This window comes from Desulfitobacterium sp. THU1, from assembly GCF_038181555.1.
In the GTDB taxonomy this organism is placed as follows: Bacteria; Bacillota; Desulfitobacteriia; order Desulfitobacteriales; family Desulfitobacteriaceae; genus Desulfitobacterium.
The window spans coordinates 230,686-288,356 of sequence record NZ_JBBWUA010000003.1 but is presented as its reverse complement, the minus strand read 5'-3'; the positions used below and the strand labels follow the sequence as shown (position 1 = coordinate 288,356).

Annotated in this window: 54 protein-coding genes (2 of these 54 only partly in view); 46 read left to right on the top strand and 8 right to left on the bottom strand. The window is 43.4% G+C overall.

The genetic code is table 11. The features are described 5' to 3' along the window. From AAC978_RS05095 to AAC978_RS05070, 6 genes are all read left to right on the top strand, one after another. Positions 1 to 1,012: the 3' portion of a cell wall-binding repeat-containing protein gene (locus tag AAC978_RS05095; RefSeq protein WP_341546929.1), read on the top strand. It extends 2,255 nt beyond the left edge of the window; the window shows 1,012 of its 3,267 coding nt (coding positions 2,256-3,267); its start codon lies beyond the left edge, outside the window; its stop codon occupies positions 1,010 to 1,012. Between the two features lie 306 nt (positions 1,013 to 1,318). Continuing rightward, positions 1,319 to 2,203: a DUF3102 domain-containing protein gene (locus tag AAC978_RS05090; RefSeq protein ID WP_341546928.1), complete on the top strand. Its 885-nt coding sequence runs from the start codon at positions 1,319 to 1,321 to the stop codon at positions 2,201 to 2,203. A gap of 83 nt (positions 2,204 to 2,286) precedes the next feature. Then, positions 2,287 to 2,511 (top strand): DUF1659 domain-containing protein, encoded by a 225-nt coding sequence (locus tag AAC978_RS05085; protein WP_341546927.1) that lies wholly within the window; start codon positions 2,287 to 2,289, stop codon positions 2,509 to 2,511. Between the two features lie 39 nt (positions 2,512 to 2,550). Further along, positions 2,551 to 2,790: a DUF2922 domain-containing protein gene (locus tag AAC978_RS05080; RefSeq protein WP_341546926.1), complete on the top strand. Its 240-nt coding sequence runs from the start codon at positions 2,551 to 2,553 to the stop codon at positions 2,788 to 2,790. Positions 2,791 to 3,080: 290 nt separating this feature from the next. Further along, positions 3,081 to 3,872, top strand: a complete 792-nt coding sequence (locus AAC978_RS05075) for a MerR family transcriptional regulator (protein ID WP_341546925.1) — start codon at positions 3,081 to 3,083, stop codon at positions 3,870 to 3,872. Positions 3,873 to 4,191: 319 nt separating this feature from the next. Next, positions 4,192 to 6,147 carry a sensor histidine kinase gene (locus tag AAC978_RS05070; RefSeq protein ID WP_341546924.1) on the top strand — a complete coding sequence of 652 codons (1,956 nt, stop codon included), beginning with the start codon at positions 4,192 to 4,194 and terminating at the stop codon, positions 6,145 to 6,147. Between the two features lie 18 nt (positions 6,148 to 6,165). On the opposite strand, the gene AAC978_RS05065 is transcribed toward AAC978_RS05070, so the two are convergent. Further along, the gene (locus tag AAC978_RS05065; RefSeq protein ID WP_341546923.1) at positions 6,166 to 6,852 is read right to left on the bottom strand and encodes a response regulator transcription factor; all 687 of its coding nucleotides are present in this window, start codon (positions 6,850 to 6,852) and stop codon (positions 6,166 to 6,168) included. A gap of 177 nt (positions 6,853 to 7,029) precedes the next feature. On the opposite strand from AAC978_RS05065, the gene AAC978_RS05060 reads away from it, so the two are divergent. From AAC978_RS05060 to vanS, 7 genes are all read left to right on the top strand, one after another. After that, on the top strand, positions 7,030 to 7,278 hold the full coding sequence (locus tag AAC978_RS05060) for a hypothetical protein (protein ID WP_341546922.1): 249 nt from the start codon (positions 7,030 to 7,032) through the stop codon (positions 7,276 to 7,278). Positions 7,279 to 7,292: 14 nt separating this feature from the next. Then, on the top strand, positions 7,293 to 9,755 hold the full coding sequence (locus tag AAC978_RS05055) for a hypothetical protein (protein WP_341546921.1): 2,463 nt from the start codon (positions 7,293 to 7,295) through the stop codon (positions 9,753 to 9,755). Continuing rightward, on the top strand, positions 9,671 to 11,467 hold the full coding sequence (locus AAC978_RS05050; protein ID WP_341546947.1) for a cell wall-binding repeat-containing protein: 1,797 nt from the start codon (positions 9,671 to 9,673) through the stop codon (positions 11,465 to 11,467). Before AAC978_RS05055 ends, AAC978_RS05050 begins: the two co-directional genes overlap by 85 nt. Positions 11,468 to 11,809: 342 nt before the next feature. Next, the gene (locus tag AAC978_RS05045) at positions 11,810 to 13,084 is read left to right on the top strand and encodes a 4Fe-4S dicluster domain-containing protein (protein ID WP_341546920.1); all 1,275 of its coding nucleotides are present in this window, start codon (positions 11,810 to 11,812) and stop codon (positions 13,082 to 13,084) included. A gap of 273 nt (positions 13,085 to 13,357) precedes the next feature. Next, entirely contained in the window at positions 13,358 to 14,419 is a 1,062-nt protein-coding gene (locus AAC978_RS05040; protein ID WP_341546919.1) for an FAD-binding protein, read from the top strand. A gap of 122 nt (positions 14,420 to 14,541) precedes the next feature. After that, positions 14,542 to 15,240 (top strand): VanR-ABDEGLN family response regulator transcription factor, encoded by a 699-nt coding sequence (vanR, locus tag AAC978_RS05035; protein WP_341546918.1) that lies wholly within the window; start codon positions 14,542 to 14,544, stop codon positions 15,238 to 15,240. Beyond that, positions 15,218 to 16,375, top strand: coding sequence for a vancomycin resistance histidine kinase VanS (gene vanS, locus AAC978_RS05030; protein ID WP_445900282.1), 1,158 nt, complete (start codon positions 15,218 to 15,220; stop codon positions 16,373 to 16,375). Before vanR ends, vanS begins: the two co-directional genes overlap by 23 nt. Positions 16,376 to 16,476: 101 nt before the next feature. On the opposite strand, the gene AAC978_RS05025 is transcribed toward vanS, so the two are convergent. Next, on the bottom strand, positions 16,477 to 17,187 hold the full coding sequence (locus tag AAC978_RS05025; RefSeq protein WP_341546945.1) for a VanZ family protein: 711 nt from the start codon (positions 17,185 to 17,187) through the stop codon (positions 16,477 to 16,479). Positions 17,188 to 17,417: 230 nt separating this feature from the next. Here AAC978_RS05025 and AAC978_RS05020 point away from each other — a divergent pair, with 230 nt between their 5' ends. The 5 genes from AAC978_RS05020 (at position 17,418) to rsgA (ending at position 22,464) form a co-directional block, all read left to right on the top strand. Continuing rightward, positions 17,418 to 18,458 carry a D-alanyl-D-alanine carboxypeptidase family protein gene (locus AAC978_RS05020; protein ID WP_341546917.1) on the top strand — a complete coding sequence of 347 codons (1,041 nt, stop codon included), beginning with the start codon at positions 17,418 to 17,420 and terminating at the stop codon, positions 18,456 to 18,458. Between the two features lie 123 nt (positions 18,459 to 18,581). Next, the gene (gene vanW / locus AAC978_RS05015) at positions 18,582 to 19,418 is read left to right on the top strand and encodes a glycopeptide resistance accessory protein VanW (RefSeq protein ID WP_341546916.1); all 837 of its coding nucleotides are present in this window, start codon (positions 18,582 to 18,584) and stop codon (positions 19,416 to 19,418) included. Between the two features lie 20 nt (positions 19,419 to 19,438). After that, positions 19,439 to 20,476, top strand: coding sequence for a D-alanine--(R)-lactate ligase VanI (gene vanI, locus AAC978_RS05010; RefSeq protein WP_341546915.1), 1,038 nt, complete (start codon positions 19,439 to 19,441; stop codon positions 20,474 to 20,476). After that, the gene (gene vanX / locus AAC978_RS05005) at positions 20,476 to 21,084 is read left to right on the top strand and encodes a D-Ala-D-Ala dipeptidase VanX (RefSeq protein WP_341546914.1); all 609 of its coding nucleotides are present in this window, start codon (positions 20,476 to 20,478) and stop codon (positions 21,082 to 21,084) included. Before vanI ends, vanX begins: the two co-directional genes overlap by 1 nt. Before the next feature lie 300 nt (positions 21,085 to 21,384). Further along, entirely contained in the window at positions 21,385 to 22,464 is a 1,080-nt protein-coding gene (rsgA, locus tag AAC978_RS05000) for a ribosome small subunit-dependent GTPase A (protein ID WP_341546913.1), read from the top strand. Between the two features lie 105 nt (positions 22,465 to 22,569). Here the strand turns inward: rsgA and AAC978_RS04995 are convergent, their stop codons facing one another. The 3 genes from AAC978_RS04995 to AAC978_RS04985 form a co-directional block, all read right to left on the bottom strand. Then, positions 22,570 to 23,190, bottom strand: a complete 621-nt coding sequence (locus AAC978_RS04995; protein WP_341546912.1) for a class I SAM-dependent methyltransferase — start codon at positions 23,188 to 23,190, stop codon at positions 22,570 to 22,572. Between the two features lie 99 nt (positions 23,191 to 23,289). Beyond that, the gene (locus AAC978_RS04990; protein WP_341546911.1) at positions 23,290 to 23,670 is read right to left on the bottom strand and encodes an RrF2 family transcriptional regulator; all 381 of its coding nucleotides are present in this window, start codon (positions 23,668 to 23,670) and stop codon (positions 23,290 to 23,292) included. Between the two features lie 121 nt (positions 23,671 to 23,791). Next, positions 23,792 to 25,243 carry a phosphate--AMP phosphotransferase gene (locus tag AAC978_RS04985; RefSeq protein WP_341546910.1) on the bottom strand — a complete coding sequence of 484 codons (1,452 nt, stop codon included), beginning with the start codon at positions 25,241 to 25,243 and terminating at the stop codon, positions 23,792 to 23,794. Between the two features lie 392 nt (positions 25,244 to 25,635). Here AAC978_RS04985 and AAC978_RS04980 point away from each other — a divergent pair, with 392 nt between their 5' ends. Further along, positions 25,636 to 26,544, top strand: coding sequence for a DMT family transporter (locus AAC978_RS04980; protein WP_341546909.1), 909 nt, complete (start codon positions 25,636 to 25,638; stop codon positions 26,542 to 26,544). Between the two features lie 72 nt (positions 26,545 to 26,616). Here AAC978_RS04980 and AAC978_RS04975 read toward each other — a convergent pair whose 3' ends face one another. After that, positions 26,617 to 27,444 (bottom strand): MerR family transcriptional regulator, encoded by an 828-nt coding sequence (locus AAC978_RS04975; RefSeq protein WP_341546908.1) that lies wholly within the window; start codon positions 27,442 to 27,444, stop codon positions 26,617 to 26,619. Positions 27,445 to 27,720: 276 nt separating this feature from the next. Here AAC978_RS04975 and AAC978_RS04970 point away from each other — a divergent pair, with 276 nt between their 5' ends. From AAC978_RS04970 to AAC978_RS04910, 13 genes are all read left to right on the top strand, one after another. Then, the gene (locus AAC978_RS04970; protein WP_341546907.1) at positions 27,721 to 29,868 is read left to right on the top strand and encodes an FAD-binding protein; all 2,148 of its coding nucleotides are present in this window, start codon (positions 27,721 to 27,723) and stop codon (positions 29,866 to 29,868) included. A 67-nt stretch (positions 29,869 to 29,935) separates the two neighbouring features. After that, positions 29,936 to 32,176: an oxidoreductase gene (locus AAC978_RS04965; protein ID WP_341546906.1), complete on the top strand. Its 2,241-nt coding sequence runs from the start codon at positions 29,936 to 29,938 to the stop codon at positions 32,174 to 32,176. A 213-nt stretch (positions 32,177 to 32,389) separates the two neighbouring features. Continuing rightward, complete coding sequence (locus AAC978_RS04960) at positions 32,390 to 32,965, top strand: restriction endonuclease subunit M (RefSeq protein ID WP_341546905.1); 576 nt, start codon at positions 32,390 to 32,392, stop codon at positions 32,963 to 32,965. Continuing rightward, positions 32,962 to 36,168, top strand: a complete 3,207-nt coding sequence (locus AAC978_RS04955; RefSeq protein WP_341546904.1) for a type I restriction endonuclease subunit R — start codon at positions 32,962 to 32,964, stop codon at positions 36,166 to 36,168. Before AAC978_RS04960 ends, AAC978_RS04955 begins: the two co-directional genes overlap by 4 nt. Before the next feature lie 18 nt (positions 36,169 to 36,186). Beyond that, complete coding sequence (gene rhuM / locus AAC978_RS04950; RefSeq protein ID WP_341546903.1) at positions 36,187 to 37,188, top strand: RhuM family protein; 1,002 nt, start codon at positions 36,187 to 36,189, stop codon at positions 37,186 to 37,188. After that, a complete protein-coding gene (locus AAC978_RS04945) occupies positions 37,185 to 38,408 on the top strand; it encodes a restriction endonuclease subunit S (protein ID WP_341546902.1) in 1,224 nt (407 codons plus the stop codon). The genes rhuM and AAC978_RS04945 overlap by 4 nt, the downstream gene beginning before the upstream one ends. A gap of 15 nt (positions 38,409 to 38,423) precedes the next feature. Next, entirely contained in the window at positions 38,424 to 40,022 is a 1,599-nt protein-coding gene (locus tag AAC978_RS04940; protein ID WP_341546901.1) for a type I restriction-modification system subunit M, read from the top strand. A gap of 407 nt (positions 40,023 to 40,429) precedes the next feature. After that, positions 40,430 to 40,753 carry a PadR family transcriptional regulator gene (locus AAC978_RS04935; protein ID WP_341546900.1) on the top strand — a complete coding sequence of 108 codons (324 nt, stop codon included), beginning with the start codon at positions 40,430 to 40,432 and terminating at the stop codon, positions 40,751 to 40,753. Next, the gene (locus AAC978_RS04930) at positions 40,753 to 41,100 is read left to right on the top strand and encodes a DUF1048 domain-containing protein (RefSeq protein WP_341546899.1); all 348 of its coding nucleotides are present in this window, start codon (positions 40,753 to 40,755) and stop codon (positions 41,098 to 41,100) included. The genes AAC978_RS04935 and AAC978_RS04930 overlap by 1 nt, the downstream gene beginning before the upstream one ends. Before the next feature lie 9 nt (positions 41,101 to 41,109). After that, complete coding sequence (locus AAC978_RS04925; RefSeq protein ID WP_341546898.1) at positions 41,110 to 41,451, top strand: DUF1048 domain-containing protein; 342 nt, start codon at positions 41,110 to 41,112, stop codon at positions 41,449 to 41,451. 176 nt (positions 41,452 to 41,627) lie between these two features. Further along, positions 41,628 to 42,407: a 4,5-DOPA-extradiol-dioxygenase gene (gene ygiD / locus AAC978_RS04920; RefSeq protein ID WP_341546897.1), complete on the top strand. Its 780-nt coding sequence runs from the start codon at positions 41,628 to 41,630 to the stop codon at positions 42,405 to 42,407. Positions 42,408 to 42,431: 24 nt separating this feature from the next. Continuing rightward, on the top strand, positions 42,432 to 42,635 hold the full coding sequence (locus tag AAC978_RS04915; protein ID WP_341546896.1) for a hypothetical protein: 204 nt from the start codon (positions 42,432 to 42,434) through the stop codon (positions 42,633 to 42,635). Then, positions 42,632 to 42,979 carry a DUF2200 domain-containing protein gene (locus tag AAC978_RS04910; RefSeq protein WP_341546895.1) on the top strand — a complete coding sequence of 116 codons (348 nt, stop codon included), beginning with the start codon at positions 42,632 to 42,634 and terminating at the stop codon, positions 42,977 to 42,979. Before AAC978_RS04915 ends, AAC978_RS04910 begins: the two co-directional genes overlap by 4 nt. A 92-nt stretch (positions 42,980 to 43,071) precedes the next feature. Here AAC978_RS04910 and AAC978_RS04905 read toward each other — a convergent pair whose 3' ends face one another. Next, entirely contained in the window at positions 43,072 to 44,142 is a 1,071-nt protein-coding gene (locus tag AAC978_RS04905) for an HD-GYP domain-containing protein (protein WP_341546894.1), read from the bottom strand. 141 nt (positions 44,143 to 44,283) lie between these two features. Further along, positions 44,284 to 44,604, bottom strand: a complete 321-nt coding sequence (locus tag AAC978_RS04900; RefSeq protein ID WP_341546893.1) for a helix-turn-helix domain-containing protein — start codon at positions 44,602 to 44,604, stop codon at positions 44,284 to 44,286. A 525-nt stretch (positions 44,605 to 45,129) separates the two neighbouring features. On the opposite strand from AAC978_RS04900, the gene AAC978_RS04895 reads away from it, so the two are divergent. The 14 genes from AAC978_RS04895 to AAC978_RS04830 all read left to right on the top strand — a co-directional run. Beyond that, positions 45,130 to 45,963, top strand: coding sequence for a GGDEF domain-containing protein (locus tag AAC978_RS04895; RefSeq protein WP_341546891.1), 834 nt, complete (start codon positions 45,130 to 45,132; stop codon positions 45,961 to 45,963). Positions 45,964 to 46,066: 103 nt separating this feature from the next. Beyond that, positions 46,067 to 46,558 carry a (4Fe-4S)-binding protein gene (locus AAC978_RS04890; protein ID WP_341546890.1) on the top strand — a complete coding sequence of 164 codons (492 nt, stop codon included), beginning with the start codon at positions 46,067 to 46,069 and terminating at the stop codon, positions 46,556 to 46,558. A gap of 311 nt (positions 46,559 to 46,869) precedes the next feature. Further along, complete coding sequence (locus tag AAC978_RS04885; protein WP_341546889.1) at positions 46,870 to 48,009, top strand: ABC transporter ATP-binding protein; 1,140 nt, start codon at positions 46,870 to 46,872, stop codon at positions 48,007 to 48,009. After that, positions 47,999 to 48,655 carry an ABC transporter permease gene (locus AAC978_RS04880; protein WP_341546888.1) on the top strand — a complete coding sequence of 219 codons (657 nt, stop codon included), beginning with the start codon at positions 47,999 to 48,001 and terminating at the stop codon, positions 48,653 to 48,655. The genes AAC978_RS04885 and AAC978_RS04880 overlap by 11 nt, the downstream gene beginning before the upstream one ends. Before the next feature lie 22 nt (positions 48,656 to 48,677). Beyond that, a complete protein-coding gene (locus tag AAC978_RS04875; protein WP_341546887.1) occupies positions 48,678 to 49,574 on the top strand; it encodes a glycine betaine ABC transporter substrate-binding protein in 897 nt (298 codons plus the stop codon). 358 nt (positions 49,575 to 49,932) lie between these two features. Further along, positions 49,933 to 50,889, top strand: a complete 957-nt coding sequence (locus AAC978_RS04870) for an LCP family protein (protein WP_341546886.1) — start codon at positions 49,933 to 49,935, stop codon at positions 50,887 to 50,889. A 180-nt stretch (positions 50,890 to 51,069) separates the two neighbouring features. Further along, positions 51,070 to 51,750: a YveK family protein gene (locus tag AAC978_RS04865; protein ID WP_341546885.1), complete on the top strand. Its 681-nt coding sequence runs from the start codon at positions 51,070 to 51,072 to the stop codon at positions 51,748 to 51,750. A 14-nt stretch (positions 51,751 to 51,764) separates the two neighbouring features. Next, entirely contained in the window at positions 51,765 to 52,436 is a 672-nt protein-coding gene (locus tag AAC978_RS04860; RefSeq protein WP_341546884.1) for a CpsD/CapB family tyrosine-protein kinase, read from the top strand. Between the two features lie 26 nt (positions 52,437 to 52,462). Further along, positions 52,463 to 53,173 carry a tyrosine-protein phosphatase gene (locus tag AAC978_RS04855; RefSeq protein ID WP_341546883.1) on the top strand — a complete coding sequence of 237 codons (711 nt, stop codon included), beginning with the start codon at positions 52,463 to 52,465 and terminating at the stop codon, positions 53,171 to 53,173. A gap of 32 nt (positions 53,174 to 53,205) precedes the next feature. After that, entirely contained in the window at positions 53,206 to 54,153 is a 948-nt protein-coding gene (locus AAC978_RS04850; RefSeq protein ID WP_341546882.1) for an NAD-dependent epimerase/dehydratase family protein, read from the top strand. Then, positions 54,146 to 55,189, top strand: coding sequence for a glycosyltransferase family 2 protein (locus AAC978_RS04845; RefSeq protein WP_341546881.1), 1,044 nt, complete (start codon positions 54,146 to 54,148; stop codon positions 55,187 to 55,189). The genes AAC978_RS04850 and AAC978_RS04845 overlap by 8 nt, the downstream gene beginning before the upstream one ends. 50 nt (positions 55,190 to 55,239) lie before the next feature. Further along, positions 55,240 to 56,121: a polysaccharide deacetylase family protein gene (locus tag AAC978_RS04840; protein ID WP_341546880.1), complete on the top strand. Its 882-nt coding sequence runs from the start codon at positions 55,240 to 55,242 to the stop codon at positions 56,119 to 56,121. Next, on the top strand, positions 56,060 to 56,944 hold the full coding sequence (locus AAC978_RS04835) for a hypothetical protein (RefSeq protein WP_341546879.1): 885 nt from the start codon (positions 56,060 to 56,062) through the stop codon (positions 56,942 to 56,944). The genes AAC978_RS04840 and AAC978_RS04835 overlap by 62 nt, the downstream gene beginning before the upstream one ends. After that, positions 56,901 to 57,671, top strand: the 5' portion of a protein-coding gene (locus AAC978_RS04830; RefSeq protein ID WP_341546878.1) for a sugar transferase. It continues 117 nt past the right edge of the window; only the first 771 of its 888 coding nucleotides appear in the window; the start codon lies at positions 56,901 to 56,903; its stop codon lies beyond the right edge, outside the window. Before AAC978_RS04835 ends, AAC978_RS04830 begins: the two co-directional genes overlap by 44 nt.

Sequence of the window (57,671 nt, the reverse complement as noted above, 5' to 3'; positions counted from 1 at the left end):
AGAAGGCTATGAAGATTATAAAAGCATGACCATTTCCGTAGAACAGGAAATCGTTAAATGGGATTTTAAAATGAATAAGCCATTAACTGGGCTGCAAAGACTCGCAGGAGATAATCGAGTGGATACCGCGCTTGCTATAGCGAAAGCCAATAATACCACCAAAGTCCAAAATGTCGTTCTAACCACAGCGAAGAACTATCCGGATGCTTTAGCAGGTAGCGTTTTGGCTTACAAGCTGAATGCACCAATCCTGTTGGTCGACAGTAGTCAGAACGGACAGAAAAAGATAATGAATTATCTTATAGCAAACCTTGACACATCAGGCACGGTTTATATCCTTGGTGGAACAGGTGCAGTTGATCAAAAAGTTGAAGATCAAATCGCTGCTGCCGGATTTATGAAGATTACACGCATCAGTGGTAAGGACCGCAGTGAGACCGCTTTAAAGATCGCTGAACAATTACAAGTTCCCACAGGAAGACCCATTATTTTGGTGAATGAAGGGAGCTATGCCGATGCCTTAAGCATCAGCAGTAGCGCAGCAGCCGGAGATAGCCCGATTCTCTTAGTGGGAAAAGACAAAATAAGTGATGCAGTCAGACAAAAGATAACCGAAATAAATCCTATTAAAGTGTATATCGTTGGCGGTGAAGGGGTGATCAGTGCACAAGTTGCCGATCAAGTGGCAGAGATAACGGGATTGACCTCGAGCAATATTATCCGACTGGGAGGAGAAAATCGTTATGCCACATCCTTGGCTGTTGCTAAACACTTCAGCCTATCCGGTCAAAGTGTATGTCTTGCTACAGGTAAGAACTTCCCTGATGCATTGGCAGGTGGTGTGTTCGCCGCAAACTACAATGCCCCTATCCTTTTAGTCGGTGATACTATTGGCAATGAGATCATCAACTATTTGAAAACTAGGCAAATGGTGGGTGGGGTTATTTTCGGTGGCGAAGGGGTATTGGATAAGAAGATCGAACAAGAGCTCTCCTCATTGATTCGTAAGTAGATAGAGTCATGCGCTACTAATGATGAAAAAACTGAAGTGAACATAAAGTAGGAGGACATCGTAGATACAATTACACCTATTCCGAAGCCAGAGAAAAAGCGAACAGAATGAGCATAGAAAATAGCAGGTTAAGTCGTTAATTACGGCTCGGCCTGCTATTGTGGCATTTATTCAGGAAGCTGTTTTAGTTCTTTGACGATGTTTAGAAACTCCGCGTTATCAGGCGCAGATCCGATAACCTCACACTCCATTCTCCGTCGGCATATTCTGTCATGAGACGAATTAGGGAAAGCCGGGGGGAATGTTGTGAATGATTTAGTGACGGAACGGACAACCATGGTTATCGCGGCTGAAATCAATATGGTTACCCACCAAACCAGAAAAATCCTGCTGGCCAGCGCCATTGAAATTGGCCGCCGTCTGAAGGAAGCGAAGGGCTTGGTTAAGCATGGGGAATGGGGTAAGTGGCTGGAAGAGTCCGTAAGCTATTCTCAGAGTACTGCCTGCAGACTGATAAAGATCTATGAAGAGTATGGGTCAAGCCTCCTGGACGGGTCGGGTATGTCAAATTTTGCACCAGTGCCAAATTTGACTTATACCCAAGCTGTCCTCCTCTTAGCTTTACCGGAAGGAGATCGGGAGGAATTCATTGCTCAGAACGATGTGGCCGGGATGACGAAAGAGGAGCTGCAGCAGGCCCTGAAGGACAGGGACTTGGCTAAGCGGGAGAGTGTGCAAGCCCTTCAGGAAAATGAAGTCCTTAAAAAAGGCCTGGAAATAATCGACAGCGCTCTCTCTGAAGTCAAAAAGGAACAGGCCAAAGCCCCGCTAGAGCCTCCCGGACATCCGGAAAAAGTCCAAGAAGAGGCCCGAGAAGGAGCGCCTGCTGCTGCTGCCCATCCCTCACTCGTCAATACCCTCTTGGATAATAATATGAACTTACCGACTCACAATCTCCCCACGGAAATCGACCCTAACGCTGCCGCTAAGTATGTGGAACGCTGTGACACCTGCTGTAAAACCATCAGCACTGCCTTCTTCGATTTGACTACGGCCCTTACCAATCTGACTTATCTTGATGGGGAGCTGAAAGAGGAAAAAAGAAAAGGGGCTCAGAAGCTGCTTGATTCCATAGCTGAGACGATTAAGGAGTGGCCTCCAGCCAAAAAGCCCCCAAAAATTAGGCGTTAATTGCGGAACCCTTCGCTGGACAAAGCCATAGTATGATTGTAGGACAGCTGAGTCTGTCACTTTGGGCGAAAGGGGATGATTTTATGCCAGTTATTGCGACACCGTCCAGTGCAGCTTTGGTCTTGGTTTATCAGACCGGCCTCAGCCCCACCGGCGCTCCGATCACCAAGCAACGAGCCCTGACTAATATTGTTTACAATGTTTCTGAACAAGCTGCCTACGAGATGGCTCACGCCATCTTTGATCTTTCGGAGTACACCCTCCTGGACGTCTACACTCGCAAAACCGAGGAATTGATCAACGAGTAGTAAGACCAGTATAAACTCGAGCGAAAGGAGGTGCTTCATTTGGCTGTGACCACGAACAGAGCAGCAAGGCTATCCTTCACAACCAGTCTAGGGAAAACGTTCACGATAATCGTACCCCAGCCGCGTGAGGATATCCAATTAGCTGAAGCCATGAGCGTCATGAACTCACTGATTGCCAGCGAGATATTTCTTACGGCCCACGGTACCCTTACTGGCGTAAGGGATATAAAGGTCATCGACACAACAACCGATGACCTTTATGATCCGCCGCAAGGATAAGCAGCAGTGTCAGTTTAAATGATGAAGGTGGGGAGCGGGCGAAGAAATGCAGCATTTGTCGACGGCCTCGCCCCTGCCTTATCTTTTACTGGGCACTGTTAATACTATGATATGAAAGCTTTCTTCAGTTTGAGCTATGTAAAACTATTTTCTGCCCTCGTTTTTCATGGTATGGTTAATGTCGGTAGGAGCAAAGCCATTTGAGCACGCTTAAGAAATAATAATTAATTGGTCGACACTTGACTCTCCTCTTAGGGGATAGACTACGATAAATATGTGGAGGTGAGGAAATGCTAAAAATTGGTGAATTTTCAAAGCTTTGTATGTTGACAGTCAAGGCTTTACGCTTTTATGAAAAAGAAGGACTACTTGTACCGACGGAGGTTGATGAGTGGACAGGGTACCGTTATTATGAAACCACCCAGTTGGAAACGGCAGCAACAATAAAAGCGCTCAGGCAACTGGATTTTTCGGTGGATGAGGTTAAGGCCTATCTAGAGGGACAACAAATAAAAGAAATATTGGTGGCTAAGGAAGCAGAACTAAAGCAAAGACTATACGACATTTCCCATCAACTCTCCATAATAAAGTATTTATCGGAGGAAAAAGAAATGAAGTATCAAGCAGTTGTTAAAGAAATTCCCGAGTGTGTAGTTTACAGCGAGGAGCGCGTACTTAAAGATTATTCCGAGATGTCTATGCTTGTTTTAGGTTCGGCAACAGAATGCCGTAGGCTGAATCCTAACCTTGAATGTACAAAACCAGATTACGGATTTTGTGAATATCTTGACGGAGAGCATAAAGAAACCAATATTCTAACCAGGTATTCGCAAGCAGTTACTAAGGCTGGAGTAGAAAATGAAAGAGTTAAGTTTCGTACACTGCCGACAACAAAAGCTATCTGCATTTATCATAAAGGAGCTTATGACTTGCTGGGAGAGGCCTACGCCTATATTATGAAGTATGCAAATGAGAATGGTTACAAGGTAAATGGATTGGCTCGTGAATGCTACATTGATGGGGTGTGGAACAAGGATGATGTCAATGAATGGCTGACAGAAATACAGCTGCCCATCGAGTAAGGAGGCAGTAACAATGTGCCTTGGCGTGAAAGGATGATGCCTTCACGTCTTTTTTTTCACTAGCAATTACGCCCAAAATATGACATAATATTAGAAAATTTACATTCTTTAAGCATAAGCCCAACTTTACGCGCATCAGCAGCAAGAACGAAAGAAGGGCTACACGGGAACGCGCGTCATGGTATCAAGGTGTATGATAAGTCTATAGATAGGGAGAACGAGACTTAGAGGGGCGGTAGGTATCGGCAGGTAGCAATCGATCAGAAGGGAGGCATCGCCTATCAAAGGGTTCATTTCTAAGCATAAACTTCTCTTTATTTTGCTGGCGGCGCTTCTCACTTCGGCAGTACTGACGGCACTTGCCAGTCTGGACTGGCGAACAGGAGAGAAGCAAAAAATCATCACCCTCACCGAGCAAAATGGTGTGTATGACTTGAACGGTATCCCAGATTTTGAAAAAGCTGTTGTCAGGCTTAGCCCCGGCAGCGGCTACTACCCTAATACCTATCTTTCGCCAAGGGATGCGGATTCCGCTGTACCGGAAAGCACAAACCGCTTTGAAGAAATCCGAGCGGACTACCTCTCCCAGCGGTTTATTTTAAAAGTTCCGGCAAGCAACGGCGTGTATGCAATGAACTTTACCTTATCCGGTCGCCATGCCATGCGGGTCTATGTAAACGGTGAACTCGCCGCCCAGAGCGGACAAAACGGTACCACCAAGCAAGATACAGTGGTTTGGGAAAACAACATTACCTTTCACGGAGCTGCGGTAAATGGTGAAATGGACATACTCCTCTACAGCGCGCAATTTTATCATGACAAGCGTGGAGCATCCCTTGCAGAGCTGACTATAGGCAAAAGCGCAACGACAGTTGATCCCTATTTATTTGAGAAAATAAAGGGAGTCGCCGTGATGGGCGCGTTTTTATGCGCAGCAGTATTGCTGCTAGGTATTTATCTGATCCTCTCCCGCACAAGAGCAACTTTGTATTTCGCCCTGGCCTGTATCGTTATGGCATTAAGGGAATGCCTCCAAACACAGGCTTGGGTTTATTTCGCCATCCCCGGAAACCTATCCTTTATGCTGGAATATTTGAGTGTGGTGCTGGTGACCGTTTTCCTTTCACTATACCTAGGGCAGTATGCTGTCGGGAGGTTTTTTCGGATTATTCTCTATACGGCTCTTCTCGGTTCTTGTGTCTACGGTGTCTGTATACTCCTTGGGGATTCGATTTTTTATACCTCAATATTAAAATATTATCAGCTCTTGCTTGTGGCGTGTATTGTTCCGGGGATTGCGGTTCTGTTCTGGAATATGCGTAATCCCAGCAAGGAGCAGGGCGCTGCTATGTATGGCATAGCAGTTTTTTACCTTGCCGTAGTGTCTGATATTTTAATGTACAGCGATATTTTTGGTGATGGGCCGAATACGCCTGTCGCTGAAGCCGCTATGCTGGTGTTCGTACTGGCGCAAACGGTGTCTCTCTTCCAAATGAATAACCGGGTGTTAGGAGAAGCCAAAGAAGCGGAGCAAAAGCTGGAAGCGGAGAAAATAGCTTTGGAAAGCCTAAACCGGCTGAAAACCGAGTTTTTGGGCAATGTCTCCCATGAACTAAAAACGCCACTAACGGTGATGTCCGGCTATGCGCAGACTACAAAGCAGCTTGCGGGGAAGCCGGATACGTTGGATGGCGGTGAGGTATCCCGCAGGATGACGCTGATCTCCTCTGAGGCGGAACGACTTTCCCTAATGGTAGGTCAAATTCTGGATGTTACCCGCATGGAGGAAGGGCGTATGGTTATGGAGCCGGTGCGTTGCTATGTAGATGAAATCATCCATACTGCCGTGGAAACCCATTACCCCATCCTCAATAAAAACCAGAACCGGTTGGACATCCGCATCGAAAGCGGTCTGCCCGCCGTCCATGCCGACCCTGCGCGCATTTCCCAGGTCATCGTCAACTTGATTTCCAATGCAGTACGCTTCACAACAGAAGGCGTGATCGCTATATCTGCAAAAAAGGAAAATGCTCACATTCTGGTCTGTGTGGCGGATACCGGCGTGGGAATGGAGGCGCAGCGCCTGCTCCATAGCTTTGAGCGCTACAGTAAAAAAGAAAAATCTGGGGTTGGTCAGGATACCGGCACCGGACTTGGGCTATATATTTGCAAGCATATAGTGGAGCAGCATGGCGGTGAGATATGGATCGAAAGCGAGGAAGGGCACGGCACCTCGGTGTATTTCACCCTGACTGTCTATAAAGAGGATTTTTAAGCATGCCTTATATAAAGTCTAATATCGTACCTTGCTGAAGACGTATTCGTTTCTGCCGGAGCTTACCAGCTCAAACCAGCCACCATCATCCAATTTTAGCTTCTTGCGCAGGTTGGCCACATGGGTTTTGATGCTTCCGGAAGCACCGGCGGAGGCCTCACCCCAAGCACGGCGATAGATTTCTTCACAGCTGAGCCGCCGACCTGCAAACAAGGCAAAGCACCCAAGAAGCTGTAGTTCTTTTTGCGTCAGAGGAATGCGTTCCCCAGCTAGGGATGCTTCCCCGGATAAGAAATCAACAACCAGCGGAGCAAGCTCAATCTTTCCAGCGGTCATGATGCCGGCCCTGCGTAGCTGTGCCGCCACTCGCGCGCTGAGTATATTTAAATCATAGGGCTTGGTGACATAATCGTCCCCGCCCTGTAAAAGACCCTTTACCACGCTCTCATTTTCGTCCCTGCAAGTCAGGAAGATGATGGGGGCGTTTGTTTTTTGCCGAAGCTCGGCGCAGAAGTCAAAGCCGGAGCCGTCCGGCATCATCACATCCAGCAAAATCAAATCCGGGGCGTGTTCCTCCAGCAGAAACCGTGCCTTGGCAAGGGTGTCTGCACAGACGGCTTCATAGCCCTTGCCCACAAAATATTCCCGGTTGATTTCCAGCACATCAGTTTCATCTTCTATAATAAGGAGCTTAATTTTTTTCATCCTATCTCCTCCATTCTATTGTATCATTTTACCATATTTTACAAGACTAAGAAACGAAAAAAGGTTTTTATTAAACGGTTAAGATTTCTTAACCCTTCGCATAGAGAAAGAATTTTCTGATAGCCTTGGATTATGCCGGGGTATGACAAGAGGCGCGGATGAAATGAGGTGACTATCATGCTGCAAATAACCCGGGTGGACATCGTCGACGGACAGACGCTGGACATTGAACTAAGTAATGGTCATCTGATTCTCTTCGACACCCAGCGTCTGCCAAAAGCAGACCATAGCTATGACAGCCTGCGGGAACTGAACGCTCTGCCCCGCCCGAGCACCGACGGTCAGAATATCTTCTGGCGGGACGGTCCCCGGATTGCGCTTCAGGAAATACTTGGATGGCTGTCGACACAAATCGATCTGAAATAAGGAGGAATGAGCAGATGAGAACAAAACGAGCAAGCAAAACACTGGCCTTGTTTTTGGCAGTGTGCATGGCAATGACGATGCTGCCGACAGCAGTCTTTGCCGAGGCGGACGGTGACATCACCACTTTTATAGAACTACAGAATGCCCTGAGCAGCACTACGCCTAATCCCAACATCACGCTTGGCAACGACATTAGCCTAGGCGGAGGCATCACACTGGGAGCTAACCACACACTGAACACGAATGGCAAAATCCTCAGTACGGATAATCAATGCATGATCACAAAAGATTACACGCTGACTATTAACGGCGGCGGTAGGGTTAATATTCCAAATGGCGCTGATCACCCCGGAATCAAAAGCACACCTTCCAGCAGTGAAGAACCCTTTTATGGTACGCTGAACCTTGAGAACGTCACCATAAACCTGACGAATGGAAAAGATGGCCGCGGCTTAGAAGGCATAAGCATCAACGTGGGCACCGATGCCACGATCAATCTGAATTCTAATAAAAATGAGCATATTATTCTGAACGACAATAATACCCTCACAATCAATAGCGGCGGCACGGTTAATCTCACTAATTTTAGAGAATCGGGCATTTTAAACGACGGTACCGTCCACATGAATGGCGGCACATTAAACCTCGGTGCGACTTCAGGTGGTCATAGCAGTCTTAGATGCGATAGCGATAGCCTATTAAAATACACCTCCGGCACACTGACCGCGGATGCGGGCGGCACAATTGGCCTTGAACTAGGTGCAAGGGTCGAGGGTCTAGGCGGCAGGCTGAAAGACAGAAACACGGACTTTACCGCAGCTGGGGAGGTTACAGTAGGAGGCCCCGATGCAGTAGCCTCCGCTAACGGCCTGACAAAAGGAATATATATCTATAATAGCACCAGCAACAAGTTTGAGAAAAGCGCAATCGAAATTACAACAGAGCCGCAAAACGTCACCGTCACACAGGGGGCGATTACAGGTAGCTTGACAGTGGCCGCGACGACCACCAATGGCAACCCGATTAGCTATCAGTGGTATAATGGTGACACTTTCATTCCGATTGACGGTGAACCGGGTTCCAGTTTTTCCATCCCAACCGATTTGGAGGCAGGAACTTATCATTATTACTGTGTACTAAACGCTGAAGGCTGTATGAATGTGTCAACAGATCCGGCGACCGTAACGGTGAATCCACCGGGCGGTACTCCCACCTACACCGCCACGCTGAATATACAGCTTGACGGTGCGCCGTCTGGTCTCTTTGTGGGTGACTTTACGCTTAAGCTCGCTGGCAACGAATCTACCATTGCTGCCATGACCGGAATGGGCGCGACAAGGACAGCGAGCGTTCAAAGCGGCACGTGGAAGGTGTATTTTGATGACGCTGATACCGGCGTAACCATCTCAGTCAGCAGCGCCCCCGCCAGCGCGACACTGGACTGGATTTCGGTAAACTCTGGAATCATCCCAAAGGGTACGGCTACAGGCGGAAAAATCAACGTAAATGGATATGATTACTCTCAGCTTGCTTTCTTAAAAGGCGATACGCTAACGTTCACCGCCAGCGGCGCGGGTGCTGCCAGCTACACCTACGCATGGAGCGGTACGCATAACGGAAGTGCAATCAGTGGCACGGGCAACACCTATACGATAGATTCCGTGCAGGGCAAGGTGGAAATCGCTTGCACCATAACGGGTAGCACCACAACCAACACCTATCTTAATGTGCTTGATACGCCCGTTACTGATGCCAACAAGGACAGCATCACTGGTCAGGGCATTAGCGGCGGTGTAAGTTACGACCCAGCCACCAAGATACTGACCCTTAATAACGCGGTCATCACTCCCTCCTCATTTGTTATTGAAGCCATATATGCGGAAGATGACCTGACTGTCAAGCTTGTGGGCCAAAACCAGATAGGCACGGCGCCAAACAACCCGGCGAATAGTGCTGAATACAGTCTGCAAATGGGTATCGCCAGCAGCAAATCCCTTTCTCTCACAGGCGAAGGTAGCCTGACCATATATGACTCTATCACAGGCATTTTTGGAGTTGAGAATCTCACAATAGATATTGGCGGCATCCTTATCGTAGCGGAATATGGAAATGAGGGTCTAGCCTGCTGCTTGAAAACAAATGGCGTACTCACCATCGAAAAAGGCAATCTGAACTTAACTTCATATAATTCTAAGGGCTTGCAAGGCGGCAGCATCGTAATTAATGGCGGCGTTATCACCGCTCAGACCCAGGCACATCCGGTCACTTCGCTTTCAGTAAGGAGCCTTCCTTCGGCAGTGCCTATGCGCACCGGGTATACGCCGGGGAGAACTCATCCACGGCTGTGGAAGTACCAAGCCCTGTCTCGGCAACCTTCACCGCCAGCAAATATGTGCGGATACAGCCGGAGGGTGCGCAAATTCATACGATTTCCTTTGATACAAACGGCGGCAATGCTCTCTACCCCGGTACCCTGACCACCAGCGCAGAGGGTAAGTTATCTGTTCTTCCTATTCCGACACGCTCTGGCAGCTACCGTTTTGAAGGTTGGTTCACAGCGGCAAGTAGCGGCACGAAGGTAACGACGAGCACTGTGTTTAACACTAACAGCACCATTTATGCTCACTGGACCTATCAGGGCGGCGGAAGTGGCGGAGGAGGCGGAGGCACTCCCTCTGTACCAACCCCTGAACCAGGCCAAACCATTAGTGACCAAAGCATCACCACTACCGATAATGGAACCAAAGTCGATCTCACCCAAGGGGGAACAAAGCTTACCCTGGAACAAACCGCAAGCATAATCAGTTCCAATCAAAATCAACCGGTCCAAATTCAAGGCCAAGGCTTTACCATCACCTTCCCTAAAGGTTCCATGAGTGAAGTTCCCGGTCAAAGCACCTATGATTTCGGTCTGGAAATTACAACTCTAACAGGGCAATCCGGCAGTGTAGCTCAAGGGCAAAATCAACAGGCCCAAGCTATGTTAGCTCTTGCTGACGGCAGCGGAGTAATGGCCCTAAGCTTTAAGCACAGCGGACCCCTTCCCGGCACCGCCTCTATTGAGATCAATGTAGGGAAAGAATATACCGGGCAGACTCTTTATTATTACTATTACAATCCAAACACCAAGGCGCTGGAATTCCGACAAGCTGCTCAAGTAGACGAAAGCGGCAAGCTTATCATCACCCAGGATCGCTGCTCGGATTATCTTCTCAGCACAACCTTATTAGGCATAGAAGCTAAGGATCGAATCTGGGGACAGAACCGTTATCTCACGGCCGTCAATATTGCTAAGGAATATTTTAAAGAAGGAGCTTCCACAGTAATTCTAGCCCGGGGAGATTCCTCTGTTGATGCTTTACCGGCAGTTCCTTTAGCAAAACACTATAATGCTCCTCTCCTTTTAACTCCTTCCGCTAAATTACCGGGAGAAGTTTTAGAACAGATTAAGGCTCTTAAGGCCCAGAAGGTAGTTCTAATCGGAGGCACTGGGGCTATCTCTACAGAAATTGCTGAAGTGCTCAAAGAAAAAGGTTTAGAGGTAGAAAGAATATCTGGAATCAACCGTTATGAAACAGCTTATGAAATCGCTAAAAAATTAAACTCAGTTGGAGTAAACAAGGAAAAACCCACCGCCATTTTAGTAAATGGCAACAGAGCAGAAGCAACTTATGCCGATGCCTTGTCTATCTCCCCTTGGGCAGGGTATAATGGTATTCCCATTCTCTATGGTGACAGTACAAATAGTTCTCTTCCCAAAGCCACAGCCCGAAGCTTCAAGGAGCTGGGAATTACCAAAACAATTTTAATTGGAGGAGTAGATGTCTTACCGGCGGGTTTGGAGAAGAGTATTCCCAACCCTGAGCGCTATAGTGGCGCAGATCGCTTTGCTACCAATGCCGCAATCCTAAAAGGTCTGCAGGAAAAGCCTGTTAATGTTTACGCCGTAACAGGGCTGGATTATGCCGATGCTTTAGCAGTTGCAGCAGTTGCAGCCTGGGATAATAGCTGGCTTATCTTAACGGGAGCCAAAGGAACTTCGGAACAAGTTCAAAACGGCCTGACAAAGGAACAACAACAGCTTCTCTCCGAACAAAAAGGCCTACTCCAATACTTACGTGTCTTCGGCGGTCAATCAGCTATTACGGATGAAACCCTAGCCTACCTGAAGGCTTTAGTCGGAAAGTAGATCGAATAATGATCTATGTAAACAATAAACAGGTTCTTTTGGCTTGTGATAATCCTGTATATGTAAAAAACCGGAAGAGATAAAAGAACAAATACGGGATGCTAAGGTCAGTTATCCTTGTAAGGGTGCAAAGGCATATTATATTCGCCAAGATCAAAATACTGAAAGGCAACCTGGATGCACTAATTAAAATACCAAAAACCTTTCCGAAACATTTTAGTAGGAAAGGTTTTTGTTTGAAGGAATTAATTTTGGCGATGAAGTATAATATGAGATGTAGAAAATGCTGAAACTGTACTCAAATAGCTTTGACAATTGTAACTTGTACTGGAAGGTGAATTCATGGGACATATCACAAGTAAAGATGCCTATAAAAATCTGGAGGAAAGAATCAATTGGTTTACCCAAGGGGCTCCACCATCGGCGAGCCTGTATAATATTTTGCAAGTTCTCTATACGGAGACGGAAGCCCAACGGGTCGCGCTCCTGCCGGTTCGTCCCTTTACGGCCCAAAAGGCCGCCGAAATATGGAATATCAGTGAAAGGCAAGCCGAAGCTTTTTTAGAGCAGCTTTGTCAGAAGGCGCTGCTGTTGGACTCACTGCATAACGGGGTGCGTCAATTTGTCATGCCCCCACCCATGGCCGGGTTTATCGAATTTGCCTTAATGCGTACCAGAGGGGACATCGATCAGAAATATCTAAGTGAATTGTATTATCAGTACATGAATGTGGAAGAAGATTTTGTTAAGGATTTATTTTTCGCAACAGAGACACGCCTGGGACGAGTTTATGTGCAGGAGCCGGTTTTAACCAGTAAGAACACCATTCATATACTGGATTATGAAAGAGCAAGCCATATTATCGAAGAGGCCACCCATATCGGCCTGGGACTGTGTTATTGCCGGCATAAGATGTCCCATAAAGACCAACCCTGCGCTATCGATGCTCCTTGGGATGTGTGCCTCACGCTGGGAAATGTGGCCCGTTCCCTTGCCGAGCATGGGCAGCATGCCAGATTGATTGATAAGCAAGAAGCGCTGGATGTCTTGGAACGCTCTTATGCAGCTAATCTGGTGCAAATGGGCGAAAATGTGCGTGAAGATCCAGCATTTATATGCAATTGCTGCGGTTGTTGTTGTGAAGCCTTGCAAGCAGCGAGAAAATTCAGCCCCATGCAACCCGTGGCTACAACAAATTACATACCGAAAATTTTGGAAGAATGCATAGGCTGTGGTAAATGTGCAAAGGTATGTCCGGTCTTGGCCATTTCCATGTCCAACAACACCGAGGGTAAGAAGGTAGCCCTGGTGGATCAAGAAATATGTCTTGGTTGTGGTGTTTGTGTGCGCAATTGTCCCAAGCATGCTATTGAACTAGTGCGACGAGAGGTCCAAATCATTACGCCAGTGAATAGTACCCATCGCTTTGTGCTGCAAGCCATCGAGAAAGGAACCCTCCAGAATCTAATCTTTGATAACCAGGCCTTTGCCAATCATCGTGCCATGGCCGCAGTCCTGGGAGTTATTCTTAAATTACCCCCTTTAAAGCAGATGCTGGCCAGTAAACAGTTTAAATCCATCTATTTGGATAAATTGCTGTCTACTAAGAGTAAATAATGATGACATCCCAATTTGTTAGTTATTAAGAAATTACCGTCACCTTTGAGCAGGGGCGGTTATTTCTTTTTGGTCGGGACTAATACCGTAAGCGTACCACCCCCTTATTGAAAAGGAAGGGCATATTAAATGGTAATAAATATTTATTGAATATCGATAAATAATCAGCTATGATAATCATGAATATAGAGGGGTGGGTTTATGAAACAGGGAACGACTCTTTTTTTGCCTAACAGAGCTTAGGACTAAGAACAATTACTTACGAGGTAGATTATGTATGATATTGTTATTGTAGGTGCGGGCCCAGCAGGGGCTAACCTTGGGCGATTAATTGGAAATAAGTATAAGGTTTTATTGCTAGATAAACGGGATCTGGCAAATGAGAATCCCCAAAACTTCACCAGTAAATGTTGCGGCGGACTTTTGGCTCCTGATGCGCAGAAAATGATTGCCCAGCTGGGCTTAGGGATACCGAAGGATATCCTTGTTGATCCACAGCTTTTTGCGGTAAGGACCATTGATTTAACTAATAACCTGGAAAGACTGTATCAGCGATTCTATTACAATATGGATCGGGAAAAATTTGATCATTGGTTAGTTTCTCTACTTCCGGCAGGTGTTGATAAGAAGTTTAACTCCCTCTTTAAAAACTATGCGAAAATACCCGGAGGATATGAAGTCAGATATGTTCATAAGGGCGAAGAAAAATCTGTAAAGACCAAGGTAATTGTAGGTGCCGATGGAGCCCTTTCGCGGTTAAGAAAGTCTATTGGTAAAGGCATAGATAGTCCTGAGGAGTACATTTCGATTCAGCAATGGTTTAAATCACCAGGTGATTTATCCTATTTCACTGCGATTTTTGATGAAGAGATTAGTGATTTTTATGCTTGGATAATACCCAAGGATGATAATCTCATTTTAGGAGCGGCCCTAAGACCCCGGGCGAATACCAGAGAAAAGTATGAAAGATTAAAGATTAGATTACAAGACTATGGCTTTAATTTTGGTCGCCAACTAAAGACAGAGGGTGCATTCATCTATAGGCCTAGGGAGGTATCCCAATTGTACGTAGGAAGGGATGGGATAGCTCTGGTTGGAGAAGCTGCCGGAGCAATTAGCCCTAGCTCTGCCGAAGGAATCAGCTACGCCTTAAAAAGCTCTTTATACCTAGCCCAAAGTCTTGAGGATGGCTTAGATGGGTTCTTGGATAGATATATGCAGAAGGTAAAGGAAATTAAACTAAATTTACTGCTTAAGAATTTAAAGTCGCCGGCTATGTATAATCCGTTTTTGCGTAAGCTGGCGATGCAATCAGGTCTGCGAAGCATTAAATAGTTGCGACATCTTTTTCTGGTATTAAGGGAATCTTAAGATTTTCATAAGTAAATTCTATAAAATGAGTTTGTGCTTCGCAGTATAATAAATGGGGTATAATTACTAGAGAGAAGGTGACGCGATTGGCTGGCAATATTTTAGTAGTTGATGATGAACAAGCTATTGCCGATTTGGTTGAAGTTTATTTAAAAAATGAGAACTATACTATCTTTAAATTTTATCAGGGCAAGGATGCCCTTGAGTGTATTGCAAACGAAAAACTAGACCTGGCCATTTTGGATGTCATGCTTCCCGATATTGATGGCTTTTCAATCTGTCAGCAAATCCGGGAAAAGCATAATTTTCCCGTGATTATGCTGACCGCAAAGGAAGAAGAAATCGATAAGATTACCGGGCTGACCTTAGGTGCGGATGACTATATCACCAAGCCCTTTCGTCCTTTGGAGCTGATTGCCCGTGTCAAGGCACAGCTGCGGAGGTTTACCAAATACAATTCCACTGAGCAAAACAGGGAAGAGCATGTAATTGCTTTTTCTGGTTTAGTCTTGGACATGAATACCCATGAATGTACCCTGAATGAGAAGAAGCTAGCTCTCACTCCTACGGAGTTTGCCATACTTTGGTACCTTTGCTTGCATCGCGGCAGGGTGGTCAGATCCGAAGAATTATTCCAAGAGGTCTGGGGCGACAAATATTTCACCAACAGCAATAATACGGTAATGGTCCATATCCGTCATCTGCGGGAAAAAATGGGTGATAATGCCGAGCATCCAAAATATATTAAAACCGTCTGGGGAGTTGGTTATAAGGTTGAAAAGTAAGAGCGATATAAGAGAAAGTGATATAAGGAAAAATGACTATTCGAGATTAAAAAGGAAAGTATTTTGGCAAATGCTTCTGATTACAGTTGCCGCCGTCGTTTCTGTTTATCTCTTGCGTATTCTTTTACGGGGAGAGATCGGTGATCTTATCGTCGGCTTTCTCATGGACTCTTTTCGTTTTCGCGATTGGGAGGCACATACAATCTATCAGTTGGTGATTCGCAACAATTTGGACATGATTCTTTTTCTGGTAATCCTCATCTTTTTGGTGATCCTTTTTCGCTTTTCGATATCTTGGTTCACAAAATACTTTGATGAAATCAGCACTGGCATGGATAAGCTTACCCAAGAATCGGACGCGGAGATCATTTTGTCACCGGAATTAGATTTTATGGAAAAAAAGCTCAATCAAATCAAAACCAATTTGGAAAAGCAAAAGAAAGCCGCCCTGGAGGCTGAGCAACGCAAAAATGATTTAGTCGTATACTTAGCCCATGATATAAAAACACCACTGACCTCCGTGATCGGCTACTTAAGTCTTCTGGCTGAAGCTCCGGATATGCCCCCTGAACAGAAGGCAAAATATGTGGGCATAACCTTGGAAAAGGCTTATCGCTTAGAGCAGCTTATCAATGAATTTTTTGAGATCACTAGATTTAATCTGCAAACGATCGTTTTGAATAAGGAAAAGATCAATTTACTATTTATGCTCCAACAGATAGCAGACGAATTCTATCCAATGCTGAGTCCCCAAGGAAAACAGATGTCAGTCAATGTTCCTGACCACCTCACTCTCTGGGGAGATGGAGATAAGCTCGCCCGTGTGTTCAATAACATCCTGAAAAATGCCATCGCTTATAGCTATGAAAACAGCGTCATCGCTATTTCCGCTGGTGAGCAGGCTGGAAATATTGTAATCACCTTTACCAATCAAGGTAACCCTATCCCACCCGAAAAACTGGAAACCATCTTTGAGAAATTCTTTCGATTGGACACCTCTCGTTCCACCCATACAGGCGGTGCCGGGCTGGGACTGGCTATTGCCAAAGAAATCGTCAACGCCCATAGCGGCACTATTTCCGTGCAAAGCAATACCGGAAAGACAGTATTTACTGTCGTGCTTCCGCAGAAGTAAGCAAGGGGCATTGCTAATGACTTTTAGAGTTGTTAGCAATGCCCCTTTAAAATTAAATTTTGAAGGATAGGCAGTTATTGAACTGCCTGCCATCAATAGGCCTAAAAAATCAAGTACTTTAAAATCGGGTGAAGGAAAGGCCTTAAAAATGGGTAAAAAACTAAGGACATACCGGCGAATGCTCCGGTCAGATAGAACCATACCTCGGCACGAAGGAGCAAGGGGATTTTATAGCTAGGGGCATTTTGAACAGCAACCTTAGCCTGTATTTTGGCTAATTGTTCTTGCAGCAGTTTGAAAATCAGCCAGCCGATCACGGCTCCGAGAGTATTCATCAGTAAATCATCTAAATCCGTTATTCTGCTATTGAATAATTGGCTCAATTCTATGAGCAAAGAAAGTGTCAGACCGGATAATGCCGTTCGCCATAACACTTCATACCTGTTCCAAATACAGGGAAGCATCAAGCCAAGGGGAATAAAAAGCACTATATTTTCAATATAGGGGCGAATGCCTTCTGTCAGCCAATACAATGGAATCAGATTAATCTCAGCCGGTGGAAAGTTAAACCCTCTTGGTGTAATTACCCCAAAGCTGTTCGCAACAATATCCGTTAGGGAAGGAATACCCGTAAGACTCAGCACCCCAGTAAGATAGTAGATGAAGATACAAGCACCTACAATATGTTCAATTGACAGTTTATAGCCCATCTTCTTACCCTGAGAGTTGAGGAGGATATAATAGGGAATCAAAAATGGCAAAGTGCAGATAAACCAGGTAAGCGACGCTATAATAAACCTTAGCATAAACATGACAATCATACTGAACACTAAAGCACCTCCGTTGACAATGATTTGTTTATTATAGGCTATTGAAAAATGTAATGCCTTAATAAAACCTTAAGATAGGGTGATTTTCTCCTTAATTTTAAATTCCTCATACCGGGATAAGGAAATCTTAAGGACTTCCTAAGCTGGAATTCAGACATCGTTTCTTGTTCTGTGGTTGAATATTATCAGCACAGGATAAGGAGCTGTTGATTTTGGTCCGGAAAGCAAAAAAGAAAAAGTCAGGGATAAGCCGAGTAGTAACACTTTCGCTGTTGGTTATCCTTATAGTTTTTGTATACAAGGCCGACCTGAGTTCAGGAATTCTTACCCTATTCGAAGAAAAGTATGACGCTAAAACCACGTCATATTCTTCTTTAGGGTTAAGCACCAATGCTAATGAAGACAGAACAGGATCTATTCCTCCATCAAAAGAAAAAACCGATCCTGTTGTTATCATATCTCCTGATAAGTTGAAAAGCTCTAATGCGATTCTTGTCCGGATCGAGGATTACAGTATTCAGCTGCAGAAAAACAGCGAAGAAAAAATCTATCCTGCTTCTTTGACTAAAATGATGACAGCCCTGGTAGCCATGGAGAATCTACCTGATCTGAGGGAAAAAGTCAGATTAAACCACTCGGCCTTTCAGGGAATGTATGAAGCGGATGCATCCATGGCCGGATTCCAACCGGGTGAGCAGGTCAGGGCAATCGATCTCTTATATGGTGTAATGCTACCCAGTGGCGCGGAATGCTGTATCGGGCTTGCTGAGAAGATTTCGGGATCGGAGCAGGATTTTGTAGCACTTATGAATCAGAAAGCGGCCGATCTGGGCATGAGGAATACCCATTTTGAAAACGCTACCGGACTTCATCATAAAAACCATTACACAACAGTCAAAGATCTGGCTATTCTCCTCAGCTATGCCTTGCAGAATGACACTTACCGGGAGATTTTCGCTTCCTCCCGTCATTCCATACCACCAACGAATAAGCACCCTAACGGGATAACTCTTTACAGTACCATATTTGAAGAACTCAGCCAACAAAACATTCGGGGTGGGGAAATTACGGGGGGGAAAACCGGATATACGAACGAGGCCGGTCTCTGTCTGGCGAGTCTCGCTAAGGTGGGCAAAGAGGAATACATGCTCATTACAGCCGGTGCTAAGGGGGATCATTATTCAGAACAGTATAATTTCACGGATGCTGTAGCTCTGTACAGCAGCTTGTACAACAGCTTGGGAAAAGAATAAGTCCATCATAAGAAAATAATAAGAATTTCATAAGGGAAAGTTCCAACATCGCCTGCCTGATTTCGGTAAGATTGAAACTGTCGAATCGGACAGGCTTTTATATTCCTGAAAGGGGTTTCTCAAATGAAAAGGAAAAGGATTACCCAGCTGTTTCCATTCTTGCTACCAATCCGCAAGGCCCAAAGAAAGCTATTTTTTTATACAAAGATGGACTTTGACTCAAACCACTATGCCAAAACAAAGGCTTCGGAGTTTTTGCCTTTCTGCATCTATGAGACCAAGTCAAAGCTTCTCAATGAAAACACCGGCTTCGATATGAAATATCAGGAGAACAAGGTGTTCAATCTGCGTCTTGCTGCCGAGCCTCTCAATGGCTTATTAATCTGCCCTGGTGAAACATTTTCGTTTTGGCAGCGGGTGAGACATGCCGAGAAAAATCAACGCTATAAGGATGGTTTGTGCGTGGTCAATGACGAATTAGTCACGGTTCCGGGGGGTGGTTTGTGTCACCTCAGCAACTTGCTGTTCTGGCTGTTTCTGCATGCTCCCCTCACGATCGTCGAACGACATCCTCATGAAATTAAGGATTTTCCTTCGCCTGATGAAGATGAACCGGATGGTGTGGACGCAACAATCCACGAAGGGTGGTTGGATTTAAAGGTCAAAAACGATACCAGCCTTACCTTCCAAATCGAATTAGCCATCGATGGTCCGTATATGTATGGCCGGATTTTGGTGGGTCAAGCCAACGGGTATAGTTATGAAGTCATCAATCGGGATAAGAGCTTTTTCCGAAAAGAGGAGAAAATTTTCGAGCGGGTTTCAGTTTGTCGACAGGTGATCGACAACAAATCCCAACAACCCATTTCTGAAAATCTACTTTATACAGATGTATTCGAAATCGGGTATCCACTTCCGGAAGGAACCCCTATCAATGAAGGACCCCCAATCAATGTTTGAAATTTGAAAGGAGAAAATGCATGGCTAAGTTAAAAATCGCAATTATCTTCGGAGGCTGTTCCGAAGAGCATCCCGTCTCAGTAAAATCTGCCCACGAGGTCGCGAAGAACCTTGACTTGGAAAAATATGAACCGTTCTATATCGGTATTACCCAAAGTGGTGTTTGGAAGCTTTGTCACTTTCCTGAGGCAAATTGGGAAAACGGCAGTTGCCTTTCGGTTATGCTATCACCGGACCGAAGCATACATGGGTTGCTTGTTCTGGAGCAAGGACAGTACAAAACAATCCGTTTGGATATGGTTTTTCCCGTTCTGCATGGCAAACTTGGCGAGGATGGAGCGATGCAAGGTTTGTTGGAACTTTCCGGCATCCCTTATGTAGGCTGCGACATCCAAAGCTCTGCTTTGTGTATGGACAAATCCCTTGCTTATATCGTGGCGGCAAATGCCGGAATTGCTACGCCAAAGTTCTCGACGATCACGACTAACGATAGTTTGGATGCCGAGGAGTTTATTTACCCTGTTTTTGTTAAGCCGGCCCGTTCGGGTTCATCCTTTGGGGTCACCAAAGTAGGTGACAAAGAGGAATTGTTGAGGGCGGTGAAAATTGCTAGACAGTATGACTCGAAGGTATTGATCGAAGAAGCAGTTGTCGGCAGTGAGGTAGGCTGTGCGATCTTAGGTAACGATAGGGACTTAATTGCCGGCGAGGTAGACCAAATTCTGCTATCCCAAGGTTTTTTCAGAATCCATCAGGAGAATGAACCTGAAAAGGGTTCCGAGAATTCTACGATAATTGTTCCCGCTGACATTCCGGACCAGGCGCGTCAGCGTGTTCAGGAGACAGCCAAAGCGATATTTCGCGCTTTGGGATGCAGGGGACTTGCCCGGGTGGATATGTTCTTGCAGGAAGATGGCAAAGTAATTCTTAACGAGGTTAATACCTTGCCCGGAATGACCTCGTACAGCCGTTATCCACGCATGGTGGCTGCTGCCGGGTTGGACTTTGCCGAGGTGATCGACCAGCTTGTGTCCTTGACTTTGAAAGGAAGAACGTGATGAATAGTAGTTTTGTCTATGTCGACGAATTTGTAGCCGGAATACGCTGGGACGCTAAATATGCCACCTGGGATAATTTTACCGGCAAGCCCGTAGAAGGATATGCAGTCAATCGAATTGTTGGTTCAAGAGCATTGTGTTCAAGCCTAGAAAACGCTCGAGATAAGGCGGCATCCTTGGGCTTTGGTCTGCTGCTATGGGATGGTTATCGCCCGCAAAGCGCTGTCGATAGTTTTCTACGCTGGTCCAAGCAGCCGGAAGATGGCCGGACAAAGGGTAAGCACTATCCGAATCTGGGGAGAGCCGAGATCGTTGAAAAAGGATATGTGGCTGCTAAGTCTGGCCACAGTCGGGGCAGCGCAATAGATTTAACCCTTTATCATTTAGCTGATGAGACACTTCTGCGTATGGGGGGTAGCTTTGATTTGATGGATTCAATCTCCCATCATGGAGCAAAAGAAATCGGGAAAGTGGAAGCGAGAAACCGCCAATATCTGTGTTCGATCATGGAGGCCTGCGGTTTTGTCCCATTCCCTTGCGAGTGGTGGCATTACACACTGAAACACGAACCTTATCCAGACACCTATTTTGATTTCCCCATCACCTAGTTTACAGTGGTACCCGACAGTTGCTTTTGAATAAAATAAGGTGACTTGGGGTGTCGAACGCTAATATCGTCCAGAATTAGAGGAGATGAATTGTTTGAATAAGGAATTCAGTTTATAATGTTTGTGTGGTCTTAGGCCAATGGTTATAGTAAGTCGGATCATGAAAATTGATTGAAGGAGCTGTTGTTTATGTTAAATAGATTAATGGATATTGTAGTTAAGGGAGGCGTATACGAATAATCGAGTATAAACCTCCCATAAAGGCATGGTAACAAACAGCTTTTAGGAGGAAAATAAGAATTGAGTAAAATCGATATGGGAAACATTGGACTCAGTGAAAGATTTGTGAATGAATCTACACTATATGAGGGGCTGTATATTGGGAGAATAGCTTCTCAATCTAAAGGCCTCTATAGGGTTATAACCGAAAATGGTGAGTTAACCGCAGAGGTTTCAGGAAAGTTTCGCTTTGATGTAAAGAGAGTATCAGATTATCCTGCCGTAGGCGATTTCGTCATGGTGGACAGGAATCAAGATCGGGAAGGGAAGGCAATTATTCACCATATTCTGACAAGAAAAAGTGTTTTTGTCAGAAAAGCTGCGGGGACATCCAATGCTGAACAAGTGGTCGCCGCCAATATAGATAAGGTATTTATCTGTATGTCCCTCAATAATGATTTTAATGTTCGCAGAATTGAGCGTTACCTGGCAATCGCTTGGGACAGTGGGGCAATGCCGATTATCGTGCTTACCAAAGCCGATTTATGCCCTAATCTCCCTGAGAAGTTGGCAGAGCTTGATGCTGTGGCCATGGGAGTGGATGTTGTTGTCACTTCAAGTCTGAGTGAGGATGGCTATCTCTCGGTCAAAGGTTATATTGGCAGGGGGAAAACTATTGCCTTTATTGGCTCTTCAGGTGTTGGGAAATCTACCCTAATCAATAGACTTATCGGTGAAGATATTATTGAAACCAGCGGAATTAGAAATGATGACAAGGGAAGACATACCACCACCAGTCGGGAGATGTTTGTTCTACAGGATGGTGGCGTAGTAATTGATACCCCTGGAATGCGAGAAATCGGGATTGAAAGCGCCGATTTATCAAAAACCTTTGCCGATATTGATGAGCTATCCCAAAAATGTCGCTTTAGCGATTGCACCCATACTAATGAGCCAAACTGTGCCGTACTAGAGGCCATAAATTCCGGTTTCTTGGCGAAAGACAGATTCGAAAGCTATTTAAAACTCAAGAAAGAAATTAAGTATGATGGTTTGGACTCCCGGGGGATCGAAAATGTCAAGCTTAATGAAATGTTCAAAGATATGGGTGGAATGAAGAATGCACGCAAGTTTTTGAAAGAGAAGAAGAATTTTAAGTAATCTAATCTATTATGCGTTGCTTAAATCATTGCTCTAGATTAATATACTGCCCCGCTACCTGTCGGCTTGATCCGCAGGTGGCGGGGCTTTTTTGGTTGCTTGTGTTCAGCTTGACGAAATAGGAGCGGCAACGGGCTTAACTGCTAAAACTGTATATATAGCATCATTAATTTTACTCTTCTTCACAATTTTAAAGCCAATTAGTGACAATGTTTTTACGAGGTCCTCTGAACCAATACGAATCGACATGGGTGGCCCTTCGTTTATTAAGTCGTCCTTTTCATACTCCAGACAGAACAAGTGCCCTCCTGTTTTTAGTACCTCAAATATAATAGAGAGTGCTTCTGTAAGTGAACTTACTTCGTGGAGTATTAAGGATGCCATAACAAAATCGACACTGTTATTTTGAATGCGGATGTTTTCAATATAATCTTGGATCAATTCAATATTTGTAAGTCCTTTTTCCTTTGCTTTTTCTTCAATAACGTTAAGCATACGTGCGTCAGGATCTAAAGCGTACACTTTGTTAGAGGTGCTTTCTGCCATAGGGATTGTGAAAAAACCTGTACCGGCGCCAATATCCAGTAGGGTGTGATTGTTTTGAAGGGGCATTTGGCTAATAAGTGCTTCAGGTGGTATGAGATGCTCGCGTTGCCTGCTATCTAAAAAGGCAATTTTGGTTAGAAACTTTTGATCTGGTTGGTTGCAATGATGCATGTGATTCATAATAAGACCTCCCATAAGGTATAATACAGACTGCAATTATCTATGATTGTGTCAAAAGTTCGAGCCAGTTAACTGCCCATGGTTTTAGCTCATCTATTTTCACACAATATCATAAATGCGTTTTTCTTTAAGGTGGTTGACCATTTTCTCTTCGGCGTTTCTCATGACCTTTTCTATTTGACAAGCGCGATTTTCGTCCATTTCACAAGTGAAAAGAGCTCCGCTTCCTTCAATGGCTTGAATGACGTCATAAAAGCTTATTTCAGTCTTAGGTTTCCTAAGGCTATAACCGCCATTAACTCCAGGTGTAGAGTGAATAAGGTCAGCTTTCACTAATTGAGTTAGTATCTTGGATAGGTAGGTAGGTGAAATATTCATGTGGCTAGCTAAAGGCTGAAGAGTCAAATTGTCTTTGCCTTCTTGTTTAACGAAATAGGCCATTATATGCAACGCATAATTCGTTGCTTTTGTATACTTCATACTATATCCTCCATAGAGATAATACAGACCGTATTTGTCTGTAATTATACTGGATGAATTTTGTTATGTCAATGAGAACTTTAAGCGCTTTCTGCTTGAGACGATGGATGAGGAAAGCTAACTAAATATATTGCTCTGCATGTGCGATAAACTCTTTCAGCACCTTCAAACGGGCGAACTTCTTATCGTTGCCCTCGACGATTATCCAAGGAGCATGCTTCTGATGAGTTTTGACCAGCATTTCATTCATTGCTTCGATATAAAGGTCCCATTTAGCTCTATTGCGCCAGTCCTCTTCGGTGATTTTATAGACTTTATCCAAATCATTTTCTCTATCCCTAAACCGGATGAGTTGTTCATTCTCATCGATGACTAGAAAAAATTTAACGATCAGAGCACCATCATAAGATAGCTGTCGCTCCATCTGGTTGATTTCTTCATAAGCTCTGTTCCATTCCCATTCAGTAGAGAAACCTTCGATTCGTTCAACCATGACTCGGCCATACCAGCTACGATCGAATAGGGTAATTTTACCCCTTGAAGGGAATTCTTTATAAAACCGCCACAGATAATGATACTGCAATTCAGTTGGGGTAGGAGCGGAAATCGGCACAACATCATAAAACCTAGCGTCCATCAGGCGCGTTAACCTTTGAATGGCTCCCCCTTTTCCGGCAGCATCCATGCCTTCAAATACTAGGATGGTTGGGATTTTCTTGTTATAGAGTTGATAGGTCAGATCCTGTACTTTCTTCTGGAGTTCCTCAAGTTCGGCTTGATACGGATCCCACTCCACACTAAGAGTTAGATCTATATTACTTAAGGGCAGCGAGCCGGCATAAGGTTCCCTCTTGAAAGCAACTGTATCTTGTTCCAATGTATCGATTTTTTCTTTAACTGCAGCGGTTGTCTTGCCGATGATTTCTTTGGCAGCAAGCTTTAAATCCTCGGCGGATACAATTTGCCACGGAGAAAAATTAAAGTTGGTCTTTTTTAGTATTTTATCTATATGTCCTTCATAATCCTTATAGTTTTTCGATTGCTTTTCATCTATGTCAGTGATGAAGAAGGAACGGTCCTTGTCTTTCTTTAATTCCTCAAGTCTTTCGCGATGGGTCTTCTTTTTTATATGTAGGAAAAATTTTAGGATTAGCATATGGTCATCGATTAGCTGTTGCTCGAAGGTCTTTATTAACTCATATCGCTTATGCAAATCTTTTTTCTCGATGGTGATGTCGCTAAGTAAGTCAAAATAATAGCTTCGGTCCAGGATTGTCAAGTCACCTTTTTTAGGAAGCAGCTTCCAATACTTCCACATGACAGGTTTGTCCTTTTCCACAGAGTGTTCATAATCATATTCGCGGACATGGTGGTTCCTGGGATTAAGCTCGCGGATGAGATCGTTGATAATATGCTCATTACCGGACGACTCCCAGCCTTCGATGATGATCATGACCGGAATCTTCAGATCGATAAGCTTTCTTTGGTAGCGAGCAAGTTCTTCTCCCATGCTGGAGACTTTCTGATCCCCATAGGAGCTTGCAATACTATCAAAATCATACTCCTTGATCATAGTACCACTCCTCTCTAGATACCAATCTATTGAATACAGATGAGCTATTTGTACCAATTATATTGAAAAATGAGGAACTTTGATAGGCTTAAAATCACTCACTCGTAGCATTTGTAGTCGTGGCGGCAGGGATATAACCATCGATTTGCTGTCCGCTTGCATCATAGCAGGTGTACATTGCATCGTGCAATGTTTCAGGAAGCTTTATTACAGTCATGCTTGCATGAGCATCAGAAACATCAGTCAGCCTGAGGAAGGAAAAAGACGAGTTAATATCTTCCGTATACCCCATATAATCATTAGGTATTGTACAGATAGTCGATTTATTACCTATAATTAAATGTGAAAGTTCTAATTATGGCAATATATGACGAAAGTAGGCTAATAATGACATGCTCAATGGCTATTTCTTAATTATTACTACAGCTATAGGCTATGCGGCTTTGCCCATATTTATAAAATGGGGGTATAACCAGGGTTTAACGATGGATGATATGTTGTTCTCACGATTTTTTATAGCCAGTATCTTCATGGTTTTGATCCTATCGTTCAGTAAGAAAAAGGGCTTTAAGGTATCAAAAGCCAGTTTGGTTCCCATAGCTTTCCAGGGTTTATTGTTTTTTGGAAGTTCATATGCCTATTTTTTATCCATTAAGCATATGTCTGCTTCGATTACAAATATTTTACTCTATACCTATCCTCTCATGGTTGTTCTTATGTCTACCTTGATTTATAAAGAGAAACTATCCTTGGTTAAAGGAGTCACTTTGCTGATTGCTTTTTTTGGTTGCTTGCTGGTTATCGATATTGTCAACCTGTCCGGCTCAAAAATGAGCATGTGGGGGTTTTTCTACGGTATAGCATCTGCTTTGTTTTATGCCTTATACAATATCGTGGGTCAGTATGTCTCTGAAAAGGCCGATCCCTTTACGGTAGCCACTTTTATTACCATGATATGTTTGGTGGCTACTTCCGTTATTTATCCTCCCACCAATATCCTTTCCGGTGACATTCAAATGTCCCTCTGGATCGTTGGCCTGGGAATGGCCATATTATGTACGGTTATCCCGCTCTTTTGTTACCAGAAAGGGTTATCCTTATTAGGAGCCAGCCGAGCGTCTCTGTTAAGCAACATAGAACCGGCGATAACAACCGTGTTAGCTGGTTTCATACTAGGTGAAACACTGACAGTCAGCCAACTTTTTGGAGGAATGCTTATCATCGGCGGCGTTTTGCTGCTTAAGTTTGATAAATTAGATGAACCCTACCTTCTTAAACACCATTTAAGCGATAAAGCATAGTTTTTGAAGTTTAAAATGCAGGTTAAATCCCTCACTACGGATTTTAACCTGCATTTTTTCGCCTGGTTTAAGTTATAAGTAAACAACATCTTCCTGAATAGGGATATGTAATTCAATATAGGAGGTACCCTGGTTGTTTTTTACCGAACTAAATAACAATTTGCCGGTAATATCTCCCTGAATAGCATAGCGATTTTCCTTGATATAATCCAAAATCAAGGTTCTTGAGCTACTTAGTAAATATTCATTATATTTACCGGGTAAGACAATAGATAAGCAATGCTGAGGCGGTGTATATTCGATGTAATCATTGATATCTAGATTCACATACTCCAATTCATTTTCAAAAATCGCCTGTCCCCAGCTATAGTCATAAATCTCCATCCCGGATAAAAACTCCTCCGTTTCGACTTGAAAAAAAGAAAATGTATAAGGCAAAGCATTCATCCAATGACTTGCGATATTTTCAACGTAAGTGTTTTTCAATAGCTTATTTTGTTCTGTCTGCTGAAAGTGGTACATGCCGGGCAGGGTTTTCTTTTCAAATTTATATAAAGATGAATTAATCGCAGTCAATTCATTCTGCAACTCTGTCATTTTGTTCAGAAGTAGAGTGTTCCTATGAATTTGTTCCTTTAAGGCCAGTCTAGCTTCTTCCATTGTTTCGGCGACATCCAGCGGTGAATCACTTTCGACTAGCTTTGCCACATCATCTAAAGCAAAATTCAGGCTTCTGAGCGCTCTGCTCTTCATAATCACTCTGGCATCATAGTCGTCAAAGTATCGATAGTTATTTTTATCATCCTTAAGAGGTTCGATGATTTGCAATGATTCGTAATGCTTGATTGTATCCACTGTCACCCCGAGAAGCTTAGCAAATTCGCCGATACTGTATCTCATGACTATTCACTCCTTGCTAATATTCTAAAGAGGAATATAAATCCATCATACAACAATGTAATTAAAAGTACAATTTAATGAACATTTTTACACAAACTCCTTGACTCAGGTGTTACCCCCAAGTTTACTATTTAATTATAGGATACAGCTTTTACCAGTGGTAAGCAAAGGGGGGGATATTCAGACCTAATGAAATGACATGGGTGATTTGACAAAGGCTGTATCTTCTATAAAAGCGTAGAATGGTAAATCTGCAAGGAGAAGAAAGGAAAAGAGATGATGAATAGAATGAAAAAGCATTATTACACCCTCTTGGCCTGCCTGCTGATGCTGAGTCTGGCCCTGACCGGCTGTTCCCAATCCGTAGCCAAAAAAGGAGTGTATACTGCCGGCACCTATACTGCCCAAGCCATGGGCTTCGGTGGTAAGGTCTCCGTTACGATGACTTTTGACGCCAATGCCATCACCGACGTAAAGATTGAAGGAGCCGATGAGACTCCTGAGGTCGGCGGCAAAGCCATTGAGGAGTTCCCCGGCCTGCTCATGGCTGCACAGTCCCCTAGCGTCGACGGGGTAAGCGGCGCGAGCTTCACGAGCAAAGCAATTTTGGCAGCCGCTGCGAGTTGTGTTGCTCAGGCTAAGGGCGAGGATATCGATCAAAAGACAGCGGTAGCCGATGGTACCTACAGCGGTGAAGCACCCGGCTTTAGTTGGACCGGGATGATTAAGGCTGACGTGACCTTTAAGGACAACGCCATCACCGATATCAAAATTGTCGAGGAACAAGAGACCTACACCGGCGAGATTTTCTATACCGTTCTTGACAACTATATTCCCCGTGTCCTCAAGGCCCAATCGCTAGCTGTGGATGGTATCAGCGGAGCCACTATTTCCTCCAACGGCGTGCGTGGCTGCGTGGAGCAAGCCATTGAAGCTGCTGGCGGCAAAAGCTCCGAATGGTACAGCGAGGTTCCTAAATCCACCAATATCGTGAAAAAAGAAGGCTACGATGTCATAGTAGTAGGCTTGGGTGGTTCGGGTATCACCTCCTTCTTGTCCGCTGCCCAGGCGGGGGCTAAGGTTTTTGGCATTGAGACCGCCGCCAAGCTGGGTGGACAAAGCGCTACCACCAGCGGCCCGATGGCCATAAACTCTAAGGTTAAGATGGATGAGGAATTCGGCGGTAAGGAATATATTGACGCTGACGCCCTTTATAAGGATTGGAACAACTATTGTGGTGCTGATGCCAAGCCTGAAATGATTCGCATGACAATTGATGAGTCCGGAGAAACTCTGGACTGGATGATTCAGGACTGGGATTTTAAGTTCTCCCCGATGAGCAGCTTTATCCTCAGCCCCTATCCTGATTGGATGATTTGGTGCTACTATGGCGGCGAGACCAAGAACCGTTTCGGCACCAACAAGACCTATATGTTTGACAATGCGGTTAAAAAAGCCCGGGATCGCAACCCTGCCGCTGAGTATATGCTGGAACTCACTGCTCAGGAACTCCTTAAGGAGGGCGACAAGGTAGTGGGCGTGAAAGCAGTTTACCATGACGGTACCACCTATGAAATCTACGGAAAGACTGTCATCCTTGCCACCGGTGGTTTTATTGGCAATGCTGATATGATGAACGAATACCTGGACGGCCCAACCAATACTGTGGCCATGACGGTGGATGACGGCGATGGCATTAAGCTCGGTGTCTCTGCTGGTGGTGCACTGATGAACCTTGATATTCCCCCGATGGTACACATCAACCAGGTTGCCAACCTAATCAAAAACAACGATCTGGATGCTAATGGCAAGCAGGTTCTCACCTCTCTGGCCATTGCCACTGACGCCCTGGCGGTGGATGGGACCGGTAAACTGTGGAATACCAAAGAGGAGATCTGTCTGGCACCCCAGTATCGTTATTACAATATCTACACCGCCGCCCAAATCGAAGCTATTAAGACCAAGGGCCTGACCAAGGTCAATAAGTCCATGTTCATGGACCAGGGTGGAACAGTGGAAGCCGGTCAACCCATCCCCAATATTGAGGAGATTCTAAAGGTGGGAACCGACTATAAAAATGTCCTCAGGGCTGAAAGTATCGACGATCTGGCCAAGGCCATCGGCTGCGATGGGGCGACCCTGAAAAACAGCCTCAATGGCGCTGAAGGTCCCTACTACGCAGTGATCTGCTCCGGATACGCCTACGCCACTTGCGGTGGCTTGAATGTGGATGCCGATATGAATGTGTTGCGGGCCGACGGCTCGGCTATCGAGAATCTTTATGCTGTGGGTCAGGACTCCATGGGTGTTCTGTTCTCCAGCGGTATTCCTTACACCTCTTACGGCGGGCAGGCTCATAGCTGGGCGCTGACCTCCGGTCGCCTAGCCGGTGCTAACGCAGCTAAGTACGCCCTGGGCAAGTAGTGGCGTCGGAAAGCAACGAATAGCATATCAGACTAAATTACTAGGAGCTTTAGAAGGGAGAAGAATTATGAGTTTATCAAGAAGACAATTTTTAGCTGGTGTCGGAGCAGCTGGTTTGGTTGCTGCAGGGGCAGCAGGACTTAGCGGGTGCTCCCCCGCAGCACCGGCAGGCAGTGACCCGGTAAGCACCGCAGGTGGTGCCGCTGAAAATATGGCCGGCGCCCCAAGCGGCGAACTGATCCCCGCGGCCTATCTCAATCCCCAGAATTACGATTACCGTCAAAAGACCACCGGCTTCAAGACCCTGTTGTCACCGCTGAAGATCGGCCCCCTTAACCTCAATCATCGTATGATCAAATCAGCGGCCGGATCAGCTACTTACCTGGCTGGGCTTAACGATGAGCTGCTCCAATACTACGTGCAGTTAGCTAAGGGCGGTGTTGAGTTCATCTGGATCGAAGGGATTGGTCAGTTAGAACCGCCCTTGGACGGTAGCGCTGTTCCTCAAGCAACGATCGAATTCGGCAAGAAGCTCGTTAAGGAATGTGGCAAATACGGTGCCAAGCTTGGTTATCAATGGGCACAGTTCCCCATGAAGGCAGTGGGCGATATGACGGCCCAAGATATTGCGGGAGCACAGGCCCGTGGGGTGGCTATCGCTCAGTTGATTCAAAAAATGGGTTTTGTTGCTCTGGAGATTAACGCCGCCGGCTTCAACCTAGGTGAGCAGTTCCTTTCCCGTTACCACAACGTCCGCACTGATGAATACGGCGCAGGCAGTCTGGAAAATCGAGCTCGCTTCGTCACAGAATGCCTCACTAAAATCAAAAAAACCTGCGGCAAAGACTTTGTGGTCCAACTCTTGATTGACTGCATCGAAGAAACAGATAACCTTGACAACAACGCCACCCTAATGTGGTTAGATAATCAGGTCACTGCTCCTCATAATAAGGTGACGACTATTGAAGAAGGCATCGGCTTGGCTAAGCTGTTTGAGGCTGCCGGCTGTGATGCCATGCATCTGCGCTTAGGCCCCCTAGGCAACCACCCCTGTCAATTCGGCAGCGACCTTTACTTTATCTTGAACGGTATCGAGGGCGCTACCGGCTACGGGACTCAGTGGGATTTCTCCAGGCATTGGCAAGGCCAGCTGATCGGCAACCACAGCGGTGCCGGTATGCTGATTGACATCGTCGGGCGCTACAAAGAAGCTCTCAGCATTCCTTGCGGAACTGTCACCTATATGGATCCGGCCCATGCCCCGGATTTATTTGAGAAGGCGCTGGCCGACGGGAAAGTCGATTTCTATCTCATGAATCGCCCGCTTACGGTTGACTCCGAATATGTCAATAAGTTGAAAGCGGGGCGCCTCGATGAAATTGCTCCCTGCACTCGCTGTCTACACTGCCACATCGGCTCTAATGAAATGAACCGGGCAATGGGTTATTGCCGCGTTAACGCGCTGACCCAACGGGTAATGACTGACAAGGGTCCGAAGACTTATGAGCTTCAACCGGCTACAGTTGCCAAGAAGGTCATGGTCATCGGCGGCGGTCCTGCCGGTATGGAAGCCGCCCGCATCGCCGCGGCCCGTGGTCACAAGGTCACACTCTATGAAAAGAGTGGTAACCTGGGCGGGAATCTCACCTTTGCCCGCATGGTCAAAGGACCTCACGAAAACCTTGACGACCTTAAGGCTTACCTGATCAAGCAGTTAGAGCTCAACGGCGTCAATGTAGTTGTGAGCAAAGAAGTAGACACCGCCCTGATTAACAGCGAAGCCCCTGATGCAGTAATCCTGGCAGTCGGCGCTTTGTCGGGTGAGGTAGGAGCAAGTGGCGGCAATGTGCCGATTCTCGACTTTAGCCAATTCATGGGCAAGGACACCGGCGAAAACGTCGTGGTCTTTGGCTCCAACGCTCAAGCCTTCGACTGCGCTTTGTGGTTGACGGTGCACAAGAAGAAGGTCACCATTGTGACGCCAAACCCCAATGAGGATCTGGACAAGGAACAGTCTCAGCACGCCATGCGCTTTATGACCTCAGCCCTCTATTCGCTGGGTGTCAAAGCCTATCCGGGATCCACGATCAAGGAGATCGGTGACGGCAAGATCACTATTAAAACTGATTATGGTGTAGAGATGGTTATCCCCGCCGACTCAATCATCAACGCGGCCGACTTATTGCCGAACAAATCCTTACTTAATGGTATTGCGGTGAAAGAGACTTACGCAATCGGTGACTGCAATGAGCCTTATAACATCGCTTTAGCGATCCGTGCCGGAAACGATGCCGGTAGAGCAGTGTAGTTAAGCATTGCTTGTGCTGCCATAAAAGATACTTCATTAGAGGCTTCCTAGGTTTTTCTAGGAAGCCTCTAATTTGCCTAATAGCAGATGTTTGCTTTGTCATACTGTCCTAAATTGATCTTTAATTTTTTGAAATTACAATCTAAACTTGAACTATTGAAATTATCCAATTATAATTTGAGCTAGAGATTAATTTAAGAAAGGCACAAATATATGGAAAAGATCGAGAATGTCGTTGAGTTCGTGAGTGGTTCGCCACAATTTAGGATTAAAGAAGTATTGGATGATAAAGCGCCACTCTATACCTATTATGGACAACAAGATATTGAAGATGATTTGATTGGGATTGATTCTAATGGTAGTAATAATAAACAAGTGAGAACCTTTGATAAGGTTAACACGCTATGTCAAGGTGATGTTGTTTTTAGTTTGATATCGGGAAGGTGTACTATAGTTAGTTCGAGTCATCAGGGATATCTTTATACGCAAAACTACGTTAAGTTAGTAACTGGTGACAAGGTAGATTCAAGATATCTTGTTTACATACTTAATGAAGATAAATCCATTATGAAACAGTTCCAAATGGGATTACAGGGTTCACAAGTTCTAAAATATACTTTGAAACAAGTGAAAGAACTTGAATTACTAGAGTTGCCAACAATAGAAAAACAGCGGATTATTGGTGAACTTTATTTAAACCAATTACGGCTGGAAGCATTGAGAACTAGAGCGGCAAATTCAGAAACCACCATAGTCTTAGAAAAGCTAAGGGAGGCAAGTAATAGATGAACGAGAATCAATTTGAGACAGAACTAATTCAATACATTACCAGCGGCATAATTACAAAACCAGTGCTAGAGGGAATTGGCGACAATGTTCTCAAAGAATCACATGCTGATTATGTAGTAAAAACTAAACTTTGGAGATATGAACCAAATATTAAAACTACAGAACAACTCTGGGATAATTTCAAGATGATCTTGGAACAACACAACCAAAACACCCTTGACCATCCTTTAAGTGCAGTGGAATTTAACCAAGTTAAGAAAATTATCTCCAGCATTCAGACACCTTACCAAGCAGGGCAGTTCTTATATGGTTTAAATGGTGTGTCGCAAATCGAGATTGACTTAGACGATGGGCGTCATGTGTTCCTGACTGTTTTTGATCAGAAACAAATAGGGGCCGGGGATACAGTTTATCAAGTGGTCAATCAGATTGATCGACCGGCACTTATCACCGGAAAACAAAATCGCCGTTTTGACACGACTCTTTTAATTAACGGTCTGCCAATCATTCAAATTGAAGAAAAGCGTGACACTCGCGATGTTAATGAAGCTCTCAATCAAATGCAACAATATGCTGATGAAAATCAGTATCGTGATATTTTCTCAACTTTGCAAATTTTGGTGGCAATCACCCCAAACAACGTGAAGTATATGGCTAATACTACGTCAGATAAATTTAATAAGGACTTCGCTTTTAACTGGCAACGCAAGAGTGACAACACCATTGTGCGCAACTGGAGGGAATTTGCAGATTCAATGCTTTCAATTCCGATGGCCCATCAAATGGCTACAAACTATATGATTTTGGACGGAACAAAAAACAAACAAACGTTGAAAGTTATGCGTCCTTACCAAGTTTATGCGACACAAAACGTTATTGAGGGTTTGAAACGTGCTGACTTTGAACTAGGCATGAATAAAGTCGGTTATATCTGGCACACCACCGGTTCCGGTAAAACCATTACCAGTTTCAAAACGGCATGGCTAGCCAGCCGGATGCCTAAAGTGGATAAGGTCGTTTTTGTTGTGGATCGAATCGCTTTAACCAAGCAAACCAATGAAAATTACCAAGCCTATGACCCTGATGCGACAGAAGACACATTTGGCAGCGTTCAAAACACAGACAATACCACTGATTTGAGTCGTAAGCTTAAAAGCAGGGACAATAACATTATTGTAACTTCTGTTCAAAAACTCGACACTTTGGTGAAACGCAAAGCCTTTAAAGCCCCAGATAAGAATATCGTGTTCATCGTGGATGAAGCACACCGTTCCACTGGGGGTGACTCCTTCAAGAATATCCAAAAAGCCTTTAAGAAATCTGCCTGGGTTGGTTATACTGGAACACCGATGTTTGATGAAACAACCAGCGGGCTTCGCACAGCAGATATTTTTGGTCCACTATTACATGCCTATACGATTCGTGAAGCGATTGCGGACCGCAATGTTTTAGGCTTCAAAGTCGATTTTGAGACAACAATTGATGAAAAGCAGATGAAAGAAAAGTATCTTCCTGGGTTTTACCGTGAACGTTATCCCAAATGGACCGAAGAACAAATTCAAGAAAAAATCAACAATCTTTCTCAAGAAGATATGGACGATGCGGTTGAACCAAGTTTCTATGATGAAAACCCCGATCACATCAAGCTGGTAGTGGAAGACATCTTCAAAAATTGGCGTAACCGTTCTAATGAAGGCAAGTATAATGCTTTGTTGACATCTCACGTGGGTGGTGGTAAAGCAAGTACGCCCATGGCGATGATGTATTTTCAGGAGTTTCAACGTGTCAACGAAGAAAATAAAAAGAAGGGCGGCCAGACTTTAAAAGTCGCCGTTACATTTAGTCAAAATTCATCGAATAATGATAGCATGCTTGCTACTAATCAAGGTTTGCACGATGCAATTAAAGCGTATAATGCTGAATTTGGCACATCCTTTGGGATGGATGATGTTTCGGGCTATACCCAAGACGTAACCTCGCGCTTAAATAAATCTGCCACTGATGGTAATTTTCTGGATTTGGTCATCGTGGTGGACCAATTATTAACTGGTTTCGATGCCCCTGAACTGAACACCCTTTATGTGGATAGAACCTTAAAAGGCGCTGGATTAATTCAAGCCTATTCAAGAACTAACCGTATTGCTGATATGCAAGAGAAGCCATGGGGACGTGTGGTAAATTACCGATGGCCTGCACAAAACGAGAAGTTGATGAATAAAGCCCTTGCTGTTTATGCGAATAAAGATTCAGCAGTTTTATCTGAAGATGAACAACGGGAGTCTAATCAAAAAGACGGCATCATTGCCAAACCCTTTGAAGATGTGTTTAAGGTTGTGAAAGAAGTAGTTGGGAAATTAAGTAGCTTGACGACTGAATTTCAACAGCTGCCACCCTCTGAAAAACAAAAGGAAACTATGCTTGATTTGCTCCGTGAATATAACAGCGGAATGGCAAAATTAAAGCAATATGATCCCGAGGAAGTTGGCGGTGAAAAAGTCGGATTTAACTATGATAATCCAGATGAGTTAGTAGAGAAATTAGGGATGACTTCAGAGCAAGAAGTCATGTTGACAACAGTCTTAACTAATGAGCTTAAGTCACATATTGCTAAAGAGAAGAAAATTCCTTTTTATCAAATCGAACTCCGGATGACACACGTGAAGGATATTAAAGTTGACTATGATTATCTTACTGAGCTTGTGGAGCAATTATTGAACCAAGTTCACGAAGGTAAGAAGGAAGAAGCCAAAGAGACTCAGGAGAAAATCAACCAATTTGCCAATGGGTTGGATGATCGTAGCTATGCGGCGAAAATTATGAATGCAGCAGTAGCCATCATTAAAGGTCACTACCCACCGGCAGGTTCTAATTTTAGATATCCAGCAAGGTTAAGTGATAGCGAACAAATCATCCAGCAAGCGAACATTGTTAGCCTGGATAGAATGTTTCTTGACTTCCGGGTGAAATGGGGAATCACGGATATTATCACAAGTGCGGGGATGCGTGAATTGTTTAGCCGCCATCGCTACGGCTTGCAAGATCTGGATGATACCGGACAAATCCGTGATATCATCGCTCAAGCAAGTTCTGAATATAAAACGCTTGCCCATGATGGAGAAGTACAGTCATTGTCTAAGATAAAATATCGGAACGGTTTGCGTGAAGCAATATACGAATTAGCGGATGAATTGGTGGAAATTTAAATTAAAAGGAGGGACATAATGAAAGAAATACAATTTCTAATGTATGATGCCGATGAAAAAGTGGAAGTGCTTGTTCAAGAAGAAACGATCTGGGCAACACAAAAAACAATCGCAGAATTATTTGATGTCGATAGAACATCAATTTCTCGTCATTTGAAAAATATCTTCGAGACTGATGAACTCGATGAAAAAGTGGTTAGTGCAGAAATTGCACATACCACTCAACACGGTGCAATGGAAGGGAAAACACAAACAAAGCCAGTAAAATATTACAACTTAGATGCGATTATCTCAATTGGCTATCGTGTGAATTCGCAAAAGGCGACGAAGTTCCGGATTTGGGCTACGGATGTCTTAAAAGAATACATTCAAAAAGGTTTTAAGATTGATGTTGAACGTATGAAACAAGGTGAGAATGTTTTTGGCAAGGATTACTTCCGTGAGTTACTTGAAACTGTCCGCTCAATACGAGCAAGTGAACGACGGATATGGCAACAGATAACAGATATCTTTGCCGAGATTTCATACGATTATGATAAGAACTCAGATATCACAAAGAAGTTTTATGCGACAGTACAAAACAAGTTTCATTATGCGATTACAGGGAAAACTGCTGCTGAAATTATTTATGACAGTGCTGATAAAGACAAAGAACATATGGGGCTAACTACTTGGAAGAATTCACCTGACGGGCGGATTTTACAGTCAGATGTTGTAGTTGCAAAGAATTACCTTTCTGAAAAAGAAATTCGCAGTCTAGAACGTAACGTATCAGCTTACTTTGACTATGTAGAGCGTTTGCTTGAAGATGAAACATTATTAGGAATGCAGGAATTTGCGACAAGTATTGATGAATTTTTGAAGTTCAACCGCTATGAAGTCTTGGAAGGGCATGGGCGTATTACACAAAGTGCTGCTAAGGAAAAGGCCATTGGCGAATATAAAGAATTCGATAAGCATCAGAAAATATTTTCTGATTTCGATAAAGAAATTAAGAAAATACAGGGAGAGCAGAAATGAGCGAAAAGAAAGAAAATGTACCGAAGATAAGGTTTCCGGGATTCACCGATGATTGGGAACAGCGGAGACTTGAGGAACTTGCAGAATTTTGGAAAGGAAGCGGTTATGCAAAGAATGATTTAATCGAAAGTGGCTCACCAATCGTTTTATACGGTCGTCTATATACTAAGTACGAAACTGTCATAAATGATGTAGATACTTTTGTAGAGATGAAAGACAAATCTGTAATCAGTGAAGGAAATGAAGTTGTTGTCCCTGCATCTGGTGAAACAGCAGAAGATATTTCAAGAGCGTCAGTTATTGGTAAATCTGGACTTATACTTGGGGGAGACTTAAATATCATCAAACCCAATCAAAAAATTGATCCTATTTTTTTGGCTTTGACGATTTCAAACGGCACACAGCAAAAAGAAATGTCTAAATGCGCTCAAGGGAAATCTGTTGTTCATTTGCATAATTCTGATTTGAAACAAGTGAACTTGCTCTATCCTAAATTGGAAGAGCAACAGCAAATTGGGAGGTTTTTTATTGAAATCGACCACCTTATCACCCTTCATCAGCGTAAGTTAAATAACATTCAAAATTTGAAGGCAGGGCTGCTTCAAAAAATGTTTCCGAAAGATGGCGAGGATTTTCCGGAAGTTCGTTTCTCTGGGTTCACTGACGCTTGGGAACAGCGGAAGTTAGACGACTTACTCGTAGAATATGACAATAAAATAAAGGGTGGAGAGTATCCAATAGCTACCTCTTCCCGACAAGGAATCTTCCTGCAAGCTGAATATTTTGATGGTGCAAGAAGCAATATCAACGATTCTCTGACATTTCACTTGGTACCTGAAGGCTATGTTACCTACCGGCATATGTCAGATGACTCTACGTTCCATTTCAATCAAAACACCGTGGGAACGCCTATTCTTGTTAGTAAGGAGTATCCAGTGTTCACCTCAAACAGGAAAAGTGACACCAAGTTTATTCTGTACCATCTAAACAATTCTTCCAGCTTTGCAGCTTTTTCGCATATGCAAAAACTTGGTGGAACCCGAGTGCGTTTGTACTACAGGGTATTGAAAGAATACCAATTATTGGCCCCAACTGTCGATGAACAGAGGAGAATTGGAGCTTTTTTTAATAATCTCGACCACCTCATCGCTCTTCATCAGCGTAAGCTGGAACATCTGCAACTACAGAAGAAAGCATTACTGCAACAAATGTTTGTCTAGGAGGAAAATAACATCATGAGTAATAATCTACAAACCATTACAACAAAGCTGTGGGCGATGGCCAATGAGCTTCGTGGAAACATGGACGCCGCTGAATACAAGAACTATATTTTAGCCTTTATGTTTTATCGTTATCTGTCCGAACATCAAGAACGATATTTAGTTGAAAATAATGTGATTGATGTTGCCATCGGCGAATCCGTGAATAAAGCCTATTTAGAACAGGCCAATGGTGACGATTTAAATGACTACTTAGAAGATATTTCTTCAAGTCTAGGCTATGCCATTGCACCCCTTGATACTTGGACATCTTTAATACAAAAGATTGATAACAGTATGGTAATTCCAAGTGATTATCAGACTATTTTTGATAACTTCAATAAAAACGCCGAATTAAATAAAGAAGCTGTCAAAGATTTTCGTGGGGTGTTTAACGACATCAACCTTGGCGACTCACGACTGGGTTCTTCGACAAATGAACGTGCGAAATCACTTAACCGTATTGTCAAGCTTGTTGATAGCATTGATTATAAAGGGGAAGATGGCAAAGATATTCTTGGCGCAATCTACGAATATCTAATCGGACAATTTGCAGCAAGTGCAGGTAAAAAAGGTGGGGAGTTCTATACACCTCATGAAGTTTCGAAAATTTTGGCTAAAATCGTTACTAATGGTGTAGAGGAATCGGATAATACTTTTTCGGTATATGACCCAACTTGTGGATCGGGGTCCTTGCTTTTAACTGTTCAAGATGAGCTGCCTGGTGGGGATAAACCGGGGGCGATTAAATTCTTTGGTCAAGAAAAGAATACCACAACCTACAACTTAGCTCGTATGAACCTGATGATGCATGGAGTCTCATTTAACAACATGACCCTGTCTAATGCCGACACCCTTGAAAGCGATTGGCCCGATGGACCTGATGCCAAAGGAAACGACCACCCACGCTCTTTTGATGCTGTAGTTGCGAATCCTCCTTATTCAGCTCATTGGGACAACAGCGAAACCAAACTAAAAGATCCACGCTTTAGAGACTATGGTAAACTCGCTCCTAAAACTAAGGCGGATTATGCCTTCATTTTACACAGTTTGTATCACCTGAATGATACTGGAACAATGGCGATTGTATTACCCCATGGTGTCTTGTTCCGTGGCGCAGCGGAAGGGACGATTCGTCAAACCATCATTGAGAAAAACTACCTTGATACCGTTATAGGGCTACCTGCCAATTTGTTTTACGGTGTAAGTATCCCAACTACGATTTTAGTATTCAAGAAAAACCGAAAAACAAAAGACATCCTGGTTATCGATGCAAGCAATGAATTTGAAAAAGGTAAGAATCAAAATAGGCTTACTGATAAAAACATTGATAAGATCATTGCAACTTACCGAGATCGTGTGGATGTTGATAAGTACGCCCACGTGGCATCACTTGAGGAAATCAAAGAAAACGAGTTTAATTTAAATATTCCTCGTTATGTGGATACGTTTGAAGAAGAAAAAACCATTGACCTTGATGAAGTAAATAAATTATTAGAGCAAGATAAAAAAGAGATTGCTGAGTTGGAAGCCAAGATCAATGAGCAGTTGAGAATACTAGGCATTAATGTGTAGGAATTGATGTGAAAGGGTCAAGAATGTTGTTTCTTGACCCTTTTGTTGCATTCGCTTGGGACGCTCCGTCCCTTGTCCGCATATTCTGTCATTAGACGGATTAAAGAAAGTACGGGCATGTGGAGTGAATGATTTATCGGTCGCCGTCTGAAAGACCACCGACCTCTACGACCCACCGCAAGCGTAGGAGCGCAGTATCGGCTTAAATGATGAAGAGCGGGGGCAGGCTCTAGGAAAGTAAGATTTTCCCGTGCCTCTGCCCCTCTCTTATTTTTTACACTAAATGATATATCTGTGAGCAGAAATTATCTCTATACTATTGACACGAATGCTACTAAGCATTACTATATAGTGGTAGTAAGTATTACAGGATATATGTGTTACTATATAGTTGAGAGGTGATTCCTTTGGAAAACATTACAGAGATGCTTAAAGGTGTTCTAGAAGGCTGCGTGCTTGAAATCATCAGTCATGAGCAAACCTATGGTTATGAGATCACGCGACGGCTGAACGCCCTCGGATTTTCGGATGTTGTGGACGGGACAGTTTATACCATCTTAGTCCGGCTTGAGAAGAATAAACTCGTGGACATTGAGAAAAAACCGTCAGATATGGGACCGCCGCGAAAGTTTTTCAAGCTTAACGACGCGGGGCGTGAGGAGCTGATGCGGTTCTGGGAAAGATGGGAATTCGTATCATCAACAATTAATGTGTTAAAGGAGAGGAAATAATGAATTTCTGGGAACAAATCACGGGAAGTGACATGACTAAAGAATTTAAAAGCTTCGAGTCGCGAGTCAAAAAACTACCGACTGATTATCAAGGGGCATGGGAGAAAATCAATGGTTGCCTTTGGCAAAACTCAGATTTCACCGGTCGCAATCTCATGCCGATTTTTGACGGTGTCCTTAGCCTGCTAGAAGAAGGGGCTGCAGATGGTCAGAGTGTCCAAGAGGTTTTGGGTGACGATATCAAAGGCTTCTGCTCAGCCCTGGCCAGCGAAGCAGGGGCAAAGTCTATCCGCGATAAGTGGCGTGAGCAGCTCAACAGCAATATCGCTAAGAAATTAGCTAAATAGGAGGGTAAAATGAGAATACAAGAAATCATCGAAGGCAAAAAAGAGTGGCGGACGCACGTAGCGCGCGTCAAAGTGCTCCCGCAAGATTATCAGATTGTTTATAAAGAGATTCAAAAATACCTTTTTAAGGTCGGCCCGGTTGAGCTAACCGACGGGATAGGTTTGCTCACGGGGATTGTCGATCTTTTTGAGGAGGGCGTGGCCTCGGGGAAAGGCGTGCTCGAAGTAACGGGCAGGGACGTAGCGGCATTCTGCGACGATCTGATCAAAGATTCGAAAACTTACTTTGACATCTATCAAGAAGCTGTTGACCAAGAAGTTTTTAAGGCCATGAAAAAGGTTACAGATTAAGGGTATCGTTTCCTTATTGGCAGGTTATTCTGCAAAGTAAGGAGAATGTTCTGTGCTCAAAATTGGATTTGATTAAAGTTTGGTTTACAATATGAAATATCGAGGAAGCCACAACGTTTATAAACTGTTATACAAGTCCTTGATGGTTCCAAGAATGATCGAAGGGAGAGTGAAAAATGAATATCATGTCAAAGATGCCAGTTCTATTTGTCGGGCATGGCTCCCCCATGAATGCCATTGAAGACAACGAGTATTCAAGAACTTGGCAACAAATAGCGGATAGGATACCCAAACCAGAGGCGATATTATCTATCTCTGCTCATTGGTATACAAAGGGTACCAAAATTATGAATGAGGAAACACCTAAAACTATCTATGATATGTATGGCTTTCCTGAAGAACTGTATGAAATTATCTACAATTCACCGGGCTCACCTAGGTTTGCTAAGTTATCTAAGGAGCTCATTTCCAAGGAAACAGAATATGATAACACTTGGGGAATTGACCATGGAACATGGTCAGTGTTAGTTCATATGTATCCAGATAGAGAGATACCTGTCTTTCAAATTAGTATAGATGCTGATGCTCCCCCGGAAGCACATTATAATATAGGTAGAGAATTAAGAAGCTTAAGAGAAAAAGGCGTTCTTATCTTTGGCTCAGGGAATATAGTTCATAATTTAAGATTAGTTGATTGGAAAATGGGTAATAAGGGCTTTGATTGGGCATATGAATTTGATGATTATATATATGAGAGTATTGTAAATATGAATCATAATAATATCCTGAAATTCAATGAACAAGGTAATATTGCGAAGCTTGCCGTACCAACTCCAGACCATTTTTATCCTTTGTTGTATGTACTTGGAGCCACAGATGAAGAAGACAAGGTAAGTGCTTTTAATCGATCCTGCGAACTTGGATCATTAACAATGACAAGTTATCTGTGGGAATAATACTTATTTGTGGGAGGTGAGACTATGCCAGACTTTACATCCGAAGAATTAAGCGAAGCGTTTCGCGCCTTGCGGTCCACGCTCCATAAGTGCGAAAAGATAGATGCCACAAAGCTGGGCAAGTCACAGCAGACTCTTCTTGAACGACGAATCGCCGCCTTGAAGGTTGCCCTGACCCTAATCGAAAAGGAACATGACCAAAAAGTGCAAGGAGAGAAAACACTATGAAACCGAGAATATTTACCACTGCATTTTCCAAAGTCTACCCACTACTCGTCCAAAAGGTGGAGAAAAAGGGCCGCGCAAGAGATGAGGTCGATGCGGTCATTTGTTGGTTGACGGGATATGACGAGCATGGCATGCAGGCGCAAATTGAAAAAGAGGTTGATATTGAGACGTTCTTCGCAGAAGCCCCGCAAATAAACCCAAATTCCCACAAAATCACAGGAGTAGTCTGCGGCGTTCGCGTCGAAGAAATTGAAGACCCACTTATGCAGAAAATCCGCTGGATGGACAAGCTGGTTGACGAATTGGCAAAAGGCAAAGCACTCGAGAAGATTTTGAGAAGTTGAAATCTTAAAAACAAAAAAGAAGCAAAGAGGATTTATAAACCTTTTTGCTTCTTTTTTGTTTCTTCTATGTTAATTGATAATTTATGAACTAACTATCTATTTTCGATTCCAACGATCATCAGTGAAGGATGGTCGACTAGGTTATAATCAATAGGAGAAAATAGACGATTATAAAAATCATGAGTCATCCGTACATAAGGACGGGTTGGGAAGCTGGGATTTTGCTTTACTACATTACCCCTTTGTCCGTTGCTTAAGCGGATACCTGTACCGGTGGGATAGGGGGTTATACATTTAGCAAAGACCTTCTGCACTAGAGTAGGTTCAAAGAGTCGATCAGAATTGGCAATTAAATATTCATAAGCCTCATAAGGCTGATGAGCATTACGATAAATCCTTTTGCTGGTAAGTGCTTCGTATACATCAGCAACAGCTGCCAGTCTTGCATATTCGTGGATCTGTATTCCTTTTAGTCCCCGTGGATAGCCACTACCGTCCCAGCGTTCCTGATGTTGAAGTGCTACATGTGCTGAAACTATATTGATATCACGGTTTCTTCGAAGAATCTCAAACCCGTAATCTGGATGCTTTTTGATCTCATCAAATTCTTCCAGTGTCAAAGGCCCTGTTTTATTGAAGATTTCATATGGAATCTTAATCTTTCCTACGTCATGCATGAGTACACCCATGCCGAGCTCTAATAATTTATCTTCTGACCAACCCATGGAAATCCCCATGATCAAGGCAATGATCGTAGTATTTACAGAATGGTGAAAGGTGTAATCATCATATCCCTGGATATCAACGACATTACTTAGCAATCCTTTGTTATCAAGAAGGTCGCCAACAATATTTCGTACAGCGTTCTTAACCCCATCCAACTTACCTGAGCGAAGTCGCGACTCATCGATATTCTTACTTAAATTAAGAACAGCTGCATAAGCTACTTCTCGAGTCTTTAAGGACACAGCTGAAGAAACCTCAACATCATCAAAGGTAGAATCCTCGATAAACATTGAATCCAAACCTAGGCGAGCTAATTTATCGATATAGCTTCTTGAAAGTGATATTCCTGCCTGTAAAAGTATTTTGCCATTAGGAGCTATCAAAGGCCTGGCAAGCACAGCACCTTCATCGACAAACGCGATATTTACTAAACGCATTTATATTACCCCTATTCGATTATAATAGTTACAAATTATAGTATAAATCCATAATATTTAGAAATTCGCCGAGAAATTGCCAAATCCTCTTCTTATATTGATTCTATAATTTAAGAATTTTTTTTCTTAAAAGAAAAAGTGCTACTTGCTAGAGAAATAGAGAAGAGCAAAATTCTTGATAAAGAGGATATCTTCGGGATCCTTGCTAATTAATAACTGCACGAGCTCCTTCAAGTCGCCGTTAATTTCTTGATTATCAGAGAGCATAAGGGCACCTGTCAAATCCAAAACCTCGGAAATTTTGGCAATCATTGACACTGATGGAGTTTTGAGGCCGTTTTCCAATTGGCTGATATAACCGACACTGACCAATAACTCTTCGGCTAATTTTTCCTGAGTATATCCTCTGAGCTGTCGGTATCTTCTCAAATTGTTTCCTATCTCGCGGGCTATATGCTCCATAGAAAATCTCCTTTATAGAATCTATATGTTATTTCAGTATAAACTACTAGTTTTAGTTTGTTAAGCAAAATCTTACTTACAGTTTATGTCCAGTTAGAAAAAAATGGTGTATATTAATTAATAGTGACGAGCGAGCTCGAATAAGAGCAAATTAGTGTTCGAGCGGGGTCTATTTTGATAGTATAAGTCTGAAATAAGATGAAAAGTATCGGAAGATATTTGATTCTGCCTCAATTGATTAGAATTGTTAAATGAGGTATAAATATGTGTAAAAGAAAAATACCAGAAAGCAGAGAAATTGATCAAAATCTAATTTTTTTATTGAATATAGATAGTCTCAATTTGATTTTTAATATAATTTCCATTGGATTAATGGTTGGTAGTGTCCTCAATCTCGTAGGGCACTTTTTTTGGGAAGATTCTTTATCTAGCGTTCTGATTTTAAGTGGCATACTATTATTTCTCGGTTGTTTTTTACAGGTGCTCATTCGGTTCAAGGTAAGGGAAGAGATAATTGTAACTTTTTTGATCATTATCAGCACCTTAATCACCCCGCTTTTTTCCTTAAAGTACATAGAAGTAGGAAGCTTAACAGTATGGGCGATTCCCTTTATCCTGATTATCATTTCGCTTGTATTTATCTCACCTACGATGCTTTTTTGGGTAGGCCTATCGGCACTTTTCACCCAAATTTTTGTTTGGGTATTTGCGCCCCCGACTCCGGTTGTGGTGGTTGATGATTCTGATTACATACTCAGGATAGGTTTTTTGGTTATTGCGCTTGTTGCTGCTTATTATATCAACAGACTATATGTTGATAAGCTGAAGGAAAATGCCTATTATACCAAAAGAATACATGAGCTAGCCTATCATGATTATTTAACAGATTTGCCAAACCGGGTATTATTTAGTGATCGTCTTAATCAAGCGATCCTATCAGCCAAACGAACGAATGAGAATTTTGCCGTGATATTTTTAGACCTGGATGACTTCAAAAAGGTTAATGACACCCTGGGACATGACCAGGGAGATCTACTCTTAAAGGAAATTGCTAATAAATTGACTGAGACCCTGAGGGAGGAAGATACCGTTTCCCGCTATGGCGGGGATGAGTTTCTTGTTTTAGCTCAGAATATCTCTGCTGAGGCAATTGAAGAGCTCCCCCGAAGAATTATCGAAAGCCTAGAACGCCCCTTCGACCTCGAGGGACAAAGTATTTATATTACTGCTAGTCTGGGGGTTTCAGTTTACCCAGTCGACGGAGAGACAGTGGATCAGTTAATAAAAAGCGCGGATATAGCTATGTATAAAGCTAAGAAGAATGGCAAAAGTCAATATGTAATTCTTTCACAAGTATAGCAGGATATTTATTCATTCCTCGATAATTCTCTTATTTTTAACTATTATTTAATAGACATGTTATATAATAATAGTATAGATAGATGATTAAGGGGGAAGGAAGTTGGGTAAGGATAAGGCGACAACACTCGGGTCAGATGGGGCAGATAACACCAGAGTATATAGAACTGATGATTTAATCGTTTATTGGGATGCTCGGCAATGTTCACACGCCGGCAAGTGTTGGAGGAATTTACCCCAAGTCTTTAGACCTGATGAAAGGCCTTGGGTAAACTTGGCATCGGCAACGCCGGAAGAAATCATTGCTACTGTGGATAAGTGCCCCACAGATGCCCTAAAATATGAATTGCCGGAAGGATCTAAGGTAAATCCTGAAATTGCCCAGGGAATGGGTTCAATAAATTATAAGAAACTTGAAACTACCTCGATAAAAGTTAAAATGACACGTAGTGGGCCGTTGCGTGTAGAAGGTTTGGCTCAGGTTTTTGATGCGGATGGAGAGTTGATCAAGCAGTCTCACCGTATTATCCTGTGCGGCTGCGGAAAGAGCGGTAACCGACCTTTTTGTGACGGAAGCCACGCTAGTCAGTCGTAATCAAGAAAACACTGCAAGGAAATAAACTACTTTCAAATAATAAACTGCGAGAAGGGCGAGACCCTTCTTTTTTATATGCATTTATATGATTACACCCAGGTGACAACTTAGAAAATATGCGAGTGTGGTAGTAAATATAAGGATACGCTACTATTTGCTAGGAATTATCCTGCCATTCCCTGGAGATGACCAATAATCACCAATTAGCCTTTTTGACCTCAGAAACCCAAAGTGATAAACTAATCAAGTGACAACTTATGAAATACATGAAGTTGGTACATTGAAGTTTCGCTAAGGGGGGATAAATTCCTATGATTAAATTTGAAAACGTCAGTAAGAAGTACGAAGATGGCACAGAAGCCGTAAAATCGCTTAATTTTGAGATAAATGATGGTGAATTGCTGGTACTCATCGGCCCCAGCGGGTGCGGTAAAACGACAACAATGAAAATGATCAACCGTCTAATTCCGCATACCGGAGGCAGAATTACCATCGACGGTAAGGACATCGATGCTATTGACCCGGTGCCTCTCCGTCGTAATATTGGGTATGTTATTCAACAGGCAGGTTTGTTTCCTCACTATACTATCGAAGATAATATAGCGCTTATACCAAGGCTTAAAAAATGGAATGAATCTGAGATCAAGGAACGCGTCAATTATTTGATGGAAGTGGTCGGGTTGGATCCCGCTGTATTTGCTGGACGATATCCAAGGGAGCTTTCCGGTGGGCAGCAACAGCGGGTTGGGGTAGCTCGAGCCCTGGCCTCCAACCCAGATATTATTTTAATGGATGAGCCTTTTGGCGCACTGGACCCCATTACCCGCGAACAGCTTCAGGATGAATTAGTGCGTATTCAGTCGGAAATGCATAAAACCATTGTTTTCGTCACTCATGACATGGATGAAGCGCTCAAGCTTGGGGACAGAATTGCCGTAATGAGGGATGGCGAGTTGTTGCAATTGGATACTCCGGACCAATTGCTGAGTAATCCTTCCCACGGTTTTGTCGAAGAGTTTATAGGAAAACAACGGATCTATCAAAATCCGGAGTACATTCCCGTTACTGATATCATGCGGGAGAATCCGGCCATAGTCCTACCGACTAGAACACCTACAGTGGCTATCAGCTTTATGCGTCAACGTAAAACCGACACCTTGATTGTTTGCGACGAAAAAGTCAAATTGTTGGGGATCATACCCAGTTATGATTTACATGCCAAAAAGGAAAGTATCCATACTTTGGCAGAGATCGTGCAGCCTATAGAAACGATTCTTGAGAGTACGGCCACAGCCAAGGATGCCTTGCAAATGATAAACAAGGCCATCTATGGAATTATCCCGGTTGTCAATGAGACTCGTAAAGTGATCGGTGTTGTTACCCGTGGCTCGCTGTTAAGCTTTTTTGCCAATCAGTGGTCCGGGGAAGGAGTGGATTCAGATGAGAAATGAGTCATTATGGACACAAATTATGCTTCAATTGGAAATGCGTTGGCCGGATTTAATACAGGCATTGGGTCAGCATATTCAGCTAGTTCTCTTTTCCATGCTGATCGCTATCGCCATCGGCATCCCTCTCGGAATTTTGATTACCCGCATTAAATCCCTGGAAGGGCCTGTTCTGGGAGCAGCGGGAATCTTACAGACTATTCCTAGTCTCGCCTTGCTGGGCTTTATGATTCCCTTGTTTGGCATCGGTATCAAAACTGCTGTGTCAGCGTTATTTCTCTATTCTTTGTTGCCGATTATCCGCAACACCTATACAGGGATTAAGGATGTGGATAAAGCAACCATCGAGGCGGCTAGAGGGATGGGGATGACAGATTTCCAGATTCTCTTCAAAGTTCAATTGCCCCTTGCCCTGTCTGTTATGATGGCGGGAATCCGAACGGCTACAGTTATTAACGTCGGTACGGCTACCCTAGCGGCTTTCATTGGCGCCGGCGGTCTGGGGGATTTCATCTTCCTTGGCATCTCGAGAAACTTAGATGCTCTGGTGTTAATCGGAGCTTTTCCGGCTGCGCTGCTAGCACTGCTGCTTGATTGGCTGCTGGGCAAGTTGGAAAAAGCAACAACACCAAGAGGATTAAAGGTTTAATAAGAAGTAAAAGGAGTACAACATGAAAAAGAAAATTCTAATACTGGGTTTGGTAGCTGCGTTATCACTTGCCCTATTTGGCTGTGCCGGGGGTGGAGCTAAGAGTGGTGAAACCATCACCGTTGGTTCGAAAAACTTTACGGAGAACATCATCATTGCGCATATGATGGCTGATCTGGTGGAAGCTCATACGGATCTCAAAGTGGAAAGAAAAGTTAACCTCGGGGGCTCTAATGTTGCGTGGACAGCACTAGAGAACAATGACATTCAGATGTACCCTGATTATACTGGAACCATCGTGGCCAACTATTATCAGGAGAACACAGGAACAAGTGAGGAAACCCTAGCTATGACTAAGGAATTAACTGCCGGAGATAGTCTAAAAGCATTAGAACCTATGGGTTTCAACAACACCTACACCCTTGCAGTGACACAAGAAACAGCTGAAAAATATAAGCTGAACACCTACAGTGATTTGGCTAAAGTAGCTAATGACTTAATTATTGCTTGCGAATTTGAATTTATTGATCGACCGGATGGATATCCGGGGCTTCAAAAGACTTACAACATGAACTTTAAGGAAGTTAAGGGTATGGACCATGGGATCATGTTCCGCGCTTTGAATGAGAATGAGGTAGATGTGATTGATGCCTTTAGAACCGATGGTCAGATTAAAGTATTCAATTTGAAAATACTCGAGGATGATCAAGAATTTTTCCCGCCCTACGATATTTTGCCTTTAGTTCGTCAGGACACTCTTGATAAATATCCGGAGCTCGAAGGAATTCTTAATAAGCTGGCAGGAAAAATAGATGATAATACTATGCAGGAATTAAATGCTATGGTAGATGACCAGGGCATGAAAGAAGAAGTTGTTGCCCATGATTTTCTGGTAGAGGCAGGTCTGATCGAGAAATAGTAATCCTTTAATTAAGAAGACCCAGTAGCTTATCGTTAAGATAAGTTGCTGGGCTTCTTTTATGGTGTCGGGGTGACTTTCTTTTCTGCTTTCTTTTTCTGCTTCGCAATATTCTTCGGACTTTTATCTCCCATGTTAAATACCTCCAACGCGTCATTACCCCTAGTATAGTATTTATATGGGAAATTTATACACTTACTTTACTGCTGAATTTGCCTACTCAGGCTGTTCAAGAGGGAATATATGCCTGCATTTGGTTTTGCGATTATGAATGATTTCAAAAAAGTGCACATAGCTTACACTAGATACTCGTCAATACCTTCTGATCTATATTAAATGGGGTGAGCTACTATTGAAATTGAAGAGATTTTGGGTGGGCATTTTTTTGGGCTTGGGGATAGTTGCAATCATCGCAGGGGTTTATGACTGGAACCGGCAGACAATCCATCACCCGAAGGTAGTGTATCAACCTGAGGTAGCACCAATAGAAAATACAGCAGCAGGGCATGAAAAAGTTGATATGTCGCCCTTGCCAGAGGCAAAAGGGAGAGTGAATTTCCTTGCTCTAGGTATCGATAACGAAGGAGACGAGCCAGGAAGAGCGGATTCTATCATCGTCGTTTCAGCAAATCTGGACAGTCATCAGGTCTCGGTTATCTCTATCCCCCGGGATACCCGTGTTAGCCTTTCCGGGGTTGGGTTAACCAAAATTACACATGTCAATGCTGTGGGTGAGGTACGGGGTGGTGTTCACGAAGGAACCATGGAAAGCGTGAAAGCTGTTGGCGATTTATTAGGCATAAATATCAACTATTATGCAAAAGTAAATTTTAGTGGATTTCAAAAAGTAGTTGATGCACTTGGGGGTGTGCAGGTCAATCTTCCGAATGCTGTAAATGACGCTTCATCAAACCTCCATTTATCAGCGGGTGCGCATTATCTCTCGGGTGAGGAGGCCCTAGTGCTAGCACAGGCACGTCATGATTTGCCAGGGGGAGATTTTGACCGTCAGCAAAATCAGTTTTATATCCTTCGAGGTCTAGCTGGTCAATTGCTTAAGCCCTCGACCATCTCTGACTTACCCCAGTTATTATCGGTTATGCGGGAGGATTTAGTAGATACCAATATGTCAATTTCTGAAATGGTAATGCTGGGACTCGAATTCAAAGGGATAGATAAAGAAACTATAAAGTACTACCAGTTACCAGGACAAGGAATCTCTGCGCCTGATCCGTTAGTGGGAGCATGTGTTTACTATTATGAACCCAATCAGGAAGGCATTAAGAAAATTGTACAAGAAGTCCTGACTAGATAATTTTCCGGGGACGTAGTAGCCGTCATTTTGCACTTATAGATGATGGGAGTTTTGCGATCGTAGAAATTGGATAAATCAGGAATATTTTATAAAAAAATTTTATATTGTTTAGAAGGAAACTGTTTTGACAGCCTATCTCAAGTAGAAAGATAGTGTTATCAGGGGAGCGGGGAGGCAGTCATGGAAGAAGGAATAGATTTAAGGCAGTATTTGAAAATACTACGCAAACGCTGGAAGATCGTCCTAACGTTACCGCTTATCGCCGCAATCATCAGTGGCGCAATTAGCTTCTATGTCTTAACACCAGTGTATCAGGCTTCTACTACGCTGATTGTTGGGGAAAAAACTACGGGCATGATGCAAGAAGAAGGACGGAGTATTGATTATGACGTCCTTCTGGCGAATCAGCAGCTTACCAAAACCTATAGCGCAATTGCCCAAAGTCGAACTGTTAAGCAAAATGCCCTAACAAAATTAAATTTGCCTTTGGGTGTTGAAGAACTTGGCTCAATGATTTCGGTTAAACCAGTCCCGAATACAGAGATATTGGAGATTCAAGTAAAGCATTCGAGTCCTGAACTGGCTGCTTCAATCGCGAATACGGTAGCTCGGGAGTTTTCCAAAACGGTTATAGAAATAAAAAAAGTAGATAGTGTTAGTATAGTGGATCGGGCGGTGATCCCAGAAAGACCTATTGCGCCACGAAAATCACTGAATGTTTTAATTGCTTTTGTTGTGGGCTTGATGGCTTCGCTAGGACTCGCTCTCTTGCTTGAAGCTATGGATAATACCATTGTGAGCTCTGAGGATGTGGAGAAGTATTTAGGAATCCCAGTGTTGGGGAGTATTCCACAAGGGTAAGGGGGATGGCTGTAATGCCAAATTCATTAATGAACTTAGAAAATTCTAAATCCCCAATCTCTGAAGCTTATCGTACACTCAGAACAAATATTCAGTTTGTGAGTGCAAATTCGGGCGTCAAGAAAATAATGATCACAAGTGCCTGCCCTGAGGAGGGGAAATCATTCGTGGTCTCAAATTTGGCAGTTTGCATGGCGCAGTCAGGAAAGTCCGTTCTTGTGGTAGATGCTGATTTGCGCAAACCCACTCAGCACAAACTCTTCGAGGTGGAAAATGGGGAAGGGCTTTCGGTTGCTTTAATGGAGGTAGTAGCCCAGAAACCTGACTTTAAGGGCTATATTCGTGAAACCGCAGTTCCAGGTGTTCGGGTTATTACAGCTGGACCCATCCCCCCGAATCCTGCAGAACTTCTCAGCTCTAAGTCGCTAAAGTATTTAATAGGGGTACTTAGTGAACAGTTTGACGTGATTCTCTTTGATACCCCTCCCATCCTTGCAGTTACTGACGCGGCTATTCTTGCCCAAGAGGTTGATGGGGTCGTCTTAGTTCTTACCTCAAGCAAAGTGACTAAGGAGCAGGCAAAACGGGCCAAGGAATTGCTAGATCAAGTCGGGGCCAAGATTCTCGGAGCTGTCCTAAATAAAGTGAAGATAAAAGCCAATGAATATTACTACGATTATCATTGAAGGCTCAACGAAGAGGTATCAGTCCGATGATGGATATTCATAGTCACATTCTTCCTGGAATAGATGACGGTGCGAGCAGCATGGATGAGACCCTAGGAATAGTGCGTCAGTTGCAGGAAGCAGGATTTAATACCCTTATCGCTACCCCTCATGTCATGGATGGAAATAGTTATGCGAAACCGGCGGAAATCCTGGCTGCGACAGAACGGGTAAAAAAGTGTATCTTAGAGGCTGGCATCCATGTGGATATTTTACCGGGCGCAGAGAATTATATATTCCCAGATATGGTGAACTGGGTTCTTGAGGGAAAGCTACTCACCTTAGGGAATACAAAGAAGTATTTACTTGTTGAGCTACCCCTGCTAGAAATACCCCTCTATACGGATCATGTATTTTTCAACCTACAAGTTAATGGAATAACCCCGGTTCTTGCACATCCGGAGCGCTATAAGGCTTTAAGTGAAAAGCCGGAGCGTCTACTTGAATGGGCAAAGAAAGGTATCCTCTTTCAACTGAACTTAAGAAGCCTAAGTGGAAAATACGGTCCACAACCCTTGCGTCTAGCTAAACTTCTGCTTCAAAATCATTTGATTCATTTTATTGGATCTGATGCTCACCGGGTATCCCGAAATCCATTTGCATATAAGGAAGTACTCCGGCATCTCCACGAAATTCCCGGAGAAAAGCTGTGTCATGAGTTCTATGTCCCAAGGCCCGCAATGCAAGAGCCTCAATAACAGAGGAGTATATAAAGGTAAGGTGTAAGTGTGTGAAAGTTCTCGTAACTGGTGGAGCCGGTTTTATCGGATCCCATATTGTGGATTATTTAATAAGGGATAAATATGAAGTGTTGGTTGTCGATAACCTATCCACAGGTAAAGAAGAAAATATCAATGCTTCTTCGGTCTTTTACAGGGTCGATATACTAGACTATGCGAGCCTAGAAGCAGTTTTTCAGCTGGAACATCCGAATTATGTAATTCATCAGGCCGCTCAAATCAATGTTCACAATTCAATCCTTAATCCCTCTTCAGATGCGGCAACCAATATTTTAGGAACAATTAACCTTCTACGTTGCTGCGTAAAGTTTCATGTTGAAAAAATAGTCTATGCATCCTCAGCAGCTGTTTATGGTAATCCAGCTTATCTAGGGATTGATGAAAAACATCCTTTAAGACCACTTTCCTTTTATGGAGTTTCTAAGCTGACACCAGAGCAATACTTGAAGAGCTTCTCTGATTTATTTCAATTGAAATATACCATCCTTCGTTATGCTAACGTTTACGGTATACGCCAAGACCCGAAAGGGGAGGGGGGAGTTGTTTCGATTTTCATGGATAGGCTTCTCCAGCGTAAGCAACCGGTTATTTTTGGAGATGGTACTCAAACTCGGGATTTTATCTATGTAGAGGATGTAGCTTTAGCGAACTTAGCTGCTTTGCACCTAGGAGATGGTCAGGTATTTAATATTAGTACGAACCAAGCCACAGAAGTGACAAAGCTGTTAGAGAGAATGAACGAGATTTGTGGTACCGAAATCAAGCCCGCCTATTTGGAAGCAAAACCCGGAGATATAAAAACTTGTTATTTAAATAACAATAAAGCTCAACAGTTGCTCTTTTGGAAACCAGGTTTCTCTCTGACAGAGGGATTGGAATTGACTCTGGATTATTATAGCCAAATGTATTCGGTTAAGAAAGGTGATCTCCATGCTTGAAGTTTCAATTATTATTCCAACCTATAATGAAGAGCGGTTTATTAAAACATGCTTAGATTCTATTTATGGACAGAGTTTCCCTGTTAATAAAATGGAGATCCTCGTTATCGACGGTAAGTCAAGCGATCAAACGATTCAGGTCGTAAAGCAAGAAATAGAAGCTGGGAGGAGTAACCTAAGATTGCTTGAAAATCCTCAACGTATTCAAGCCAGTGCGCTTAATTTGGGTATCCGGGCCTCCACTGGAAAATACATCGTAAGGATGGATGCTCATACGACGTATGATTGTGACTACGTGAAAAAATGCGTGGAGATTGCCAGGGACACTGGAGCAGATAATGTCGGAGGGATTGCCATTGCAACTGGTAAAACTCGAATCGGGAAGGTCATATCTCTTGCTCTTTCTTGCTCCTTTGGAGTGGGGAATGCTGTCTTTCGTTTGGGCGGAATCGACGGGGAAGTAAAAACAGTTCCTTTTGGAACCTTTCCACGCGAGACTTTTGAGAAGTTTGGTTTGTTCAATGAGTCATTGGCTCGCTGCGAGGATAAGGAATTTAACTACCGCATACGCAAGGGAGGCGGCAGGATTTTTATGTCCAAGGACCTTAAGGCTTTTTATAATAACCGGGAAACGATTCGTGGTCTTGCGAAACAATGTCACGATAATGGACTTTGGAATATGTTTACTTTAGTCCTAAGTCCAGGTTCATTATCCATTCGGCACTTCGTACCATTTGTTTTCGTCAGTTCATTGATTGGTATCGGTACGGCAGTGCTCGTGGGGTTATTGACAGCGTCTTGGTTACAGACTCTTGCTTGGGTTTTAGTGATAGAGTTGTGGCTCTATTTTATTCTTAATATTATATTCTCCATGAGATTAGCCCAGCAGGAAACGTATCATCAGCTTCCATTACTGATGCTGATCTTTTTTGTGATGCATACAAGCTATGGCTTGGGATCGATTGTAGGGGCCTTTAAAACTCCTTGGTTCAGGAATAAGGTGCATAAGGCTACCCAAGCCAGAGTTAGTGTTTGAAGTCTCGTTCAAAGAAAAAACTAGAAGCTTTGAGGAAGTGCTGCAGTATCATGGGAAAACAAGCCATGGTGACCTTGTCTTTTGATGACGGTCGAGAAGATACCTATCGAGTAGCATTCAAAATTATGAAAGAATACGGCCTTGTTGGCACAATTAACGTCACCACAGGCTGGGTAGATGGCTCTTGGTCAGTTACTAATTGGCCCTCGGCTGTTGACGGAGCCATGACTATCGAACAGGTTAAAGAATGCTTTAACTATGGCTTTGAGATAGCTTCCCATGGGGATACACACATCACTGAGGTTAATGATCTAAGAGCTTGTTTGATAAAGTTAAGAGGATGGGGCGTCATTGATCCTGATTATCCAGGTTTTGCCAGCCCATATTCAGAGCTAACGGCTCAAAACCTAGCAAAGACTGCACCGATCTTTATGGAGAACAACATTAAGTATGTAAGAACGGGCCATTCTCACAAATGCAAACGATGGCCGATGCGAATCCTATTCATTTTACAGTGGCTCACAGGATCAAGTTTGCTTTTCCAAACATTCTTTAAACATAATAGTATTTTATTGCCAATGAACCAGCCCTTTATGCTACCGGCTAGTGAGATTAAAAGGTCTCATTCAGCAAATCAAGTCATAAGATTGTTGCAAAGAAGTATTAGCAGTAAGTCCTGGAACATATTGATGCTACATAGCATTCTTGAATCTAAGGACAAAGGCTATGGTCAAGATGTCTGGTATTGGGATGCTGATGAATTTCGGCAACTGTGTCAATGGCTGAGTAAGCAAGATAAACAAGATATTGCTGTAGTCACCACAAAAGTGGGTCTGAAAAATCTCTTGGAAAACTGGGAGGAGTCAAGGGATGTGGTCAATAGAAGTGTTGGTAGCCGCTATGCATCAAAAAGATGCGGAGCTTTATTTTAAATTAGGGTTAAAGACCAATGCGGTGATTGCTAATCAGACGGATCACTATGAGTATGAGGAATACAGCATTGATGGCAATACGTTGAAGGTTGTATCAACCAAGGACAGAGGGGTCGGTAGAAATAGAAATATAGCGTTGCTTCATGCTACTGCTGATCTTTGCGTAATAGGTGATGAAGATCTGATTTACAATCCCGATTATCCCCAAGTGGTAAGTCGTGCTTTTAATGAATTATCAGATGCTGATATAATAATTTTTCATCTTGATTTTTTGCCTGCTTCCAGTGTTTCAATAGTTGATAAACGATGTATTGGCAAAATTAAGAGGGTTCGTTTATTTAATTTTGCTAGATATGGTGCACCGCGGATTGTCTTTAAACGGGAGAGCATAGCCAAGGCAAATATTTGGTTTTCCTTATTGTATGGGGGAGGGGCAAGGTATTCGGCGGGCGAAGATACGTTGTTTTTACGGGAAGCTCTACGGAAGGGCCTGAAAATTTATACTTATCCCCAAAAAATCGCCGATGTAAGACAAGAGGTCTCCACCTGGTTTATGGGATATACTGAAAAATACTTCTTTGATAAAGGTGTCGTCATAGCCAACGTGTTTCCGAGGGTAAAGTATCTGGCAGGTTTATACCTAGCCATACGTTTTAAAGCGAGGACAGAATTTTCCTATCGACAACTTATTAGGCAGATTTATGCTGGAATCAAGGCATTTAGAGATGGGGCTTCCTATGACCAATGGAAAGAAAGAGAAATTAGGGGAGGGGAGAAGAATGATGGGGAAAAACCTCTTCTGGAAGCGAACGTCCGAAAATAAGAAAGTACTATGTGTTGGCAATTCAGCTTCAGAAACGAGGTTATTGAAGGAAGAAATGGAGATCATCAACACCTGCTTAGAGAGGGGTGAGGAGGTTCTTCTCGTCCCGGACCTAATGGAAATATTAGTCTATGGTGCTGAACTTCAGTATGTTGATGATAGCTTAATGTTCAAGCTTAAACCGCTAGGATTAACTCCCACACAACGTTTTATAAAAAGAGCTTTTGACTTGATCGTCGCCTTGATTCTCTTGGTTATAATAAGCCCGTTTATGATATTTTTAAACTTATTGATTCCTATTCTATCGCCAGGATCTCCGATCTTTAGCCAAGAGAGGCTAGGTAGAAGTAACTTTGTGTTTAAGATGAAGAAATTTCGGTCCATGGTAGACAATGCCGAAGCGAAGACTGGTCCAGTGTTGGCTATTGAAAAGGATCCTCGAATTACTGAGTTTGGGTCCTTTCTTCGGGGAACACGATTGGACGAGTTGCCACAATTATTTAATGTCCTTAAGGGGGAAATGAGCCTCGTTGGACCTCGGCCGGAGCGGGAATTTTTTGCTGGTCAATTTACAAAGACCATACCATATTACAGCTATCGCACGATTGTAAAACCAGGAATTACGGGATTGGCTCAAGTCAAGGGAAAGTACACCACGAGTCCGGAGGATAAATTGCGGATGGATTTAATATATATATGCAATTATTCCTTAGGGTTAGATATAAAG

Excerpts from the sequence above, each read along its gene's own strand:
- AAC978_RS05085 (WP_341546927.1), top strand. The coding sequence starts at position 2,287 with ATGCCAGTTATTGCGACACCGTCCAGTGCAGCTTTGGTCTTGGTTTAT.
- AAC978_RS05075 (WP_341546925.1), top strand. The coding sequence starts at position 3,081 with ATGCTAAAAATTGGTGAATTTTCAAAGCTTTGTATGTTGACAGTCAAG.
- AAC978_RS05065 (WP_341546923.1), bottom strand. The coding sequence starts at position 6,852 with ATGAAAAAAATTAAGCTCCTTATTATAGAAGATGAAACTGATGTGCTG.
- AAC978_RS05060 (WP_341546922.1), top strand. The coding sequence starts at position 7,030 with ATGCTGCAAATAACCCGGGTGGACATCGTCGACGGACAGACGCTGGAC.
- AAC978_RS05055 (WP_341546921.1), top strand. The coding sequence starts at position 7,293 with ATGAGAACAAAACGAGCAAGCAAAACACTGGCCTTGTTTTTGGCAGTG.
- AAC978_RS05045 (WP_341546920.1), top strand. The coding sequence starts at position 11,810 with ATGGGACATATCACAAGTAAAGATGCCTATAAAAATCTGGAGGAAAGA.
- AAC978_RS05040 (WP_341546919.1), top strand. The coding sequence starts at position 13,358 with ATGTATGATATTGTTATTGTAGGTGCGGGCCCAGCAGGGGCTAACCTT.
- AAC978_RS05025 (WP_341546945.1), bottom strand. The coding sequence starts at position 17,187 with ATGTTTATGCTAAGGTTTATTATAGCGTCGCTTACCTGGTTTATCTGC.
- vanW (WP_341546916.1), top strand. The coding sequence starts at position 18,582 with ATGAAAAGGAAAAGGATTACCCAGCTGTTTCCATTCTTGCTACCAATC.
- vanI (WP_341546915.1), top strand. The coding sequence starts at position 19,439 with ATGGCTAAGTTAAAAATCGCAATTATCTTCGGAGGCTGTTCCGAAGAG.
- vanX (WP_341546914.1), top strand. The coding sequence starts at position 20,476 with ATGAATAGTAGTTTTGTCTATGTCGACGAATTTGTAGCCGGAATACGC.
- AAC978_RS04995 (WP_341546912.1), bottom strand. The coding sequence starts at position 23,190 with ATGAATCACATGCATCATTGCAACCAACCAGATCAAAAGTTTCTAACC.
- AAC978_RS04990 (WP_341546911.1), bottom strand. The coding sequence starts at position 23,670 with ATGAAGTATACAAAAGCAACGAATTATGCGTTGCATATAATGGCCTAT.
- AAC978_RS04985 (WP_341546910.1), bottom strand. The coding sequence starts at position 25,243 with ATGATCAAGGAGTATGATTTTGATAGTATTGCAAGCTCCTATGGGGAT.
- AAC978_RS04980 (WP_341546909.1), top strand. The coding sequence starts at position 25,636 with ATGCTCAATGGCTATTTCTTAATTATTACTACAGCTATAGGCTATGCG.
- AAC978_RS04975 (WP_341546908.1), bottom strand. The coding sequence starts at position 27,444 with ATGAGATACAGTATCGGCGAATTTGCTAAGCTTCTCGGGGTGACAGTG.
- AAC978_RS04970 (WP_341546907.1), top strand. The coding sequence starts at position 27,721 with ATGATGAATAGAATGAAAAAGCATTATTACACCCTCTTGGCCTGCCTG.
- AAC978_RS04965 (WP_341546906.1), top strand. The coding sequence starts at position 29,936 with ATGAGTTTATCAAGAAGACAATTTTTAGCTGGTGTCGGAGCAGCTGGT.
- AAC978_RS04960 (WP_341546905.1), top strand. The coding sequence starts at position 32,390 with ATGGAAAAGATCGAGAATGTCGTTGAGTTCGTGAGTGGTTCGCCACAA.
- AAC978_RS04955 (WP_341546904.1), top strand. The coding sequence starts at position 32,962 with ATGAACGAGAATCAATTTGAGACAGAACTAATTCAATACATTACCAGC.
- rhuM (WP_341546903.1), top strand. The coding sequence starts at position 36,187 with ATGAAAGAAATACAATTTCTAATGTATGATGCCGATGAAAAAGTGGAA.
- AAC978_RS04945 (WP_341546902.1), top strand. The coding sequence starts at position 37,185 with ATGAGCGAAAAGAAAGAAAATGTACCGAAGATAAGGTTTCCGGGATTC.
- AAC978_RS04940 (WP_341546901.1), top strand. The coding sequence starts at position 38,424 with ATGAGTAATAATCTACAAACCATTACAACAAAGCTGTGGGCGATGGCC.
- AAC978_RS04930 (WP_341546899.1), top strand. The coding sequence starts at position 40,753 with ATGAATTTCTGGGAACAAATCACGGGAAGTGACATGACTAAAGAATTT.
- AAC978_RS04925 (WP_341546898.1), top strand. The coding sequence starts at position 41,110 with ATGAGAATACAAGAAATCATCGAAGGCAAAAAAGAGTGGCGGACGCAC.
- ygiD (WP_341546897.1), top strand. The coding sequence starts at position 41,628 with ATGAATATCATGTCAAAGATGCCAGTTCTATTTGTCGGGCATGGCTCC.
- AAC978_RS04915 (WP_341546896.1), top strand. The coding sequence starts at position 42,432 with ATGCCAGACTTTACATCCGAAGAATTAAGCGAAGCGTTTCGCGCCTTG.
- AAC978_RS04910 (WP_341546895.1), top strand. The coding sequence starts at position 42,632 with ATGAAACCGAGAATATTTACCACTGCATTTTCCAAAGTCTACCCACTA.
- AAC978_RS04905 (WP_341546894.1), bottom strand. The coding sequence starts at position 44,142 with ATGCGTTTAGTAAATATCGCGTTTGTCGATGAAGGTGCTGTGCTTGCC.
- AAC978_RS04900 (WP_341546893.1), bottom strand. The coding sequence starts at position 44,604 with ATGGAGCATATAGCCCGCGAGATAGGAAACAATTTGAGAAGATACCGA.
- AAC978_RS04885 (WP_341546889.1), top strand. The coding sequence starts at position 46,870 with ATGATTAAATTTGAAAACGTCAGTAAGAAGTACGAAGATGGCACAGAA.
- AAC978_RS04880 (WP_341546888.1), top strand. The coding sequence starts at position 47,999 with ATGAGAAATGAGTCATTATGGACACAAATTATGCTTCAATTGGAAATG.
- AAC978_RS04875 (WP_341546887.1), top strand. The coding sequence starts at position 48,678 with ATGAAAAAGAAAATTCTAATACTGGGTTTGGTAGCTGCGTTATCACTT.
- AAC978_RS04865 (WP_341546885.1), top strand. The coding sequence starts at position 51,070 with ATGGAAGAAGGAATAGATTTAAGGCAGTATTTGAAAATACTACGCAAA.
- AAC978_RS04860 (WP_341546884.1), top strand. The coding sequence starts at position 51,765 with ATGCCAAATTCATTAATGAACTTAGAAAATTCTAAATCCCCAATCTCT.
- AAC978_RS04855 (WP_341546883.1), top strand. The coding sequence starts at position 52,463 with ATGATGGATATTCATAGTCACATTCTTCCTGGAATAGATGACGGTGCG.
- AAC978_RS04845 (WP_341546881.1), top strand. The coding sequence starts at position 54,146 with ATGCTTGAAGTTTCAATTATTATTCCAACCTATAATGAAGAGCGGTTT.
- AAC978_RS04840 (WP_341546880.1), top strand. The coding sequence starts at position 55,240 with ATGGGAAAACAAGCCATGGTGACCTTGTCTTTTGATGACGGTCGAGAA.
- AAC978_RS04835 (WP_341546879.1), top strand. The coding sequence starts at position 56,060 with ATGTGGTCAATAGAAGTGTTGGTAGCCGCTATGCATCAAAAAGATGCG.